General features: G+C 74.3%; 55 protein-coding genes (2 of these 55 cut by a window edge). 25 read left to right on the forward strand and 30 right to left on the reverse strand.

The features are described from left to right. The 5 genes from AB0O19_RS02350 to AB0O19_RS02370 form a co-directional block, all read left to right on the forward strand. Positions 1 to 229: the 3' portion of a hypothetical protein gene (locus tag AB0O19_RS02350; RefSeq protein WP_363617115.1), read on the forward strand. The gene continues 170 nt to the left of window position 1, outside the view; only the last 229 of its 399 coding nucleotides appear in the window; its start codon lies off the left edge, out of view; its stop codon occupies positions 227 to 229. Between the two features lie 160 nt (positions 230 to 389). Then, on the forward strand, positions 390 to 1,073 hold the full coding sequence (locus tag AB0O19_RS02355; RefSeq protein WP_363617117.1) for a rhomboid-like protein: 684 nt from the start codon (positions 390 to 392) through the stop codon (positions 1,071 to 1,073). A gap of 74 nt (positions 1,074 to 1,147) precedes the next feature. Next, entirely contained in the window at positions 1,148 to 1,678 is a 531-nt protein-coding gene (locus AB0O19_RS02360; RefSeq protein ID WP_363617119.1) for a hypothetical protein, read from the forward strand. Between the two features lie 238 nt (positions 1,679 to 1,916). Further along, positions 1,917 to 3,341, forward strand: a complete 1,425-nt coding sequence (gene argG / locus AB0O19_RS02365) for an argininosuccinate synthase (RefSeq protein WP_063350707.1) — start codon at positions 1,917 to 1,919, stop codon at positions 3,339 to 3,341. Between the two features lie 300 nt (positions 3,342 to 3,641). Beyond that, positions 3,642 to 4,310, forward strand: coding sequence for a GAP family protein (locus tag AB0O19_RS02370; protein WP_363617121.1), 669 nt, complete (start codon positions 3,642 to 3,644; stop codon positions 4,308 to 4,310). A 108-nt stretch (positions 4,311 to 4,418) separates the two neighbouring features. Here AB0O19_RS02370 and AB0O19_RS02375 read toward each other — a convergent pair whose 3' ends face one another. The 3 genes from AB0O19_RS02375 to AB0O19_RS02385 form a co-directional block, all read right to left on the reverse strand. After that, the gene (locus AB0O19_RS02375) at positions 4,419 to 5,108 is read right to left on the reverse strand and encodes a hypothetical protein (RefSeq protein ID WP_363582625.1); all 690 of its coding nucleotides are present in this window, start codon (positions 5,106 to 5,108) and stop codon (positions 4,419 to 4,421) included. Next, positions 5,105 to 5,677: a sigma-70 family RNA polymerase sigma factor gene (locus tag AB0O19_RS02380; protein ID WP_350882705.1), complete on the reverse strand. Its 573-nt coding sequence runs from the start codon at positions 5,675 to 5,677 to the stop codon at positions 5,105 to 5,107. Before AB0O19_RS02380 ends, AB0O19_RS02375 begins: the two co-directional genes overlap by 4 nt. A gap of 256 nt (positions 5,678 to 5,933) precedes the next feature. Beyond that, positions 5,934 to 6,407: a MarR family transcriptional regulator gene (locus AB0O19_RS02385; RefSeq protein WP_363582623.1), complete on the reverse strand. Its 474-nt coding sequence runs from the start codon at positions 6,405 to 6,407 to the stop codon at positions 5,934 to 5,936. A gap of 117 nt (positions 6,408 to 6,524) precedes the next feature. Between AB0O19_RS02385 and AB0O19_RS02390 the strand changes: the two genes are divergently transcribed. Then, positions 6,525 to 6,935 carry an organic hydroperoxide resistance protein gene (locus AB0O19_RS02390; protein ID WP_363582621.1) on the forward strand — a complete coding sequence of 137 codons (411 nt, stop codon included), beginning with the start codon at positions 6,525 to 6,527 and terminating at the stop codon, positions 6,933 to 6,935. Positions 6,936 to 7,054: 119 nt separating this feature from the next. On the opposite strand, the gene AB0O19_RS02395 is transcribed toward AB0O19_RS02390, so the two are convergent. Next, positions 7,055 to 7,432, reverse strand: a complete 378-nt coding sequence (locus AB0O19_RS02395) for a hypothetical protein (RefSeq protein WP_363617123.1) — start codon at positions 7,430 to 7,432, stop codon at positions 7,055 to 7,057. A gap of 156 nt (positions 7,433 to 7,588) precedes the next feature. On the opposite strand from AB0O19_RS02395, the gene AB0O19_RS02400 reads away from it, so the two are divergent. Further along, complete coding sequence (locus AB0O19_RS02400; RefSeq protein WP_363617125.1) at positions 7,589 to 7,960, forward strand: hypothetical protein; 372 nt, start codon at positions 7,589 to 7,591, stop codon at positions 7,958 to 7,960. A gap of 10 nt (positions 7,961 to 7,970) precedes the next feature. On the opposite strand, the gene AB0O19_RS02405 is transcribed toward AB0O19_RS02400, so the two are convergent. Next, on the reverse strand, positions 7,971 to 8,621 hold the full coding sequence (locus AB0O19_RS02405) for a beta-glucanase (protein ID WP_363617127.1): 651 nt from the start codon (positions 8,619 to 8,621) through the stop codon (positions 7,971 to 7,973). A 182-nt stretch (positions 8,622 to 8,803) separates the two neighbouring features. After that, on the reverse strand, positions 8,804 to 9,433 hold the full coding sequence (locus AB0O19_RS02410) for a CBS domain-containing protein (protein ID WP_363617129.1): 630 nt from the start codon (positions 9,431 to 9,433) through the stop codon (positions 8,804 to 8,806). A gap of 366 nt (positions 9,434 to 9,799) precedes the next feature. Here AB0O19_RS02410 and AB0O19_RS02415 point away from each other — a divergent pair, with 366 nt between their 5' ends. Continuing rightward, positions 9,800 to 11,650, forward strand: a complete 1,851-nt coding sequence (locus AB0O19_RS02415; RefSeq protein WP_363617131.1) for a hypothetical protein — start codon at positions 9,800 to 9,802, stop codon at positions 11,648 to 11,650. Here AB0O19_RS02415 and AB0O19_RS02420 read toward each other — a convergent pair. Continuing rightward, positions 11,634 to 12,893: an FAD-dependent monooxygenase gene (locus AB0O19_RS02420; RefSeq protein WP_363617133.1), complete on the reverse strand. Its 1,260-nt coding sequence runs from the start codon at positions 12,891 to 12,893 to the stop codon at positions 11,634 to 11,636. The genes AB0O19_RS02415 and AB0O19_RS02420 overlap by 17 nt on opposite strands. A gap of 114 nt (positions 12,894 to 13,007) precedes the next feature. On the opposite strand from AB0O19_RS02420, the gene AB0O19_RS02425 reads away from it, so the two are divergent. The 3 genes from AB0O19_RS02425 to AB0O19_RS02435 all read left to right on the forward strand — a co-directional run bounded on the left by AB0O19_RS02425 (position 13,008) and on the right by AB0O19_RS02435 (position 15,055). After that, entirely contained in the window at positions 13,008 to 13,718 is a 711-nt protein-coding gene (locus tag AB0O19_RS02425; RefSeq protein ID WP_363617135.1) for a TetR/AcrR family transcriptional regulator C-terminal domain-containing protein, read from the forward strand. Positions 13,719 to 13,793: 75 nt separating this feature from the next. Next, a complete protein-coding gene (locus AB0O19_RS02430; protein WP_363617137.1) occupies positions 13,794 to 14,594 on the forward strand; it encodes a HEAT repeat domain-containing protein in 801 nt (266 codons plus the stop codon). 191 nt (positions 14,595 to 14,785) lie between these two features. After that, positions 14,786 to 15,055, forward strand: a complete 270-nt coding sequence (locus AB0O19_RS02435) for a GlsB/YeaQ/YmgE family stress response membrane protein (protein WP_363582603.1) — start codon at positions 14,786 to 14,788, stop codon at positions 15,053 to 15,055. Between the two features lie 92 nt (positions 15,056 to 15,147). Here the strand turns inward: AB0O19_RS02435 and AB0O19_RS02440 are convergent, their stop codons facing one another. Then, on the reverse strand, positions 15,148 to 17,049 hold the full coding sequence (locus AB0O19_RS02440; RefSeq protein ID WP_363617139.1) for an amino acid transporter: 1,902 nt from the start codon (positions 17,047 to 17,049) through the stop codon (positions 15,148 to 15,150). 357 nt (positions 17,050 to 17,406) lie between these two features. Here AB0O19_RS02440 and AB0O19_RS02445 point away from each other — a divergent pair, with 357 nt between their 5' ends. From AB0O19_RS02445 to AB0O19_RS02455, 3 genes are all read left to right on the forward strand, one after another. Then, a complete protein-coding gene (locus tag AB0O19_RS02445; protein ID WP_363617141.1) occupies positions 17,407 to 18,981 on the forward strand; it encodes a N,N-dimethylformamidase beta subunit family domain-containing protein in 1,575 nt (524 codons plus the stop codon). A gap of 270 nt (positions 18,982 to 19,251) precedes the next feature. Continuing rightward, complete coding sequence (locus AB0O19_RS02450) at positions 19,252 to 19,992, forward strand: polyprenol monophosphomannose synthase (protein ID WP_363617143.1); 741 nt, start codon at positions 19,252 to 19,254, stop codon at positions 19,990 to 19,992. Between the two features lie 109 nt (positions 19,993 to 20,101). Further along, complete coding sequence (locus tag AB0O19_RS02455; RefSeq protein ID WP_363617145.1) at positions 20,102 to 21,337, forward strand: aromatic acid exporter family protein; 1,236 nt, start codon at positions 20,102 to 20,104, stop codon at positions 21,335 to 21,337. A gap of 56 nt (positions 21,338 to 21,393) precedes the next feature. On the opposite strand, the gene AB0O19_RS02460 is transcribed toward AB0O19_RS02455, so the two are convergent. From AB0O19_RS02460 to AB0O19_RS02485, 6 genes are all read right to left on the reverse strand, one after another. Next, the gene (locus AB0O19_RS02460) at positions 21,394 to 21,843 is read right to left on the reverse strand and encodes an SRPBCC family protein (protein ID WP_363617147.1); all 450 of its coding nucleotides are present in this window, start codon (positions 21,841 to 21,843) and stop codon (positions 21,394 to 21,396) included. 4 nt (positions 21,844 to 21,847) lie between these two features. Continuing rightward, positions 21,848 to 22,321 (reverse strand): VOC family protein, encoded by a 474-nt coding sequence (locus tag AB0O19_RS02465; RefSeq protein ID WP_363582595.1) that lies wholly within the window; start codon positions 22,319 to 22,321, stop codon positions 21,848 to 21,850. A 97-nt stretch (positions 22,322 to 22,418) separates the two neighbouring features. Further along, complete coding sequence (locus AB0O19_RS02470; protein ID WP_363617149.1) at positions 22,419 to 24,410, reverse strand: phosphocholine-specific phospholipase C; 1,992 nt, start codon at positions 24,408 to 24,410, stop codon at positions 22,419 to 22,421. A 14-nt stretch (positions 24,411 to 24,424) separates the two neighbouring features. Next, positions 24,425 to 25,858: an endonuclease/exonuclease/phosphatase family protein gene (locus AB0O19_RS02475; protein WP_363617151.1), complete on the reverse strand. Its 1,434-nt coding sequence runs from the start codon at positions 25,856 to 25,858 to the stop codon at positions 24,425 to 24,427. Between the two features lie 332 nt (positions 25,859 to 26,190). After that, positions 26,191 to 26,457, reverse strand: coding sequence for a metal-sensitive transcriptional regulator (locus AB0O19_RS02480; protein ID WP_363582589.1), 267 nt, complete (start codon positions 26,455 to 26,457; stop codon positions 26,191 to 26,193). Between the two features lie 170 nt (positions 26,458 to 26,627). Next, positions 26,628 to 26,984 (reverse strand): PRC-barrel domain-containing protein, encoded by a 357-nt coding sequence (locus AB0O19_RS02485; protein WP_363617605.1) that lies wholly within the window; start codon positions 26,982 to 26,984, stop codon positions 26,628 to 26,630. 235 nt (positions 26,985 to 27,219) lie between these two features. Between AB0O19_RS02485 and AB0O19_RS02490 the strand changes: the two genes are divergently transcribed. After that, positions 27,220 to 28,050 carry an SAM-dependent methyltransferase gene (locus AB0O19_RS02490; protein ID WP_363617153.1) on the forward strand — a complete coding sequence of 277 codons (831 nt, stop codon included), beginning with the start codon at positions 27,220 to 27,222 and terminating at the stop codon, positions 28,048 to 28,050. A gap of 255 nt (positions 28,051 to 28,305) precedes the next feature. Continuing rightward, positions 28,306 to 29,031, forward strand: a complete 726-nt coding sequence (locus tag AB0O19_RS02495) for a DUF4097 family beta strand repeat-containing protein (RefSeq protein ID WP_363582585.1) — start codon at positions 28,306 to 28,308, stop codon at positions 29,029 to 29,031. Positions 29,032 to 29,095: 64 nt separating this feature from the next. Here the strand turns inward: AB0O19_RS02495 and AB0O19_RS02500 are convergent, their stop codons facing one another. The 4 genes from AB0O19_RS02500 to AB0O19_RS02515 all read right to left on the reverse strand — a co-directional run bounded on the left by AB0O19_RS02500 (position 29,096) and on the right by AB0O19_RS02515 (position 34,337). Then, positions 29,096 to 29,746 (reverse strand): hypothetical protein, encoded by a 651-nt coding sequence (locus AB0O19_RS02500; protein WP_363582583.1) that lies wholly within the window; start codon positions 29,744 to 29,746, stop codon positions 29,096 to 29,098. 196 nt (positions 29,747 to 29,942) lie between these two features. Next, on the reverse strand, positions 29,943 to 30,617 hold the full coding sequence (locus AB0O19_RS02505) for a response regulator transcription factor (RefSeq protein ID WP_350885603.1): 675 nt from the start codon (positions 30,615 to 30,617) through the stop codon (positions 29,943 to 29,945). Beyond that, positions 30,614 to 31,903 (reverse strand): histidine kinase, encoded by a 1,290-nt coding sequence (locus tag AB0O19_RS02510; protein ID WP_363617156.1) that lies wholly within the window; start codon positions 31,901 to 31,903, stop codon positions 30,614 to 30,616. Before AB0O19_RS02510 ends, AB0O19_RS02505 begins: the two co-directional genes overlap by 4 nt. A 244-nt stretch (positions 31,904 to 32,147) precedes the next feature. Next, complete coding sequence (locus AB0O19_RS02515) at positions 32,148 to 34,337, reverse strand: MMPL family transporter (RefSeq protein WP_363617158.1); 2,190 nt, start codon at positions 34,335 to 34,337, stop codon at positions 32,148 to 32,150. A gap of 425 nt (positions 34,338 to 34,762) precedes the next feature. Between AB0O19_RS02515 and AB0O19_RS02520 the strand changes: the two genes are divergently transcribed. From AB0O19_RS02520 to AB0O19_RS02530, 3 genes are all read left to right on the forward strand, one after another. After that, on the forward strand, positions 34,763 to 35,887 hold the full coding sequence (locus tag AB0O19_RS02520; RefSeq protein ID WP_363617160.1) for a DegT/DnrJ/EryC1/StrS family aminotransferase: 1,125 nt from the start codon (positions 34,763 to 34,765) through the stop codon (positions 35,885 to 35,887). A gap of 96 nt (positions 35,888 to 35,983) precedes the next feature. Next, a complete protein-coding gene (locus AB0O19_RS02525) occupies positions 35,984 to 36,928 on the forward strand; it encodes an NAD-dependent epimerase/dehydratase family protein (protein WP_363617162.1) in 945 nt (314 codons plus the stop codon). Positions 36,929 to 36,940: 12 nt separating this feature from the next. Continuing rightward, positions 36,941 to 38,020, forward strand: coding sequence for a hypothetical protein (locus AB0O19_RS02530; RefSeq protein WP_363617164.1), 1,080 nt, complete (start codon positions 36,941 to 36,943; stop codon positions 38,018 to 38,020). 107 nt (positions 38,021 to 38,127) lie between these two features. On the opposite strand, the gene AB0O19_RS02535 is transcribed toward AB0O19_RS02530, so the two are convergent. The 4 genes from AB0O19_RS02535 to AB0O19_RS02550 all read right to left on the reverse strand — a co-directional run bounded on the left by AB0O19_RS02535 (position 38,128) and on the right by AB0O19_RS02550 (position 41,598). Continuing rightward, positions 38,128 to 38,877: a polysaccharide deacetylase family protein gene (locus AB0O19_RS02535; protein WP_363617166.1), complete on the reverse strand. Its 750-nt coding sequence runs from the start codon at positions 38,875 to 38,877 to the stop codon at positions 38,128 to 38,130. A 5-nt stretch (positions 38,878 to 38,882) separates the two neighbouring features. Next, complete coding sequence (locus AB0O19_RS02540) at positions 38,883 to 39,614, reverse strand: SDR family NAD(P)-dependent oxidoreductase (protein WP_363617168.1); 732 nt, start codon at positions 39,612 to 39,614, stop codon at positions 38,883 to 38,885. 135 nt (positions 39,615 to 39,749) lie between these two features. Then, positions 39,750 to 40,676, reverse strand: a complete 927-nt coding sequence (locus AB0O19_RS02545; RefSeq protein ID WP_363617170.1) for a hypothetical protein — start codon at positions 40,674 to 40,676, stop codon at positions 39,750 to 39,752. A 118-nt stretch (positions 40,677 to 40,794) separates the two neighbouring features. Further along, on the reverse strand, positions 40,795 to 41,598 hold the full coding sequence (locus AB0O19_RS02550; protein ID WP_363617172.1) for an SAM-dependent methyltransferase: 804 nt from the start codon (positions 41,596 to 41,598) through the stop codon (positions 40,795 to 40,797). A gap of 224 nt (positions 41,599 to 41,822) precedes the next feature. Between AB0O19_RS02550 and AB0O19_RS02555 the strand changes: the two genes are divergently transcribed. Together AB0O19_RS02555 and AB0O19_RS02560 are read left to right on the forward strand one after the other, a co-directional pair. Beyond that, positions 41,823 to 42,497: a sigma-70 family RNA polymerase sigma factor gene (locus AB0O19_RS02555; protein ID WP_363617174.1), complete on the forward strand. Its 675-nt coding sequence runs from the start codon at positions 41,823 to 41,825 to the stop codon at positions 42,495 to 42,497. A gap of 95 nt (positions 42,498 to 42,592) precedes the next feature. Continuing rightward, entirely contained in the window at positions 42,593 to 43,249 is a 657-nt protein-coding gene (locus AB0O19_RS02560) for a hypothetical protein (protein WP_363617176.1), read from the forward strand. Between the two features lie 30 nt (positions 43,250 to 43,279). On the opposite strand, the gene AB0O19_RS02565 is transcribed toward AB0O19_RS02560, so the two are convergent. The 4 genes from AB0O19_RS02565 to AB0O19_RS02580 all read right to left on the reverse strand — a co-directional run bounded on the left by AB0O19_RS02565 (position 43,280) and on the right by AB0O19_RS02580 (position 47,258). Then, complete coding sequence (locus tag AB0O19_RS02565) at positions 43,280 to 44,899, reverse strand: condensation domain-containing protein (RefSeq protein ID WP_363617178.1); 1,620 nt, start codon at positions 44,897 to 44,899, stop codon at positions 43,280 to 43,282. Between the two features lie 282 nt (positions 44,900 to 45,181). Further along, entirely contained in the window at positions 45,182 to 45,961 is a 780-nt protein-coding gene (locus AB0O19_RS02570; protein ID WP_363617180.1) for a hypothetical protein, read from the reverse strand. 4 nt (positions 45,962 to 45,965) lie between these two features. Further along, a complete protein-coding gene (locus tag AB0O19_RS02575; RefSeq protein ID WP_079136143.1) occupies positions 45,966 to 46,256 on the reverse strand; it encodes a phosphopantetheine-binding protein in 291 nt (96 codons plus the stop codon). Between the two features lie 69 nt (positions 46,257 to 46,325). After that, on the reverse strand, positions 46,326 to 47,258 hold the full coding sequence (locus tag AB0O19_RS02580; protein WP_363617183.1) for a 3-oxoacyl-[acyl-carrier-protein] synthase III C-terminal domain-containing protein: 933 nt from the start codon (positions 47,256 to 47,258) through the stop codon (positions 46,326 to 46,328). 143 nt (positions 47,259 to 47,401) lie between these two features. Between AB0O19_RS02580 and AB0O19_RS02585 the strand changes: the two genes are divergently transcribed. From AB0O19_RS02585 to AB0O19_RS02600, 4 genes are all read left to right on the forward strand, one after another. Next, positions 47,402 to 47,725, forward strand: coding sequence for a hypothetical protein (locus AB0O19_RS02585; protein ID WP_363617185.1), 324 nt, complete (start codon positions 47,402 to 47,404; stop codon positions 47,723 to 47,725). Then, positions 47,722 to 48,915, forward strand: a complete 1,194-nt coding sequence (locus AB0O19_RS02590; RefSeq protein WP_363617187.1) for a glycosyltransferase — start codon at positions 47,722 to 47,724, stop codon at positions 48,913 to 48,915. The genes AB0O19_RS02585 and AB0O19_RS02590 overlap by 4 nt, the downstream gene beginning before the upstream one ends. 146 nt (positions 48,916 to 49,061) lie before the next feature. Continuing rightward, entirely contained in the window at positions 49,062 to 50,036 is a 975-nt protein-coding gene (locus AB0O19_RS02595; RefSeq protein ID WP_363617189.1) for an ATP-binding cassette domain-containing protein, read from the forward strand. A 22-nt stretch (positions 50,037 to 50,058) separates the two neighbouring features. Beyond that, positions 50,059 to 50,823, forward strand: coding sequence for an ABC transporter permease (locus AB0O19_RS02600; protein ID WP_363617191.1), 765 nt, complete (start codon positions 50,059 to 50,061; stop codon positions 50,821 to 50,823). Between the two features lie 84 nt (positions 50,824 to 50,907). Here AB0O19_RS02600 and AB0O19_RS02605 read toward each other — a convergent pair whose 3' ends face one another. The 4 genes from AB0O19_RS02605 to AB0O19_RS02620 form a co-directional block, all read right to left on the reverse strand. Further along, on the reverse strand, positions 50,908 to 52,206 hold the full coding sequence (locus AB0O19_RS02605) for a PLP-dependent aminotransferase family protein (protein WP_363617193.1): 1,299 nt from the start codon (positions 52,204 to 52,206) through the stop codon (positions 50,908 to 50,910). Next, positions 52,203 to 53,138, reverse strand: coding sequence for an alpha/beta hydrolase (locus AB0O19_RS02610; RefSeq protein ID WP_363617195.1), 936 nt, complete (start codon positions 53,136 to 53,138; stop codon positions 52,203 to 52,205). The genes AB0O19_RS02605 and AB0O19_RS02610 overlap by 4 nt, the downstream gene beginning before the upstream one ends. Positions 53,139 to 53,243: 105 nt before the next feature. Further along, positions 53,244 to 54,038 carry a methyltransferase domain-containing protein gene (locus tag AB0O19_RS02615; protein WP_363617197.1) on the reverse strand — a complete coding sequence of 265 codons (795 nt, stop codon included), beginning with the start codon at positions 54,036 to 54,038 and terminating at the stop codon, positions 53,244 to 53,246. 49 nt (positions 54,039 to 54,087) lie between these two features. Beyond that, positions 54,088 to 55,133: the 3' portion of an alpha-hydroxy acid oxidase gene (locus tag AB0O19_RS02620; RefSeq protein WP_363582540.1), read on the reverse strand. It continues 49 nt past the right edge of the window; the window shows 1,046 of its 1,095 coding nt (coding positions 50–1,095); its start codon lies beyond the right edge, outside the window — the gene reads right to left on this strand; it ends in the stop codon at positions 54,088 to 54,090.

Consider the following 55,133-nt stretch of genomic DNA (forward strand, 5'->3'; position numbering starts at 1 on the left):
GGCGCACGTCCCGACCCAGGCCGACCCGGCGCACGGCCCCAGCCCGTTCGCGGCGACCAGCACGGGCGCGGTGATCCGGCGGATCGTGGACACCGGGCCCGAGCCCGCCGCGCCGGCCGCCGTCCACGCCCTGGACCCGGCGCCGGCCGCCGTGGTGGTCCGCGCGCTGAACGCCGACCCGACCCGGCCCGGCGCCCGGCGGGCGGCGCGGCGCTGCTGGAGCTGCTGACGGCCGCTCCGGCCCCGGGCGTCCCGGCGCCGAACGCGAGTTCGGTCCGCGAGGAGATCACCCGGGGCTGGCGTACGCTGGCGCTCTGACCGCCCGGAACGGGCCGCCGGGGGCTGCCGGGCGGCACCACCGGGACCGCACAGCGAGGGCGACGGGCACGATGAGCGAGCGCGGCACGACGACCGCACCTGCGGGTATCGACGCCGGCCCCGGAGCGCGGCACCCGGCGCTGCGCGTGGCGGACCGACTGCGGCTGACCACGGCGTACGTGCTGCTGCTAACCGCGACGGCCTGCTGGCTGGCCGGCCAGAGCCACGGCGCCCGGGCCCGGTTCGTCCGGCACAACAGCAGCAACGTCCACCACATGGAGGTCGGCAAGTGGTGGACGATGTTCACCAGCGGGCTGGTGGTCGACGGGGTGCCCGCCTGGGCGGGCATCGCGGCGGTGGCCGTGGTGCTGGGCCTGGCCGAGTGGCGCTGGGGCCCGGCCCGGGCCGGCGCGGTCTTCGTCTTCGGCCACCTGGGCGCCACCCTGCTCACCGAGGGCGCCATGTGGGTGATGCTCACCGCCCGGATCCCGGGGGCGCTGTCCCGGGCGCGTGACGTCGGGATCAGCTACGGGCTGGTCGGCACCGCCGGCTGCCTGCTGGCCCTGGGCCCGGCCCCGCTGCGCCGGTTCGGGCTGCCCGCGCTCGGGCTGGGGCTGGCCGTGACCTGGGCGCTGGACCAGCAACTGGCCGACGCCGGGCACCTGGTGGCGCTAGGCCTCGGCGCACTGGCCGCCCGGACGCCCTGGCTGCGCATCCGGGCCCGGGCCCGGATGCCGGTCTCCGCCGCGCGCTGACGGCCCTCCGACAGTCCCCCGGCGTTCCTCCCCGGGGTCTTGCGATCACCCCCACCCCGAGTAATGCTGATTACATGATTACAACCTCACCCGAAGAGCTCCGGGGGTGGTTCACCGGCCGCCTCCCCGCCGACCTGTTCACCGATCTCGTCGAGATCACCGCGGACCGCGAAGAGATCACCGTCGTCGGCCGCATCACCGAACCCACCCTCGACCGGACGGCCTCGGACGCCGAGCGCGAAGCGGCGTTCGAGGGCCGGATCGCCGAGTTCCGCGACCGGACCAGGGACGCCCGGATCGCCGTCGCCCGGGAGGCCGAGCGCCGCTACGGCCGCAAGGTCTCCTGGGGCGCCGAGTGCGGCGACCTGAGGGGCATGTTCACCACCGTCTCCGCCCCCGTCATGACCCGGCTGCGCCAGCCCGAGCGGCAGGTGCTCGACACCCTGGTGGAGGCGGGCGTCGCCCGCAGCCGCAGCGAGGCGCTCGCCTGGTGCGTCCGCCTGGTGCAGCGCCACTCCGACACCTGGCTCACCGAACTGCGCGAGTCGCTGGAGAACGTCCGCCGCCTGCGCGCCCAGGGGCCGGACGCCGACAGCGCCTCCTGACTCCTCTCCCCGGCGTCCGGCCACCCAACGCGCCTGGAAGAAAGCCGGGTTGAGGCCAGGCGACCACCGACCGGCCACGGCGAGGGGCGGCAACAGGAGCGGCCACCCCTCGCCGAGCCGATCGTATGCTCTTGCGATACTCTGCAAACCTATGCCAGAGTGCGGGCATCGGATACGCCGAATCCCCTCACACGTCGCTAAGTCAGGAGCCCGCGCCTCGCGGGTCAAGGGTGCATGCATGTCGAAGGTCTTGAGCAAGCTGCCGGTCGGTGAACGGATCGGCATCGCATTCTCCGGTGGATTGGACACCTCCGTCGCCGTCGCGTGGATGCGCGAGCACGGCGCCGTCCCCTATGCCTACACGGCCGACATCGGCCAGTACGACGAGCCGAACCTCGCCGACGTCCCGGCCCGCGGCCGCGCCTACGGCGCCGAGCAGGCCCGGCTGGTCGACTGCCGGGCGGCGCTGGTCGAGGAGGGCCTGGCCGCCCTCGCCTGCGGTGCCTTCCACATCCGCTCCGCCGGGCAGACGTACTTCAACACCACCCCGCTCGGCCGCGCCGTGACCGGCACCCTGCTGGTCCGCGCGATGCGCGAGGACGAGGTCTCCATCTGGGGCGACGGCTCCACCTACAAGGGCAACGACATCGAGCGGTTCTACCGCTACGGCCTGCTCGCCAACCCCAGCCTGCGGATCTACAAGCCGTGGCTGGACCAGCGGTTCGTCACCGAGCTCGGCGGCCGCAAGGAGATGTCCGCCTGGCTCTCCGAGCGCGACCTGCCGTACCGAGACTCCGCCGAGAAGGCCTACTCCACCGACGCCAACATCTGGGGCGCCACCCACGAGGCCAAGCGGCTGGAGTACCTGGACACCTCGATGGAGATCGTCAGCCCGATCATGGGCGTGGCCTTCTGGGACCCGGCGGTCGAGATCCAGACCGAGGACGTGACGATCGAGTTCGAGTTCGGCCGTCCGGTCCGCATCAACGGCCGGGCGTTCGCCGACGCCGTCGAGCTGGTGCACGAGGCCAACCGGATCGGCGGGCGCCACGGCCTGGGCATGTCGGACCAGATCGAGAACCGCATCATCGAGGCCAAGAGCCGCGGCATCTACGAGGCCCCCGGCATGGCGCTGCTGCACACCGCCTACGAGCGGCTGCTCAACGCGATCCACAACGAGGACACCGTCGCCACCTACCACACCCAGGGCCGCCGGCTCGGGCGGCTGCTGTACGAGGGCCGCTGGTTCGACCCGCAGTCGCTGATGCTCCGCGACAGCCTGCAGCGCTGGGTCGGCCAGCCGGTTACCGGCAGCGTCACGCTGCGACTGCGCCGCGGCCAGGACTACTCGGTGCTCGACACCCAGGGCCCGAACCTCAGCTACCACCCCGAGAAGCTGTCCATGGAGCGCAGCGTCGACGCCGCGTTCGTCCCGGACGACCGCATCGGCCAGCTGACCATGCGCAACCTCGACATCGCCGACTCGCGCAGCAAGCTGGAGCAGTACGCGGTGCACGGCCAGCTGGCGCCGTGGAGCGGCCTGATCGGCGAGCTGGCGCCCGGCGGGGCGGCACCGATCGCCGCCGCCGGCCCCGACGCCGAGGCGCTGGCGGCCAAGTCCACCGCGCTCGACAGCGCCGCGATCGAGTCGGGCAACGACTGATCCGCTGCCGTGACCACGTCCGAGGGCCGCCGCACCACACCGGTGCGGCGGCCCTCGGCGGTTCCGGGCGAGCTGCGGCCGTTCCGGGCCCGAGCCCTCCGGGCCGGACTCACCCGCACAGCGGCCCCGGCCGTGCACGGCGGCCCCGGGCGTAGCTGAATGGGGCAGACGTGTGTCCGGCGGGAGCAGGGCCCAGGCGACGGCTTCACCGGACGCCCCGGGCAGCGGCTCCACCGGAGGCGGGCCCGGGCGACGGCCCCGCCGGGCGAGCCCGGGCGACGGCGAGGAGGCGGGAGCGGGATGGGCGAGGCGGTCGGTTCGATGCTGGCGTCGGCGGTGGGAATCGCGATCAGCCCGCAGGCGCTGGTCGCGGTGGTCCTGATGCTGGCCGCACCGCGCGGGCGGACCATCGGGCTCGCCTTCGCGGCCGGCTGGGCGGCCGGCCTGGCGGCGGTGGTGGCGGTCGTGGTGGCGGCGGGCAGAGCACTGGTTTCGGGTGGCGGCCGGCCGGCGTGGCCGTACTGGCTGGAGCTCGCGCTGGGCGTCCTGTTCGTCCTGATGACCTGGAAGCGGTGGCGCGACCGGCCCCGCGCGGGGCACGTCACCGCGCCGCCGAGGTGGATGCGGGAGGTGGGCCGCTTCAGCGCGGGCCGGGCGGCCGGTCTCGGGCTGGCCCTGGTCACGACCGGCCCGAAGAACCTGGCGCTGGCCGTCGGCGGCGCGGCCTCGATCGCCGCCAGTACGGCCGGGATCGGTGGCACGGTGGTGGCCGCCGCGCTGATGGTGCTGATCGGCTCGCTGTGCACGCTGCTTCCGCTCGGGGTCCACCTGGTCCGCGGGGACCGCTCGGCGCGGACCCTCGGGGAGTGGAAGGCCTGGCTGGCCACCCACAGCACGGCGATCACGACCACCGTGCTGGCCGTGATCGGGGCCGAGTACGTCGGCGACGCCATCACCGGGCTCGCGTGAACCCGCCCCCATCACCGGACTCGCGTGAACCCGCCCCTCGGCGGCCGGCCCGCCGTCAGAGCCGCCGGGCCCCGCGCCACCACAGCCCTCCACCCACCAGCGCCCGGCTCACCGGATGCGCACCACCCCTCTCCCCCGCACCGACCGCAGGCCCAGCCGTCCGCCGTCCGCCCCCGGGCGCACCGCCAGCACGTCCCTGAGCGTCAGCAGGATCTCGCCGTCGTAGCGCTCGGCCAGCTCCCGCGCCAGCTGCGCGGCGCCGCCCGGCCCGGCGTCCGGGGCCAGGGCGGGCAGGTGGCCGGGGGCGCTGAGGTCCTCGGCCTGGGCGGCCCAGCGGGCCGCGTCCCGGGTCTCGCCCTCGGCCGCGTAGTGGACGGCCAGGCAGTGCACGGCCAGCCGGTCGCCGTACTGCGTCGCGATCCGCCACCAGAAGACGCCGTCCGCGGTGCGGCCCATCCCGTAGAGCAGGCAGCCGAGGGTGCGGAAGGCCGTCTTCTCGGCGAGTTCGAGGTCCAGCGCCAGTTCGCCCGGTTCCACCGCGCCCGCCACGGTGGCGCACAGGTGCCGCAGGTCGCGTCGGAGCTCCGTCCGGCCGCCGGCCCACGGGGGCTCGCCGAAGGCGTGCGGCGGCCGGGCGTTCGCGGGCGGGCGGGCCGGGCGTTCGCGGGCGGGCGGCGCGGGCCGGCGGGCGGCGGCGAGCCGCTCGGCCAGCCGACGGGTGAAGGCGGCCGGGTCGTGGTCGCGGAACTCGCGTTCCAGCAGGGCGGCGTCCGCCCGCAGCAGTTCGGTGACCTTCACGGCGCCTGCCCGTCGTCCGGCTGCTCCAGCAGGTACTCCAGGTGGCGCCGCCCGAGGCTGTAGTAGGTGCGGGCGGTGGTGTGCGCGATGCCGAGGCTGCGGCCGATGTCCGGGTAGGACAGGCCCGCCTGGCGCAGCCGGACGACGTCGGCCTGGACCGGGGCGGCGCGCGCGAGCTCCTCCATCGCCCAGTCCAGCGCATCGAGTTCGGCGAGCTGGTCCAGTTCGTCCTGGCTGGTGTCGGGCCGGCGCTGCGCGATGACGCGCAGCCGTTTGCGTTCGGCGCGGCGGCGCTCGCGCAGGAGGTCCACCACCGCGTCCTTGACGACCTTGAAGGCGAAGGCCTGCGGGTCGGCGCTGGCCAGGGCGCGGCGCCAGTTCTTGTAGAGCGTGGCGCCCGCGTTCTGGACGGCGTCCTGCGCGTCCTCGCGATGTCGCAGGCGCTGCTGGGCGTACCGGAGGTAGCCCGGGTGCTCGCGGGTGAAGAAGGCCTCGAAGTCGGCCGGCAGCGCGCCGAGCGGGTCCGCCCGCAGGTCCCGCTTCTCGCCCGGCCCGGGGGTGTTCAGCACACGCGCCCCCCTTTCGTGGGTCAGCTGGCCGGCCCACCGGGTGGCACGCCGACGGCCCCTGGGGGCTCGTGGTGTAACCGTCCGGGCGGCCCGGGTTGTTGACCGGATCGGGCGGACAATTGGCGACCGTTTCCGTTCACTTTCGAACACCGGCGCTGACCTGCCGGTTCGGCCCCGGCAGGAGCCCGGGACCCAGGCGCACGTGACCCACGTCACAGGCTGCGGGCCGTCCGATTTGACAGGGCGAATGCCGCGACTACGGCGCCGGCTCCACCACCGCCGAGTCGAGCGCGGCGGTCACCCGCTCCAGCAGCACGCGCAGCGCGGCCAGGTCCTCGACCGGCAGCCCGGTCGCGTCGAACAGCCGGCGCGGCACTTGTCCGGCCCGCTCGCGCAGGGCGGAGCCCTCGGCGGTGAGGCTGACGGTGACCGACCGCTCGTCCTCCGGGCTGCGCTCGCGCCGTACCAGCCCGGCCGCCTCCAGCCGCTTGAGCAGCGGGGAGAGCGTGCCGGAGTCGAGCCGCAGGCGCTCGCCGATCCGCTTGACGGGCAGGTCGCCGTCCTCCCAGAGCACGAGCAGGACGAGGTACTGGGGGTAGGTGAGCCCGAGGTCGCGCAGCAGCACCCGGTAGACGCCGCCGAAGGCGCGGGAGGCCGCGTTCAGCGAGAAGCAGATCTGCTGGTCGAGGCGGAGCAGTTCCTCGTCCGCCATGCCGGGGAGCGTGGTCATGGCTCCATGGTACCGATCACCCTCACACCATTTAGTTGTGCGCAATTGAATTGCGTGCTCTACTTATCTCCGGAGGGCGGCCCAGGCGGCCGCCGGAACACACGAAGGGAACCGACCATGGACGCGCTCTACACCGCAGCCGCCACCGCCAACGGCCGGGAGGGCCGCGCCGTCAGCTCCGACGGGCAGCTGGACCTCGCGCTGGCGATGCCGCCCGCGCTCGGCGGCAGCGGCCAGGGCACCAACCCGGAGCAGCTGTTCGCGGCCGGCTACGCGGCCTGCTTCGCCAGCGCCCTCGGCCTGGTCGGCCGCCAGGCCCGGGTCGACACCAGCGAGGTCTCGGTCACCGCCGAGGTGTCCATCGGCAAGGACGGCGCCGGTTTCGGCCTGGCCGTCGTGCTGCGCGTCGAACTGCCCGAGGCACTCGCGGACGGGACCGGCGAGCAGCTGGTCAAGCAGGCGCACGACGTCTGCCCGTACTCGCGCGCCACCCGCGGCAACATCCCGGTCGAGCTGGTCGTCGAATAGGCCCAGCAGGCCACGCACGCCGAGTAGGCCGAACGGGCTGCTCAAACGCCGGCCAGGCCGCCACCGCAGACGGGCCCGCCACACGCACCACCGTGTGGCGGGCCCGCCCGCGCCCCGGCTCAGCCGTCACCCGGCCCGTTCACCGAGCGCAGCGTGTCGAGCCTGTGCCGGTACTCCTCGGTGTCGATCTCGCCACGCGCGAACCGCTCCGCGAGCAGTTGCTCGGGCGTCGGCCCGGCCACCGCGCCGTGCGGCGCGCCCCACCCCGGCCCCGCCGCACCCGAAGCCGCCGAGCCCGAAGCCGCCGAGCCCGAGCCCGGCCCCGCCGCACCCGGACCCGCCGGGCCGTGCGGCAGCGGCCGGCGCGACCGCGACACGTACCGGAACAGGGCGATGGCGGCGAGCACCAGCACCAGCAGGACCAGCAGAGTCAAGATCGCCATCACGCCGATGCCCCAGCCACCCAGGACGTGGCCGTGTCCGTGCCAGTACCTCATCGGGACCTCCTCCTCCGGCCCCGTAGCCGGGGCCCGCCGAGGTGACCAGCGCCTCACCACCATCGTGCGCCCGCACCGGACCGAAGCGCCCTGAAGAAAGCCTGAGAAAACGTTCCGGCGCTCAGCGCCCGGCCCACCGGGGTAGCGTTGCCGCCCATGAACCACCACCCGCCGGCCGACGACCGCTCGCCCGAGCAACTCGTCGCGGCCGGGGTGCTGCGGCGCCACGGGGACCACCGCCCCCACCCCGCGCTCGGCCACTCCCCGATCAGCTACGTCTCCACCACGCTCTGGGCCGAACTCACCGCGCTCGCCATCGCACCGCCCGCGGCCGAAGCGACCGCCACCGCCCTGCTGCACGCCATCGCCTCACGCGCCGTGGACGCGGCCCTGGCCCCCGGCAACGAACGCGCCCCGCGCGACGACCTGTACGTGGCCCACCCCGCGCACATCGGTGCGCACCGCCGGACGGTCTGGTTCCAGCGCTCCGGCCCGCGCGGCCCGGTCACCGCCACCTTCGCCCCGTGAGACGGGACGCTCAGCGCTCGACCTGAAGGCTGTGGCAGACCCAGCTGAGCCGGTCCGGCCCCTGCAGCGGCGGCCGGTCGTGGTACGTGCCGTCCGCGACCGACAGGTTGACGATCAGGTACGCCTGCCAGGCGGGACCGACCCCGTGCAGGTCCGCGTAGACCAGCTCGTCCTCGACGTACCAGTCCACCGAGTTCGCGCCGAGCACGACCCGCAGGTCGAAGGTCGCCCCGGGCGCGATCCCCGAACCGGCGCCGTGCCAGTACCGGTACCCGCCCCGGACGTGGTTGGAGAACTCCAACAGGTCCGGATGGTCGGGGTGGTACTCGAAGAGGTCGACCTCGTTGCCGCCGCCCCGCCAGGTCCAGACGGCCGGCCAGGCACCCAGCCCGACGGGCAGCGTGATGCGCGCCGACAGCTGGTCGCCGGTGCGGGCCTGGAAGCCGTCCGGACTGCCCTCGGTGGTGAGCAGGTTGCACGTCCAGAGCCCGCCGACGAGCCGCCGGGTGGCGCTGAACACGCCGCCCGGGCAGTAGCCGCGGCCGAGGTAGTCGAGCTTGTGGTCGCTCCGGTTGGTCGGCCCCATCCGGGGGTAGGCACTGCTGCGCCCGGCGGTCCACTGTCTCGCCGAAGTGAAGTCCGCGTCGAACACGACCGCCACGGCCGCCTCCCCTGTGCTCCGGCGCCCCGGCAGTTCGGCCCGCCAGGCACACAGGGTGAGTTACCCGATACGATCCGCAGTATGCGGAGCTGAGCGCCCGGGCCGGAGCAGCGCGCAACGGTCGGATCGCAGGATCTCGGGATCGACGGATCGACGGATCGACGGATCGACGGATCGACGGATCAGCCCACCGGAGCGGCCGTCCCGCCCGCACCGAGCCGGTCGGTGACCGAGACCACGCCGTCCACCGAGCGGCACAGGTTGAGCACGATCGGGACCAGGTGCGGCTCGGGCACCGTACCGCTGAGCACCACCCGGCCCTGATCGACCTCGACGCCGATCTCCGCCGGGCTCACCCCGTCGATCCGGCCGAGCACCTCCTCGACGATCTCCCGCCGGATCACCACGTCCTCGCGCAGGAAGACCCGCAGCAGGTCCCCGCGGCTGACCATGCCGGTCACCCGCCCGTCCTCGTCCAGCACCGGCAGCCGCTTCAGCCCGTGCCGGCTCATCAACCGGGCCGCCGCGACCACGCTGGTCCCGGGGGTCGTGCAGACCGGCTGCGCGGTCATCAGGTCGGCCGCGGTCACGGCACCGCCCGGGCCGGCCTGCGCCGCCTCGGGGGCGGGCAGCAGCGCGCCCGGATCCTCCTGCGCGGCCAGCGTGCGCAGCAGGTCGGCCTCGGAGACGATCCCGAGCGGCCGCCCCTCCTCGTCCACCACCGGCACCCCGGTGATGTCGTACTCGGTCAGCAGCGCGACGATCTCCCGGAAGCCGGTCTCGGGCGCGACCCGGACCACGGGGCTGGTCATCACAGATTCGACGGTGGCATGCCGCACGCCGGTTCACCTCGTCCACGACACTCTTGCGGCCGGGCGCGGATCGTCCCGGCCGGTACCGGCAGCATCGCGCCCGGCGGCACGGGCCGCCAGGGGCCAAGGGGCTGAACGGGTGGGACCTTGGGCCCGCCCGCCGAACGCGGATCCGACACCGTGCCGAACCACCGCCCGCCCGGCGCCTCGCCGAAACCACCGACCCTGCGACCCTGCGACCCTGCGATCCGGCGACCCGGTGACCCGGTGACCCGGACGGCGCAACCATCACATGATCGACTCGTTGGACCGTCCACCACGACAGCACGCACGGCATCCGGGGAGGGCACGTTGGCAGGACGGACGATGGGCGCGGCATCGTCGGCGCAGGGCGCCGCGGCGCGCCCGGTGGCCCAGGCCGAAGCCGCGCTGGTGCGCCACTACCGCAGGCTGGCCCGGCTGGCGTACCTCGCGCTGCCCGCCGACCGGGACCGGCACAGCCGGGTGCTGGCCGCGCACGCGACCGTCCAGCGCGCCCTGCCCTCCCGCTGGACCCGCCCGGCCGGTCCGCCGGCGGCGGACGAGGACCCGGTGTACGCCGCACTGCGCCTGCGGGTGCTGCGCGCCGCGCTGCGGCCGCACCCCGCCCGGCGGCTGCCCGCTCCCCGGATCTGGGGACTGCGGCTGTTCACCCCGCACGGCGGCGAGGAGGACGCGGCGCTGGACCGCGCACTCGCGGCCCTCGACGCCCCCGCCCGGGCGGCCTTCGCCCTGCGCGCGGTGGAGGGGCTGACGCCGGAGCAGACGGCCGGGGCGCTGCGACGGGCCGGGGTCGAGCACCCCGAGGAGGCCGTCGCGGCGGCGGCCGGCGTGACCGCCGGGGCGGACCCGGAGCCCCCCGCCTTCGACCCGTGCGCGGTGCGGGTCCAGCCCACCGACCTGCTGCGCCGCCGCCGGACGTGGAGCGCCGCGCTGCTGGTCGGCCTGCTCGGACTCAGCACGACGGCGGCCGTGGTGGCCGACTCCGGGCCGGCCGCGCCCGCGGCCCGCCCCGCGCCCACCCCGTCCGGCACTGCGGCCGACCCGGCCCGCCTGACCCGGGTCGAGCCGGACCGGTGGCAGCACACCGCGCGGGTCGACTTCACCGCCTGGCCCGCCCGCGGCGACCGCCGCGACGACGGCGCGCTGCTCGGCCGCGCCCTGGCCGCCTGGGAGCGGCCCGGCCCGCAGACCCGCGCCGAGCCGGGCGTGGACGCCACGCCGCCCGTCGCCCCGCCGGCCCTGCTGTTCGCCGGGACGGTCGACGGCACCGCCCTGGTGGTGCTGTTCGACGGCCGGCGGCTCGCCCGCTACACCGACGGGCGCGACGGCGGCCTGGACCTCGCCCGGGCCGACGACTCGGACGTGACCACGGCGGGCGCGGTGGTGCTGCGCCGCCAGGGCACCGCCGTGCGCTATCTGCTGGCCCCCTGGGTGGACGCCGCCGAGACCCGCCGGATCGACCAACCCGACTCCCCCGCGCGGCCGTTGGACCACCCTGACGGGGTCACGGCGGCGGTCCCGGGCGGCGGGCTCGCGGACTGCCACGGCGCCACGGTGCTCCAGCTGCGCTCCTCCCCCGCCATCGCCGAGAAGCACGCCTTCCTGCTGACCGACCTCGGCGGGCTCGTCCCCGCGCACCTCACCTACTCCCCGCCGCCGGACCGCGCCCAGCCGGCCCGCGAGCCGCGCGAGGCCACCGGCCAGGACGCGCTGCTGGCCTGGGCCCGCGCGGGCTGCGCCGTCCCGGACGGCACGCCGGGCGTCAAGCAGCTCAACCTGTGGGCCTTCGCGGTGCAGCCGCTGCCGCAGAACGCGGGCTCGGCGTCCTGGGTCTGCCTGCGCGCCGACCGCTGGACCGGTGAGGGCAGCGCCACCACCGCCGTCCTGCTGCCGACCGCCCGCGGCCCGCAGCGCACCGGCGGCGGCCCGGGGCGGGCGTGCAGCCGCTTCGAGCAGGACGTCGTCGGCTGGGCCTGGTGGCGCTCCCCGCAGGGAGCGGAGTTCCTGCTCGCGGCGGGCAGCCGGCGGGTCACCCGGCTCGCCGTCAAAGGCCCGGACTGGTCTGCCGACCGGCCCGTCCCGGACCACACGCTGGCCGTCGAGCGCCCGGCCCGGGCGACCGTCCAGGTGGAGGCGGCCCTGGACGGCGGCACCCGGATCAGCCCGCCGCGCTGAACCGGCCGGCCGACTCGCGCGCGTACTCCGGCAGCTCGTTGCCCGGCAGCTCGTTGCCCGGCAGCTCGCTCTTCGGCAGCTCGTAGTCCGGCAGCTCGACGCTGGAGACCTGCTTGCCGAGCTCCAGCATCCGGTTCAGCACCCAGCGCCGGTTCAGCAGCCCGTTGCGCACGCGCAGGCCGGTGGCGGTGCGCGGCGCCAGGAACGGTCCGGTGCGGTCCCCGCCCTTCTGGCAGCCCTCGGCGTAGCCGCGCAGCAGCCGCTCGTACCGGGCGAAGGCGGTGCGGTGGTCGCCGCGGGCCCGGGCCAGTTCGCCGGCCAGGACGTACGCGGCCACCACGGCGGTGCCGGTGCCCATGCCGCCGATGGTGGCGCCGCAGGCCGCGTCGCCGAGCAGGGCGATCCGGCCGCTGGACCAGGTGGGGACGTCGGCGCGGCTGATCGAGTCGAAGTAGAGCTCGGGGGCGTGCCGCAGGCTCTCCAGCAGGCGCGGCACCTCCCAGCCGAGGCCCGCGAAGGCGTCCCGCACCAGGGCCTTCTGCTGCTCCGGGTCATGGCGGTCGTAGCGCAGTTCGGGCGAGGCGAAGAGGCAGAAGGCGCCCGCGCGGGCCGGGTCGCGGTGGTCGGCGCCGATCGAGGCGAGCCGGCCGGGGACGTTGAGGCCGACCGAACCGGGCGCCAGGCCGAGGTCGTCGGGGAACTGCCAGGTGGCCGCGTAGTAGCCGAGGTGGCGGACGTAGCGCTGCTCGGGGCCGAAGGCGAGCCGGCGGACGTTGGAGTGCAGCCCGTCGGCGCCGATCACCAGGTCGAACTCGCGCGGCGCGCCGTGCCGGAAGGCGGCCCGCACACCGCTCGGGGTCTCCTCCAGGGCGGTGATGGAGTCGCCGAAGACGTACTCGGCGCGGGCGCGGCTGTGCCGGTACAGCAGCTGGGCGAGTTCGCCGCGCGGGATCTCCAGCTCGCCGCCCGCGAACTCGGCGGGCAGGTGCAGGAGTCGACGGCCGTCTGCGCCGAGGAAGGTCATCGGGCTGCCGCCGGTGTCGAGCGCGCGCAGTTCGTCGAGGACGCCCATCCGCTCCAGCACCGTCAGGTGGGTGCGGCCGCGGAAGTCGACGTTCTGGCCGCCGCCGCGCAGCGCCGGGGCGAGTTCGACGACGGTGGCCTCGAAGCCGTACCGGCCGAGCCAGTGGGCCAGGGCGGGGCCGGCGATGCTCGCGCCCGAGATCAGGACCTTGGTGCTCATGGGAACCATTCCGTCCGAGAGGGTCGAGAAACTGTGTCCAATGGATACTGTTTGCTGCTGTGTACGGTAGACGCAGTTAGGTCGGACGAGCAACCCCCAGAACGGGAGCGGACTGTGAGCGAGGCGGCGAACGACATGGTGCGGCTGCTCTGGGGCCCCCCGACCAAGCCCACCCGCGGGCCGAAACCGGCCCTCAGCCTGGAGCGGATCGCGGCGGCGGGCGTCGAGATCGCGGACGCCGAAGGCCTGGGCGCGGTCTCGATGCAGAAGGTCGCCGGACTGCTCGACTTCACCAAGATGTCGCTCTACCGCTACGTGCCCGGCAAGGCCGAACTCGTCGCCCTGATGGTCGAGGCCGCCGTCGGCGAGCCCCCGCAGGACCGGCACGCCCACGACTGGCGGGCCCAACTCACCGCCTGGGCACACCACTTGACCGAGTCGTTCGGCCGCCACCCGTGGCTGCTCGATGCCACCGTCGGCCCCCGGGTGATGGGCCCGAAGGAACTCACCTGGCTGGAACGGGTGGTGACCGCCCTCGACGGCCACGGACTGACCGGCCCCGAGCGGATGGACGCCGCCGTCCTGCTCGCCGGACACGTTCGCAGCATCGCCCAGCAGTCCCGCGCCGCCGGGCCCGACGGCTCCCCCGAAGCCGAACTCCTCACCACCATCGGCACACTGGTGCACCAGCACGCCGACCGCTACCCCGCCCTGGCCGCCGCCATGACCGGGGAGGACGGGCGCGACCAGGCCCTGGACTTCGGCCTGGACCGCATCCTGGACGGCCTCGCCGCCCTGATCACCCGCCGCACGGGCACCGCCTGACGCCACCTGCCCCGCCGCGCCTCGCGAGGGAAATCCGATGGGCCCGCGTTCGGTCAGCCGCTAGCATCCCGGGCCATGGCGATGTTCGTGCACCTGACCACCGCGGCGAACGCGCCGCGGATACGCCGCGCCGGGATCCGGGCCGACAGCCGGGGGCAGGGCGGGGTGCGCGGGCTGTACTGCTTCCCGGTACTGCCCTCGTACCCGCTGACCCACCAGTGGCTGCGCGAACTGGCCCGGTTCGGCACCGGGGGCTCCCTGGTCGCGGTGCACCTCCGGCTGGACGACGCACAGCAGGTGCTGGCCGGGCACTACCGGGACCGCGCGAGGGACGCCCAGCAGTGGGTGCCCGCCGCCGAGGCGGTGCGGCGGGTCGCCGAGCTGGCGGACCCGCGCGGCTGGGAGGTGTTCGTGCCGCGCGCGGTGGGCGCCCGCGAGGTCCACCGGATCCGCGGCGTGCCGCAGGTCTCCGGCTGGCGCTACCAGCCGAACGCCCACGGCACCCGGCCGTGCCCCTGCATGGGCTGCCAGCCCGTCGGCGGGTACGGCAGCCGTCGGCTGCGCGAGCGCCACCAGCACCCGCTGGACGCCCCGCCGCCGCCCGTGCCCGTCCTGCTCGCCCGGATCGAGGCCGCCGGCGAGCCGGGCGACCCCGCCGAACTGCTCGCCGCCCTGCAGAGCTTCGGGCGCCGCCGCCGCGGCCCACTGGACCGCCTCGCCCGGTTGGCCGCCCACCCGGACCCGGCCGTGCGCGAGGAACTGGTGTGGGCCGTCGCCGGCTGGTCCACCCCGGGCGTCGCCGCCCTGCTCGACGGCCTCGCGAACGACCCGCACCCGGACGTCCGCGAGGCCGTCGAGGCGGCGCTGGAGCGCTGAGGGCCGGCCGTCAGGAGACGCGCTTCGCGGCCAGGAGTCGTCGATGAAGCTCGGGACCGAGCAGGTGCGGCCGGAGCCGTAGAAGCTCCCGACGTGCCCGTTCGGCCGATCCGGGCGATCATGGGACGAACCGCGTCTCGGCGATTCGGCGCACCGGTGTCAGTCCGGCCGCGCCCGGAAGGTGGACTGCGATGTTCCAGCTCCTGTGGATTCTGCTCATCGGCTTCGTGCTGGGCGTACTGGCCAAGCTGATCCTGCGCGGGCCGCAGTCGATCCCCTGGTGGCTGACGATGCTGCTCGGCGCCGCCGGGGCCTGGCTCGGCAACGCCGTCTCCGGATGGATCGGCGTCCGCCACACCTCGGGCATCGACTGGATCCGGCACCTACTCCAACTCGGCTTCGCCGTCGCCCTGGTGGCCTTCGTCGCCCCGGCCTGGAGCAAGTCCCACCCGAGCCGCTGACCCGGACGACCCGGACGACCCGGGCTGCCGCCGCCCCGGACCGCCGGTGGCAGGAGGCGGAGGCGGCCGACCCGTTCGGCGGGGAGGCGCCGTCAGCCGACGTGGACGGCCGGGCGGCGGCTGCGGTCCGGTTCCGCCTCGCGCAGGACCTCGCGGGTGACGGGGGCGATCTCGCCCTGGCCGAAGAGGAAGAACCTGAGGAACTGGGCGAAGGGATTGCCCTCGGTCCACTCGAAGTAGATGTGCGGCTGCTGCCCGGTGAGGTCCCGCACCCGCAGCAGCAGGGCGGCCAGCGCGTTCGGCACGCTGGAGCTCTGTAGCGTCAGCACCCGGTAGCGGTCGTGCAGCACCTCGCCGCGCACGGTCAGTTCGGCCTCGAAGTCGGACGGGTCGAGCACGGTGACCTCGACGAAGACCAGGTCGTCCTCGGTCGGGATGTCGTTGTCGGCGCGGATCTGGCGGATCTTGTCGCGGTACTCGGCGAGGTCCCGGCTGTTCGGCTCGTTGGCGATCAGCCGCAGCGGGCGGTACGTGTAGTCCCGGACGAAGCGTTCCGCGACGACGTCGAGCACCACGTCGGTGACGCGCAGTTCGAAGGCCCGCTTGAGCCGGGAGAGGAACGAGACCAGCATGATGCCGGCGATGAAGCAGCCGCCGATCTTGACGCCGTCCGGCCGCTCGGCGATGTTCACGGCCGTGGTGTAGAGGAAGACGCCGGCGATCGCGGCGAAGCCGACCGTCCTGCGACGCTGCCCCGACTTGTGGGCGGCGATGGTGACGGCGATGGCGGCCGAGCTGATCAGCACCAGCACGCCGGTCGCGTACGCGCCGCCCTGGGCGTCCACGTTGGCGTCGAACAGCCAGGTGACCAGGAAGGCGATCAGGGTGAGGACGATCACGGTGGGCCGCACCGCGCGGGCCCAGTGCGGGGCCATGCCGTAACGGGGAAGGTAGCGCGGCATCAGGTTGAGCAGTCCGGCCATCGCGGAGGCGCCGGCGAACCAGAGGATGGCGATCGTGGACAGGTCGTAGACGCTGCCGAAGGTGTTGCCGAGGTTCTGGTGGGCGAGGTAGGCGAGCGCCCGCCCGTTGGCCTGGCCGCCGGCCTTGAAGGCGTCCGCGGGGATCAGCAGGGTGGTGATGAGGCTGGTGGTGATCAGGAAGCAGCTCATGATCGCGGCCGCGGTGGTGAGCAGCTTGCGGGCGCCGCGGATCCGGCCGGTGGGCTTCTCCTCGGTGTCGTCCGGGTCCCCCTCGATGTGCGGCATCACGGCGACGCCGGTCTCGAAGCCGGACAGGCCGAGTGCCAGCTTCGGGAAGACGATCAGCGCGACGCCGATCATCGCGATCACGTTGCCGTGCTCGGCGGTGAGCGCGTCGGTCCAGTCGCCGACGACGTGCGGGGCCTTCAGCACGTGCCAGAGCCCGTTGGTCACCACCACGACGTTCAGCGCGAGGTAGACCGCGACCAGGACGACGGCGATGCCGATCGCCTCGCTGAAGCCCTTGAGGAAGACCCCGCCGAGCAGGGCCACCATGATGAGGGTGATCGTCACCTGCTTGCCGGTCAGCAGGCTGTGCAGATGCGGGTTCTCCACCAGGTGCGCGGTCGCGTCGGCAGCCGACAGGGTGATGGTGATCATGAAGTCGGTGGCCGCGAAGCCGAGCAGCGTGAGCACGAAGAGCTTGCCCTGCCAGAACGACAGCAGCCGCTCCAGCATCGCGATCGAGCCCTGGCCGTGCGGGCTCTCCTGGGCGACCCGCCGGTAGACGGGCAGGGCGCCGAGCAGGGTGACGACCACCAGCACGATGGTCGCCAGCGGCGAGAGCAGGCCGGCGGCGAGGGCGGCGATGCCGGGCTGGTAGCCGAGCGTGGAGAAGTAGTCCAGGCCGGTCAGGCACATCACCCGCCACCAGCGCTGGCCCTTGACGTGCGGCGCCTCGGCGTGCGGGCCGGGGTGCTGCTTGGCCATGTCCGACAGGCCTTCCAGCATCCACGCCCGGAACCTCGCGCCGCGGGTCGCGGGTGCCACCCCCGGATCGGCCGAACCCGACGACACCACGTGCACCCCTGTCCACCAGTCGGCCGGCCGCGCTCGGCTCCAGCCCCCCAAAGGCCGCCGGACGGCGGGCCTGGTCAGGCTAGGGGACCGGACCGGTGCCGCCGGGGAGCAGCGCGTCCGGACACGCCAGGGGTGCCCCGGACGGCCCTCAGCGGTGGCGGACGGCGCCCCGTCGTGCCGGCCGTGCCGGCGCGGCGGGCCGCACGCACTGCCCAAAGCGGGCGAGGATATCCGCGCGATCGACGGATGCATGCAGGTTTGCCGAGAACGGACACCAGGGAGGCAGCGGTGGCGGAACCGAGTCGGCGGGGCATTCTGGGCCTGGGCCTGCTGGCGGCGGCCACCGCCTCCTGCGGCACCCACCGCCCGGACCCCGCCCCGCGCTCCTCGTCCGACGGCCCCGCCCCGCGCCCCTCCCCCGACGACGCCGCCCCGACCGCCGCCCAGCGCGTGGGCGTCCCGCCGGAGCAGTCCCTACCCGGCGCGCCCGACTGGGAGATCACCGACCCCGGCCCCGCCGACGCCATCGAGGGCTTCGCCGACCGGGTCAGCGTGCTGCCCGGTGAGCAGTTCGGCCTGCACGTCTCCACCCCGGCCGCCGCCTTCACCGTCTCCGCCTACCGCACCGGCTGGTACGACGGCGCCCGCGCCCGCCTGGTCTGGCGCCGTGAGCACGTCCCGGGCGGCCGGCAGCCCGCCCCGCGCGTGGACCCCGCGACCAGGACCGTGCTGACCGGCTGGCAGCGCACCCTCGCCGTGGACACCACCGGCTGGCCCGAGGGCGCCTACCTGCTGCGCCTGGACGCCGAGGACGGCTCCGGCCAGCGCTACGTCCCGCTCACCGTCCGCTCCGCCGTCACCGCCGGGCGGACGGTCGTGATGAGCGCCCCCGCCACCTGGCAGGCGTACAACGAGTGGGGCGGGTACAGCCTCTACAACGGCCCCACCGGCGGTCTGGCCACCCGCTCGCTGCGGGTGGTCTTCGACCGGCCCTACGACTACGACCACGGCGCCGGGCTGTTCCTGGTGTACGAGACGCCGCTGGTCGCGCTCGCCGAGCGGCTCGGGCTGCCGCTCGCCTACACCACCGGGATCGACGTGGCCCGGGAGCCCGGGCTGCTGCACGGCGCGAGCGCCGTCCTCTCCCTCGGCCACGACGAGTACTGGTCCCCCGAGCAGCGCGCCCAGGTGGTCGCGGCCCGGGACGCCGGCACCAACCTGGCGGTCCTGGGCGCCAATTGCTGCTTCCGCCGGGTCCGCTTCGAGCCCTCGGAGCTGGGCCCGGACCGGACGGTGGTCTGCTACAAGGACGCGTGGGCGCAGGACCCGGGCCACCAGGCCGGCGCCCCGGCGACCACCGACTTCCGGGCCGGCCCGGGCGCCGACCCGGAGAGCTCGATGCTCGGCGTGATCTACGACGGCTACCCGGTGGACGCCCCGTACGTGGTCGGCTCGCCGGAGCACTGGGCGTTCGAGGGCACCGGCGTCGCCGCCGGGGCGTCGTTCCCGCACCTGGTCGGCGTCGAGTACGACCGGGTGGACACCGCCTTCCCCACCCCGCGTCCGATCGAGGTGATCGCGCACTCCCCCGTGGTCTGCGAGGGCCGCCGCTCGCACTCCGACACCGCGTACTACACCGTGCCGGGCGGCGCCGGGGTGTTCGCCTCCGGGACGATGCGCTGGGTGGAGGCCCTGGACGCGCACGGGCCCGGGGGCGGCAGCGCCGACCACGGGATCGACGCCCGGGCCGGGGACCTGGTCCGCCGGGTCACCGAGAACGTCCTGCGCACCTTCGCCGCCGGCCCGGCCGGCCTGACCCACCCGGCCCGGGACAACCTCGCGACCGTCTACGGCGGGGCGTAGCCCGCCGGGGGCTGCGAGGGGCCGCCTGCGAGGGGCCGTCGAGGAAATTTCCCGGAACGACGGATCGGGGCGGTGACGCGGTACCCCGGGCACGCATCGCGGTCGAACGGATTTCCGGGCCGTGGCCGGCCGTGCCCAGCCCGTCACCCGGGGCGAGGAACCGTCCGCCGCACCGATACACTCACACGGTCTCATCCACAGCAGGTCGTCAAGGACAACCGTCCGGCGTGGCACGGGTGCCGGCCGGAAAGGGCACGAGGGAAACAGAACATGGTCGAGGCCTCCCCGAAGGTCGTTGTCGTCGTCCCCACGTACAACGAGCGGGAGAACCTTCCGGTCCTCGCGGGTCTTCTCGCGGACCTCCCGGTACCGGGCCTGCACCTGCTGGTGGTCGACGACAACTCGCCGGACGGCACCGGCGAGATCGCGGACAAGCTCGCCGCGGAGTCCGGCGGCACCGTCGGCGTGCTGCACCGCACCGAGAAGGACGGCCTCGGCCGCGCCTACCTGGCCGGCATGGCCCGGGCCCTGGACGAGGACGCCGACGTCGTGGTCCAGATGGACGCCGACCTCTCGCACCCGGCCTCGGCGATACCCGCGATGGTCCAGGCCCTGCTGGCCGACGACACCGCCGTGGTGCTCGGCTCCCGCTACGTGCCCGGCGGTTCGACCGCCGCGGAGTGGCCCTGGCACCGCAAGGCCCTCTCCGCCTGGGCCAACCTCTACGTCAACACCATCCTCGGCCTGGGCGTCCGGGACGCCACCGCCGGTTTCAAGGCCTGGCGGGCGAGCACCCTGCGGGCGATCGACCTGCCGAGCGTGCAGAGCAGCGGGTACTCGTTCCAGGTCGAGATGAACTACCGGGTCGTCCAGCGCGGCCTGACGATCCGCGAGGTGCCGATCCGCTTCGAGGAGCGGATCGAGGGCGCGTCGAAGATGAGCATCGGGGTGCAGGTCGAGTCGGCGCTGGCGCCCTGGAAGCTGCGGCTGAACCGCCAGGACCCGCGGTAGGCCGTAGCCCGCCGGGCCGTGCCCCTCGCCCGGGTCAGGGCCAGGGCATACGGGTGCCGGTCGGACGGCTCGGCGGTGTGAAGGGCGACCACGGGGAAAGAAGGGCGACATGGCCCTTCTCCCGGAGTCCCTCACGGCCCTGATCCGCCGCGGTGCCCGAGAACCCTTCGTCGTCCAGACCGTGCGGGCCACCGTGGCCGCCACCCTCGCCTTCGCGGTGGCCACCCGGCTCAGCAGCGAGCCGGCCCCGCTGACGGCCCCGCTCACCGCGCTGCTGGTGGTGCAGGTCACCGTCTACTCGACGCTCAAGACCAGCATCCGCCGGGTCAACTCGGTGGTGGTCGGCGTGCTGATCGCGACCGGGTTCAGCGCCGTGGTGGGGCTCTCCTGGTGGAGCCTCGGGCTGATCATCCTGGCCTCGCTGGTCGTCGGCCGGTTCGTCCGGGTCGAGGAGTTCGTCCAGGAGGTCGCGATCAGCGCCATGCTGATCCTCGGCGTCAGCGGGCTCGCCTCGCAGGCCTGGGACCGGGTGCTGGAGACGCTGATCGGCGCCGCCGTCGGCCTGCTGTTCAACCTGCTGTTCGCCCCGCCGGTCTGGGTGGACACCGCCGGGGAATCGATCGAGGACCTCGCCCGGCGGGCCCGCCAGCTGCTGCTGGACATCGCCGAGCAGTTGGGCCGTCCGACCCCGGTCGCCCGGGCCGCCGAGCAGCTGCACGAGGCCCGCCGGCTCGACCACGCCATCGCCGACGTGGACGTGGCACTGCGCCAGGCGGAGGACAGCCTGCGGCTCAATCCACGGATCAACGACGGGCTGCTGTCCCGGCTGGTGCTGCGCACCGGGCTGGACACCCTGGAGATCTGCGTGGTGGTGATCCGGGTGCTGGCGCGCTCGCTGACCGACCTGGCCAAGCGGCGCGCGCCCGGCGAGCGGCTGTTCCCGCCGGACGTCGCGGTGGGCCTGGAGGAACTGCTGGCGCACGTCGGCGGGGCCATGGTCAGCTTCGCGGTGCTGGTCACCACCCAGGTGAGCCGCAGTGCCGAGGAGGCGGAGCGGCGGCTGACCGCCGAGCTGGCCGCGGCCTGGACCTGCCGGGAGAACGTCGCCCAGGTGCTGCTGCGGAAGGTGCGGGAGCACCCCGAGGCGTGGCAGTTGCACGGTTCGATACTGGCCGAGGTGGACCGGATCCTGGACGAACTGGACCTGGAGCATCGCAGCCGGCGACTGATGGAGGAGCTGGACCGGGCCTCGGTGGCGAGCCGGGAGCGGTTCTCGCGGTTCGCCGGGCTGCGCCGGTTCGTCCGGGGCGAGCGGGCGCGCCCGGCGGTGCGGGCCGGGCGCTGAGCCTGCGTCGGACTCCGGGGGGCGGGGGTTTGGGGGGCTTGGGGGGCTTGGGGGGCTCAGGGCATCGACCAGGGTTCCTGCGGGAGCGGGTGGCCGGTCTCCAGGTAGGTCTTCAGGTTGGACAGCACCGCCGACCAGCCCCGCTCGACGTCCGCCCGCTCGGCCTCGTCGGCCAGCTGGTCGTGGGTGACGGTGAGCCGGGTGAGGTCGTGCCAGCCCCGGAGCTCGAAGGTGACCTTGGAGGGACCGCCCGGGCGCCGCTCCTCGGGCGCCGCCCAGGTGGTGACCAGCCGGTGCGGGCGGTCGGCGGCCTCGACGACGCCGATTACGTCGGCCGTCCCGGAGCCGTCGGCGCGCTGGTGCTCCCAGGGCGCGCCGGGCAGCCAGGTGGAGACGTTGCGGTGGCCCCAGTAGAGGGCGGACTCGTCGGCGTTGGTGAGGGCGTGCCAGACCCGCTCGGGGGTGGCGCGCAGGTAGAGGGTGCTGTGGAGGGCGGGCGCGGCCATCGCGTCAGCCCCTGGCCGCGTCGAGCAGCGGCTGGACCTCGATCTTCTGCATCCGCATCATCGTCGCCATCACCCGGCCGGCCTTGGCCCGGTCCTCGTCGGCGATCAGGTCGAGCAGGACGCGCGGGGTGATCTGCCAGGAGAGGCCGAAGCGGTCCTTGAGCCAGCCGCACGGGCCCGCCTGGCCGCCGTCGGCGGTGAGCTTGGCCCAGAGCTCGTCGACCTCCTGCTGGCCGTCGCACTCCACCTGTAGCGACATGGCCTCGGTGAAGTGGAACTCTGGGCCGCCGTTGAGGGCCGCGTACTCCCGCCCGGCGAGTTCGAAGGCGACGGTCATGACCGAGCCTGCTCCGCCGGGGCCGGTCTCGGGGTAGCGGGTGACCTGCGTGATGCGGGAGTTGGGGAAGAGCGAGGTGTAGAAGGTGGCGGCCGCTTCGGCCTGGTCGTCGAACCAGAGGAAGGTGGTGATCTTCTGCATGCGCCCGACGGTAGCCCCGGGCCCCGCCCGGACGGCCGAGCCACGGCCGGGGGTCACCGGTTCGGCGCCCCCGGCCCGCGGCCCGCCCGCCACCGGGTCAGTGCACCCAGCCCGCGTAGCGCTGTACGAAGCGCAGGCCGGTGTGGGCGGTGACGACGACGTCGTAGCGGCCCTGCTTGTCCAGCGGCCAGGACAGGTTCGCCTGTTGCCCGGGCTTGACCCGGACGGTCTGCGCGGTGCCCGCGAAGTCGTTGGGCGCGGCGGTGAAGGAGACGTCGGTCATGCCGTCGTTGGCCACCTGCAAGGTGAGCCGCACGCTGCCGTGCAGGTCGGCGGTGACGATCGGCACGCCGATGTCGTTCTGGCCGTCCTGCCCGTCCCGGACCACGGTGCCGGCGAAGCGGCGGACGAAGCCGTCCGGGCCGTGGACGGTGAAGTCGTAGCGGCCGTTGGTGGCGGCGGCGTCCCAGACGTACCGGGCGGTGGCGCCGGGGGCGACGGTGTACGGGGTGCCCGCGAAGGGCAGCGCGATGTTCGGGTAGACGGTGTACGGGAAGGCCACCGAACCGTCGTTGCTCATCGTGCAGGTGACCTTGCCGCTCTTGCGGTCCACCTCCACGTCGGCCCACGGCTGGTAGGGCAGCGGGCGGTGCGGGCGCTCGCCGCGCTCCTGGACGGGCATCGCCTGGGCTCCGACCGCCGGGAGGGCGACGCCGGGCAGCTTGGTGCCCGCGTCGGCCCTGGCCATCAGGGCCGTGGTGTCGGGCAGCGACGGGACGGACGGGTTCGGCGCGGCGAAGTCGAAGCAGCTGGTGAGGTCGCCGCAGACGGACCGGCGCCAGGCCGAGATGTTCGGCTCGGCGACGCCCGTGACCAGCTCCATGAAGCGCAGCACGGAAGTGTGGTCGAAGACCTGGGAGTTGACCCAACCGCCGCGTGACCAGGGCGAGACGACCCACAGCGGGACGCGGTTGCCGAGGCCGATGGCGCGGCCCTGGGTGAACTCCTCGGGGGTGCCGGGCTCGGGGGTGGGCGGGACCATGTGGTCGAAGTAGCCGTCGTTCTCGTCGTACATGACCAGGAAGACGGTGTGCTGCCACACGGCCGGGTTGGACATCAGTGACTGGAGGGCCTGGTCGACCCAGTGCGCCCCGTACGCCGGGCCGGCCTCCGGGTGCTCGGAGAAGAGGTAGGGGGCGACCAGCCACGAGATGGTCGGCAGGGTGCCGTCCTTGCAGTGGCGGTCGAAGGCGGCCGGGTCGAACTTGGTCATCGCGTTGATGTAACGCGGGTCGGTGGGCGGGAAGTTGTGGAACTGCTTGAAGTAGGAGAGGGCGTTGTCGTCGTAGTCGCCGGTGCGGTCGTCCTTGCTGGGGTTGTGGTAGACCCGCCAGCTGACGCCGGCCTGCTCCAGGCGCTCGGCGTAGGTGGTCCAGTCGGCGACGGGGTTGTCGGTGACCGGGGTGTTGTCGATCCAGGGCCCGGTGGTGCCGTCGCGGCCGGGACCGGAGGTGCCCGTCCAGAGGTAGAGCCGGTTGGGGTCGGTCGGGCCGGCGAGGGAGGTGAAGTAGGCGTCGCAGAGGGTGAACGCGTCGGCCAGGGCGTACTGGTAGGGGATGTCGTCCCGGGTGAAGTAGCCCATGGTGCGCTCGCCCTTGGCGGCGATCCACTTGTTCATCGCGCCGTTGTTGATCGCCTGGTGGCCGGTCGCCCAGTCGTGGGGCAGGCCGCCGGCGTTCTGCGCGTTGTACTTCGAGGTGTCCATCCGGTACGGCAGCATGGCGCCGCCGTCGCTGCGACGGCTGTCCGGCTGGCGGAACACGTCGGCACCGTCCGGGAATTGGAGCGCCTGCTTGTCGCCGAAGCCGCGGACGCCGCTGAGCGTGCCGAAGTAGTGGTCGAAGCTGCGGTTCTCCTGCATCAGCACGACGACGTGCTTGACGTCCTTGATGGTGCCCGTCAGCCGGCCGGAGGCGGCAGGGGCGGCGGCGGGGGCTGCCTCGGCGGGGGCGGCGCCCAGTCCGGTCAGGGCGGTGGCGCCGACGGCCGCGGTGGCGCCGACGAAGGTGCGGCGGGAGAGCTCGGACATCACGAACTGGCCTCTCAGAGCTGGAAAGTGGCGACGGCGGCGGCGGTGTCGGAGGGCCACTCGTTGGCGGCGGTGTTCGGCTCGGGCTGCGGCCAGTCGGCGACCAGGGTGTGCGCCTCGACCAGCTTCAGCGGGCCGGCGTACTGGACGTAGTCGATGCGGTCCTGCGGCTCGGGCTTGGCGCCGCGCTGCTTGCGGGTGGGCGACCAGGTCGCGCCGGGGAACTTGACCGGGTCGCGGTGCTCCTCGCGGAAGGTGTCGGTCAGCCCCGCGCCCTGAAGGGCCACGCTGACGGGCCAGTTGAGCACCCCGACGCCGCCGTGCGCGGCGGCGGTGGCGGCCGTCCAGTCCAGGTGGGACGGCGAGGACAGGGCGCCGGCGAGCACCACCGGGGTGCGCCGGGCGATGTCCGCGCGCACCGCGGCGGCCAGGGCCCTGGCCTGCTTCAGGCGGAGCGAGGCGGCCTCGGCGGCCTCCGTCTGGGCCGCCGTCCGGCCGTCCTGGAGCGCGTACGGGCCGTAGCCGGCCTCGTCGAGGTGCGCGGTCCAGAAGCGGACGGCCCGGCCGCCGGGGAGCTGCACGGTGGCCCCGGCGGCGGGCAGGTCGGCGGTCGGCGGGGTGACGTCGGCGAGCGGGTAGCGGCTCAGGATGCCGACGCTGCCGGGGCTCTGGTAGGCGTACCAGCCGAGCGCGTCGGCCAGGGTCTTCGCCCGCTCACCGGCGGTCTCCTGGAGGGCGAGGACGTCCAGGCCCTGGGTGAGGACGACCCGTAGCTGCTTCTCCAGGGCGTCGGTGTACCCGGCGCCGGCGTCGTGCAGGTTCCAGCTGGCGGCCTTGAGGCGCGGCGGCGCGGCGGGGTCGACCACGGGGATGAGGACGGTGACGGTGTCGACGGCACCCGCGCTGTCCTTGACGCCGACGACGGCCAGCTCGGGGCTCTTGCCCGCCGCGGGCGCGGTGCCGGTGAGCGTGCCGTCGGCGGTGACGTTCAGCCAGGACGGCCCGCTGACCTTGCGGAAGACGGCGGTCCCCGCCGGGTTGCCGACCGGGCGGGACCAGAGGCCGCCGAGCTTGACGAAGACCGCCGCGCCGGGGGCGACGGGCGCGGTGGTGAGGGCGTCCACGGCGCTGTGCGGGCGGACGACGGCCGGCTTGGCGCGGAAGCTGAACGGGGCCGTCCGGGCGAGGACGCCGTAGCCGTCCTTGGCGAGCAGGTAGGCGGTGTACGGGCCGCCGGTCAGCGCGGAGGTGTCGAGCTGGAGGTCGCCGGAGGTGCCCGGGACGTACTTCCAGAGGAGGGAGCCGCCGTTGCCGGGCTGGCGGCCGCCGTCGTACACGCCGACCCAGTTCTTGGCGTCGGGGGCGTCGGTCGTCCAGTGGAAGGTGAGCCGGTCGCCTTCGGTGGGGTTGGCGGAGGAGGTGAGGGTCAGGGCGCTGCCTGCGGCCACGGTTGTCCTGTCCGCCGCCCGGGGCCCGGTCCGCCGGGGGTCGGCGCCGGGTCCGCGCGCGGCTGGTCACGGAGGCTGGGGAAGGGAGGGCCCGACAGTTGGCTGTACAACTGTGGGCGGCCCTCATTCATCCGAAAGTCAGCGACCGGGACGTGAACGGCGTGTGACGGCCCATCGGGCGGTTCGGGAACTCCGTGGCGGGCGGCGGGAATTCTCGGCGGAGACGCCGGGGGGCCGGAAGCGCCGGGAGGGCCGCGACGGGATCCGTCGCGGCCCTCACGCGCTGCTGCGCCTCTCGGCTGCTGCGCTTCTCGGCTTCTTGACTTCTCGGCTTATGCCAGGGCGAGGAACAGCTTCTCCAGCTCGGCCTCGCTCATCGGCGGGGTGTCCTCGTCGGACGCGGCCATGCACTGGCGCATGCCGCTGGCCACGATCTTGAACCCGGCCCGGTCCAGGGCGCGCGAGACCGCCGCGAGCTGGGTGACCACGTCCTTGCAGTCACGGCCCGCCTCGATCATCGCGATCACCCCGGCCAGCTGGCCCTGGGCACGGCGCAGCCGGTTCAGGACCGCGCCGACCGACTCCTCGTCCACCTGCATGTCCGGGCCGCCTTTCGCATCGACTGTCGACTGACAACTGTACCCGGTGGGGTATCCATTCCCGGGCGGGGCGATGCGGGCGGGGGCACTGGGGTGTTCGGCGGTTCGGCGACGGTGTTCAGCTGCTTTGCCCAGCAGCTTTGCTCAGTGACTTTGCTCAGTGGCTTTGGTCAGCGGCGGGCGAGGCGGCGCTCGCCACCGGCGCCGGTCTCGTACGGGAGCCCGTAGTGCGCGAACACGGCCGGTTCGTCCTCGGCGGGCAGGACGTCGTCGGTGCCGATCGACGGCGCCTGCTTGACCTGGTTCTTCGGGAACGCCACCTGGACGTAGTCCGGCCCGACGACCGCCCCGTCGAGCGGGACGAACACCAGGCGGCGCCTGGTCACCAGGCCGACCGTGACGGTGGCGAAGAACGGCTGGTCGGTGGCCGTCTCCACGTAAACGGACTCCAGCGAGCCGATGCGGTGGCTCTTCTCGTCGACCACGGCGTGGCCGCGCCATTCGCGGATGTCTGCCATAGCGATCACCACAGCGTCGGACCTCCTGTTCCCCGGTCTTTCCGCTTCCGTCGCCCGACAACGGTTCGCCGCCGGGACCTCCCATCCTCCGCCGGGACGACCGGGGGCGCGCGATGGGCGACGAAAACGGACATACAGGGGTGACCTGACCAACCGCCACCAGGGCCGTGACCTGGGCTTTAGGCTGTCCGCCGAGGGAGTTGCAAGCAGATCACCCGATCGTCGACAGACGGAGGCAGCGGCCGTGGGACACGACGACCTGTGGGAGTCCGGCGAGGCCGGAACCCCGGCCGACCTGCGGCCCGACATCCCGCACCCGGCCCGGATGTACGACTACTACCTCGGGGGAAAGGACAACTTCCCCGCCGATCGGGCCGCCGCCGAGAAGGCGCTCGCCGCCAATCCGGAGTTCCGCTCCACCGCGCGGGCCAACCGGGGCTTCCTCACCCGCGCGGTGCGCTGCGTCGCCGACCTCGGCATCGACCAGTTCCTCGACGTCGGCACCGGCATCCCCACCGCCGGCAACACCCACGAGATCGCCCAGGCCGCCGATCCCGGGGCGCAGGTCGTCTACGTCGACAACGACCCGATCGTGCTCAGCCACGCCCGCGCCCTGATGTCCGGCACGGGCCCGGGGCGGACCGCCGTCCTCCAGGCCGACCTGCGCGAGCCGTCCGCCGTACTCGCCGTCGTCGAGGCCGCGGGGCTCCTCGACTTCTCCCGACCGGTCGGCCTCGTCCTGGCCGCCGTCCTGCACTTCCTGCGCGACGAGGACAAGCCCCATCAGGCGGTCGACACGCTGATGGACGCGCTCCCCTCCGGCAGCCACCTCGTCCTCTCGCACGGCACTGCCGACTTCATCCCCGCCGAGGTCCGCGACCGCGTCACCGGCATCTACGACAAGGCCACCGCCCCCCTCGTCGGCCGCACCCGGGACGAGGTCCGCGCCTTCTTCGCCGGCCTCGACCTCCTCGACCCCGGCATCACCACCGTCCCCCTCTGGCGCCCCGACACCGCCCCCGCCCCCGGCGCCGACCGCGTCAGCATCTACGGGGCGGTGGGTCGCAAGCCCTGACGGCTCCCCCGGGCGAATATACCGACCGGTCTACAGATTCATCCCGGGGCGAAGGCGGGGCGACGGCGGGCCCGGGCGGGCCCAGGTGGGAGCGGGTGGAGCGGCGCCGGGGGGCTGGCTGGAGTCGCTTTAGGGGGGTTAATACCACCGACCGGGGCCACCACGTGCGGTTACTGTCGTCGGGACGGCCCCGGACGGGGGCGGTCATCAGGGGCTACCGCGCAACAAGCAGCGCAGGACACATGGGGGACGAACATGGGCAGGTACCACCGTTTCGCGGGAGCTCTCGTGGTCGCCGGGCTCTCCGCCGGGGTGCTCAGCGCCTGCAACCCGATCGGGACCAACTTCACCGACGACGCCACCGTCACGGACAAGATCACCGGCATCCGCCTGGACAGCGACGCCGGGGAGGTGACCGTGCGCGGCAAGGCCGGCGCCACCCAGGCCGCCGTCCACCGCAACATCACGTACCGGAGCGGCAAGCCGGGCGCGAGCACCCGGGTGGACGGCGGCCTGCTGGTGCTCGGCGGCTGCGGACGCAACTGCTCGGTGGACTACACCGTCGAGCTGCCGCCGGGGCTGCCGATCACCGGGGGGACGTCGGCGGGCGGGATCAAGCTCACCCAGGTCGGCGACGTCTCGGTGCACACCAGCTCCGGCGACATCACGCTCGACGACGTGGCCGGGCCGGTCGACGTGCGCACCGACAACGGCGAGATCAAGGGCACCTCGCTCAAGGGCGACCGGGTCAGCGCCAAGACCGACAACGGCGGGATCAAGCTCACCCCCGGCAAGGCCCAGAACATCACGGCGAAGACCTCCAACGGCGAGATCAACGTGACCGTGCCGACCGCCTCCTACCACGTCACCGCCTCGACCGACCTGGGCGAGAAGCACATCGGCGTCCAGAACGACCCGAACGGCCAGTACAAGCTGGACCTCGGGACGAACATCGGCGAGATCACCGTCAAGACGGGCTGACCGACCCGGCCCCGCCGGGGAGCGTAGCGGGGCCGGGTCGGGGCGGGGCCGGGGGCAGGGGTGGTCAGAGACCGACCTGGACCTCGGCGCGGTGCCGGATGTACTCGTCGGGGTGCGCCCTCGCGATGGCCACCGCGGCCTCCACCAGGGCGTGCAGCCGCGACGGGTAGGCACGCGGCACCAGGGGCAGCCCGGGGAGGATGCAGCGCCGCACGTCCAGGTCCTCGTTGGCGACGAACTCCCGCAGCGCGGCCTCGTACCAGGCGTCCCGCACGGTCGACCCCTCGTCGGCGGCGGCCGTGCTGCGGCCGTCCCCGACCGACAGGGACGTCCAGTACCAGGCCCGGGCGGCGCCGGCGCGCTCGGCGTCGGTGCCGGTGTGCAGGTACCCGAGCAGGGTCAGCCGCACCCGGCGCTGGCCGAAAGCGAGCAGGGCCGGCTCGACGAAGCGCCGGTTGAAGCTCGGGTTGGGGTCGTAGACCGCCGCCTCCAGCAGTGCCTCGAAGTACTCCTCGGGCAGGTCGGTACGCCCGGAAAGCGCCTTGTGGACCTCCCACCGGGCCGCGCTCGGGAAGTCCGCCCCGTGCGCGGCCTCAGCCCCGAGCAGGCGGAGCAAACGCGTCAACCGCAGGTCGAACTCCTGCGATCCGTCCGCCGTGCGCCCGGGCAACGGCTGGAGAATCCGCACCTCGCCTGCCGTGTCCTTGGTTTCCACGAACACCCTCCTCATCCTGAGTCATCGGCAGACTACTCGCTGATACACCAGTTCGGAGGTCGTTTTCGGGCAGGCTGGAATTCAGATCACCGACATATGGCCGGAGTTTGACGGTCGATCAGTCCTGCTACCGCCGCAGACCAGGCGAGTTGGACGGACGGATCGGCAGGCGGGCCGGCGGACGGGCCTTCGCCGGTCAGGCCGGACGGCCCGGCGGGACCAGGCCGGACTGGTAGGCGATCGCGACGAGTTGGGCCCGGTCCCGGGCGTCCAGCTTGGCCATCGCGCGGTGGACGTGGGTGCGGACGGTGAACGGGCTGACGAACATCCGCTCGGCGATCTCCTCGTTGGTGAGGCCGGTGGCGGCCATCGACATCACCTCGCGCTCGCGCGCGGTGAGGACGGACAGCCGCTCGGCGGTGCCGCCGGCCGCCGGATCGGGCTGGGCGAGGAACTGGTCGATGACGGCCCGGGTGGCGGCGGGCGAGAGCAGGGCGTCCCCGGCGGCGACGGTGCGGACGGCCGCGAGCAGTTCCGCCGGGTCCGCGCCCTTGCCGAGGAAGCCGCCGGCGCCGGCCCGCAGCGCCTGGGCCACGTACTCGTCGATCTCGAAGGTGGTGAGGATCAGGACCCGGGTGCCGGCCAGTTCCTCGTCGCCGCAGATGGCGGCCGTCGCACCGAGGCCGTCGGCGCCGGGCATGCGGATGTCCATCAGGACGATATCGGGGCGGGTGGCGCGGGCGAGTTCGACGGCCTGGTGGCCGTCGGCGGCCTCGCCGACCACCTCCATGTCGTCCTCGGCGTCGATCAGCACCCGGAACGCACCGCGCAGCAGCGCCTGGTCGTCCGCGAGCAGTACCCGGATGGTCATGCGTGGTCCTTGTCTACTCGAACGGCACGGTCTTCCCGGCCGGCCCGGTCCGCCCGTACGGCGCAGCCACCGCGACCGGCGCCGTCGTCCCGGGCGCCGGTGCGCAGCGGGAGTTCGGCGGTGACCAGGAAGCCGCCGTCGGGCCGGCTGTCGGCGGTGAGGCGGCCGCCGACCGCGCCGGCCCGTTCGCGCATGCCGATCAGTCCGAAGCCGCCCTCGCCGGGGGCCGGGTGGGGCAGCAGGGCCTGCCGGGGGCGGGCGCTGGTCGGCGGGCGTCCGTTGGCGACGCTGACGGCGACCCGGCTGCCGCTGTAGGCGAGGGTGATCTCGGCGCCGGCGCCCTGGGCGTGCTTGGCGACGTTGGTCAGGGACTCCTGGACGATCCGGTAGGCGGTGAGGTCCACGCCGGGCGAGAGCGCGCGAGCCTCGCCCTCGACGGTGAGCCGCACCGGCAGGCCGGTGCGTTCGAAGGCGTTGATCAGCTCGGGAAGCCGGTCGAGGCCGGGGGCCGGTTCGAGTGGCGCGGGCTCCTCGGCTCGGCGCAGCAGGCCGACGGTGGCGCGCAGCTCCTGGAGCGCGGAGCCGGTGGCGTCGGTGATGTGGCTGAGCACCTCGCGCGCCTGGGTGGGGTGGCGGTCCATGAGGTAGACGGCGATGCCGGCCTGGGCGTTGGCGAGGGCGATGTGGTGGGCGACGACGTCGTGCAGGTCGCGGGCGATCCGGATCCGCTCGTCGGCGACCCGGCGGCGGGCCTCCTCCTCGCGGGTGCGTTCGGCGCGTTCGGCGCGTTCCTCGATGGCGGCGAGGTGGGCGCGGCGGTTGCGGATGGAGTCGCCGAGGGCGCCGGGCAGCAGGGCCCAGGCGAGGACGCCGAGCCGTTGGCCGATCGGGCCGCCGCCGTCGCCGATCAGCGACGTGCCGGTGAGCAGGACGGCGGAGGCGATCGAGGCGCGCAGGGCGGTGGCGCGGTCGGTCCGGACGGCGAGGAAGTAGAGGGCGAGCAGCAGCGGGGTGGCCAGCCCGGGGGTGAGGCGGGGGGTGGTGAGGATGAGGGCCATCGTGCAGATCAGCGTGATGACGACCACTGCCCGCGGGTGCCGGCGGTGGGCGAACACGGTGACGGCGGAGACCAGCGCGATGGTGGCGCTGAGCGGCCTGAAGGAGATGACGTGGCCGGTCTGGTCGACGGTGACGCCGATGCCGGTCATCGCGATCAGGACGGCGCCGCCGACGGCGTCGAGCAGCCGGGGGTGGTCGCGGCGCAGCCGCTGCCAGGTGTCGCTCATCGTGGTGCTCTCCGGGTCGGGGGTGCCCTGGCGGCACCCTCGCCGGGTTCTGCCAGTTCGTGCCGAACCGCGCCCTGCCGGGCGGGGTGGGCCGGGTCGGGGGCCGCCGTGTGCGTGGCGGACCCCGACAGCAACGGTAACGGTAGGGATCGAACCATTGTCCGGGCCGGGGCCCGTCCCGTGGATCGGGACGGGCCCCGGCTGGTCTGCGGGGGGTCGGCCCTAGACGCCGACGGATTCCCGCCTAGACGCCGACGGACTCCCGGACCGGGGCCGGTTCGGGGGCGGCGGTCTGCAGCTTGCTGCCCTCGACGTCGATGTCCGGCATGAGCCGGTCCAGCCAGCGCGGCAGCCACCAGGCGTGACGGCCGAGCAGGGCCAGGACGGCCGGGACGATGGTCATCCGGACCACGAAGGCGTCGAAGGCGACGGCCGCGGCGAGGCCCAGACCCATCATCTTGATCATCGGTTCGCCCATGCCGATGAAGCCCGCGAAGACGGCGATCATGATGAACGCGGCGGCGGTGACCACCCGGGCGTTGTGCCGGAAGCCGGTGACGATGGCCTCGTCGGGCCGCTCGCCGTGGACGAAGCCCTCGCGGATCCGGGTGACCAGGAACACCTCGTAGTCCATGGCGAGGCCGAAGACCACGCCGACCATGAAGATCGGCATCATGCTCATCACCGGGCCGGTCTGTTCGACGCCGATCAGGTTGGCCAGCCAGCCCCACTGGAAGACCGCGACGACCGCGCCGAGCGCGGCGGCCACCGAGAGCAGGAAGCCGAGCGCCGCCTTCAGCGGGACGAGCACCGAGCGGAACACCACCAGCAGCAGGACGACGGCGAGGCCGACGACCACCGCGAGGTAGGGCACCAACGCGTCGGTGAGCTTCTGCGAGACGTCGATGTTCATCGCCGTCGTGCCGCTGACCAGGACCGTCGCCCCGGTGGCCGTCTTGAGGCCGGCGGCGTGGCCGCGGATGGCCTGGACCAGGTCCTTGGTCTCCGCGGCGCTCGGACCGGTGGACGGGACGGCGTTCAGCAGGGCGGTGTCCCCCGCCTTGTTGAACATCGGCGGGGTGACGGAGACCACGCCGGGCAGCGCCGAGACCGTCTTGGCGACCTCGCTCGCGGCGGCCTTCGGGTCGGGCGTGCCCTTGACGTCGACCATGACGGTCAGCGGCCCGTTGAAGCCGGGGCCGAAGCCCTCGGACAGCAGGTCGTAGGCGCGGCGCTGGGTGGTGGAGGTCGGCTTCGACTCGTCCCCGGGCAGGCCGAGCCGCAGGTCGAGCGCGGGGGCGGCGAGCACCCCGAGGCCGATCACGCCGCCGAGCAGCACCGCGAGCGGGCGGCGCAGCACGAACTTGGCCCAGCGGGAGCCGCCGTTCTCCTTCTTCGGCTGGACGGCGCCCTTGCGGGCCTTGCGGGGCAGCACCCGGCGGCCGATGAAGCCGAGCAGCGCGGGGACCAGGGTGAGCGCGACCAGGACGGCGATGACCACCGTGCCGGCCGCGGCCATGCCCATCTTGGCGAGCATCGGGATGCCGACCACCGAGAGCCCGGCCAGGGCGATCACCACGGTGAGCCCGGCGAACACCACGGCGGAGCCTGCGGTGCCGACGGCCCGGCCGGCCGCCTCCTGCGGGGTGCGGCCCTCGGCGAGCTCGGCCCGGTAGCGGGAGACGATGAACACCGCGTAGTCGATGCCGACCGCGAGTCCCAGCATCATCGCCAGCGTGCTGGTGGTGGAGGACAGGCCGAGCGTGCTGCCGAGCCCGGTGATCAGGGCCATGCCGAGGCCGACCCCGATCACGGCGGTGAGCAGCGGCAGGCCCGCGGCGACGAGCGAGCCGAAGGTGATCACCAGGACGACCGCGGACAGCGCCATGCCGATCATCTCGCTGCTGCCGCCGGCCTCGGGCTTGGCCATCAGCGCGTTGCCGCCGACCTCGACCTTGAGCCCGGCGTCCCGCCCGTGCTGGGCGGCCTGTTCGAGGGCGTCGGTGGCGCCCTTGGACAGCTCGCCCGCCTTCACGGAGTAGCTGACGGTCGCGTACGCGGTGGTGCCGTCCTTGGAGACGGTGTTGGCCTTGAACGGGCTGACCGCGCCGGAGACCTCGTCGGCGTGGGCGAGCTCGGCGACCGTCCGCTCCACCGCCTGCTGGTTGGGCTCGGCGGTGATCTTCTGCCCGGACGGGGCGACGAACACCAGGCGGGCCGAGGCGCCGTCGGCGTGGCCGCCGGGGAAGCGCTCGTTCATCAGGTCGAAGGCCTTCTGCGCCTCCGTACCGGGCATCGCGAAGCCGTCGTCGGGTGCGGCGGGCGCCTTGGCCGCCAGGACTCCGCAGACCGCCAGCACGGCGACCCAGAGCAGGGTCACCAGCCGGCGTCGGACGAAGGCCCAGCGGCCCAGGCGGTACAGGAACGTGGCCACGGAAGAGTGGACTCCTTCGGATCTCGGTCAGAGTGCGCACCGCGGCCGCCCCGGCGCCTTTCGACGCGGACCGCCCGCAGCATGACCCATCCTTGACGGCCGGCCCCTCCTCCGTCGTCGTCCCTGCGCAGGCCGTCTGCGTACTGCGGACGCAGTACGGCCCCTCCCCGGACGGCGGAAGCGCATCAGCTGTGGTGGGAGCGGTCGGGCGCACTCCCGGCGGTGGCGACGGGGCGGCGACGGGGCAGCGGCAGGGCGGCGGCAGGGCGGCGACGGGGCCGGGCGTCGTCACCCGGGCGGGCGGCGACGACGGGCCGCGGCCCGGCGGGCGAAGTAGCGTGATGTGCCGGGCCCGACACTTTTCGTACGGTTCGGCCCCATCTGACCCGATCGGTGCTGACCCCAGCCCGCCGCCGGAGGTGCCCATGGGCGTTCCAGCCGCCCGCATCGTGTTCGACGAATCCGACCGCGCGGCCGTCGCCGAGGCGGTGATGGAGATGCTCACCACCGGCGCCCTCACCCTGGGCCCGTGGACCGAGCGCTTGGAGCAGGCCTTCGCCGCCGAGCACGGCGCCTCGCACGCCGTCGCGGTGAGCAGCGGCACCGCGGCGCTGGAGGTGATCCTGCGCACGGTCGACGTCCGGGGCCGCGACGTCGTCGTACCGGCCGTCACCTTCTACGCGACCGCCGGCGCCGTCCTGCACGCCGGCGGGCGCCCGGTGATCGCCGACGTCGACCCGGCCACCCTGGCGCTCTCCCCCGAGACGCTGGAGGCGGCCCTCACCCCGGATACCGCAGCCGTCGTACTCGTCCACATCGGCGGACTGATCACCCCCCGGGTCGAGGAGCTGCGCGCGCTCTGCGACCGGCACGGCGTCCCGCTGGTCGAGGACGCCGCGCACGCCCACGGCAGCAGCCTCGACGGGCGCTGCGCAGGGACGTTCGGCCTGGCCGGGGCCTTCTCGTTCTACCCGACCAAGGTCACCACCAGCGGCGAGGGCGGCCTGATCCTCACCGAGTCGCCCGAGCTGCGCGACGAGGCCCGCACCTACCGCGACCAGGGCAAGGGCTCCTTCACCACCAACCACCACGTCCGGCTCGGCCACGCCTGGCGGATGAGCGAGCTCAGCGCGGCCGTCGGCGCCGTGCACCTGCGCCGGCTCAAGGAGTTCATCGAGACCCGCCGGGCCGTCGCCCGCCGCTACGACGAGGCGCTGGCCGGGCTCGACGGCCTGGAGCCGGTGCTCGAACCGTCCGGCTGCCGCGGCAACTACTACAAGTACGTGGCGCTGCTGCCGCCCGGGGTGGAGCGCGCCGCGTTCAAGCGGGCGGTCGCCGAGGAGTACGGCGTGCGGCTTTCCGGCGAGGTGTACGACCTGCCGCTGCACCTGCAGCCCGTCCTCGCCCCCTACCGGCGCGGGCCGCTGCCGGTCGCCGAGGACGTCTGCGCGCGGCAGGTGTGCCTGCCGGTGCACTCCGACATGACCGGGGACGAGACGGAGCAGGTCATCGAGGCCGTCTCGGCGGTGCACCGGAGACTCGCCGGATAGCCGGCGCGGGGTCGACCCGACCAGGCGGGCGCGCCGAGGCGCTCGATACGGAGTGCGAGAAGGCGCTCGACACGGAGCCCGACAAGGAGAGAGATCGTGCGGATAGCCGTCACCGGGGGATGCGGATTCATCGGGTCACACGTCGTGGACCACCTGATCGCGGCCGGCCACGACGTCCTCGCGGTGGACACGACCGACAAGTACCTCAACCCCGACGCCGAACACGCCCGGCTCGACATCCTCGACCTCGCGGCCCTCACCTCCGCGCTGGCCGGCAGTGAAGTGGTGTACCACCTCGCGGCGATGGCCGACGTCGAACAGGTCTCTGCCGACCCGGTGCGGGCCGTGCGGACCAACATCGACGGCACCGAGGCCGTCCTGGAGGCCGCGCGGCGCAGCGGGCTGAGCCGCACCGTGCTGGCGAGCACCGTCTGGGTCTACGGCGCCGCTCTCACCGACGATCAACTTGACGGCGGAGAGCAGGAGTTGGACGAGCACGTGCCGATCGAACTGGAACACAGCGGCCACCTCTACGTGGCCACCAAGCTCGCCGCCGAGATGCTGGTGCACAGCTACCGCGAGCTGTACGGGCAGCACTTCACCATCCTGCGCTACGGCATCCCGTACGGGCCCCGGATGCGCGACGAGCTGGTCGTCGCCCGGTTCGTCCAGGCCGCGCTCACCGGGCGGCCGATCACCATCGCCGGCGACGGGCGGCAGAGCCGCAACTTCGTCTACGTCGAGGACCTCGCCGACGCCCACGTCCGGGCCCTGTCCCCCGCCGCCGAGGACCGGACCTTCGCCCTGGAGGGCTCCACCGCCGTCTCGGTGCGCGACATCGCCGACACCGTCGACGACCTGCTGGGGCCGGTCTCGATCGAGCACATCGACGGCCGCAAGGCCGACTACACCGGGCGGCGGATCTCCTGCGCCCAGGCCAAGCGCCTGCTCGGCTGGTCTCCGCACACCAACTTCGCGGACGGCGTGCGGAGTTACGCCGACTGGTACCGGGCCGCCGCAGCCGCCTCCGCCGCCTCCTGAGCGGGCCGCCCGATGCCGCACGCCCTGCTCGTCTCCGGCTCCCTCGGCCAGGGCCACGACGTGATGGCCCAGGCCTGCGCCGACACCCTGCGGGCCCGTGGCTGGACCACCCACACGGTCGACGCGATGGCCCTGCTCGGGCAGCGCTCCGGCGCCGCCGGGGAGGCCGTGTTCCGACGGCTGCTCGACCTGCCCGGCGTGTACGACGCCTTCCACTTCTCGGCGTTGCGGCCCGGTGCCCGGCTCGCGCTGCTCGCCGACGCGGCCGCCCGCAGCCGGCTCGTCCCGGCGCTGCGCCAACTGGTCGCGGCGCAGCGGCCGCAGCTGGTGGTCTCCGTGTTCGCCACCGCCACCTCGGCCGTCAACCGGCTGCCGCCACGGGACTTCCGGCACTTCGTGTTCTGCACCGACGTGACGCCGCACCGGCTCTGGGTGCAGGAGGGCACCGACCTCTTCCTGGTCACCTCCGAGGTCGCCGCCTGCGCCGTGCGCCGCTACCGGCCGGACGCCGCCGTCACCGTCCTGCCCGCTCCACTGCGGGAACCGTTCTACCGGCCGCCCGGCCGGGCCGAGGCGCGCGCCGAACTGGGCGTCCCGGCGGGCGGGCGGTGCGTGCTGCTGATGTCCGGCGCCTGGGGGCTCGGGCCGCTCGCCCGCACCGCCGCCTCGCTCGCCGCCGCCGGTCCGCACGTGCTCGCCGTCGCCGGGCGCAACCGGGAACTGGAACGGCGGCTGCGGGCCGCCGCCCGCCGGGAGCCGCGCCTGCACCCCTTCGGCTACACCGACCGGATCCCCGCCCTGATGGCCGCCGCCGACCTCGTCGTCACCAGCTCCGGCGACACCTGCAGCGAGGCCCGCGCCCTCGGGCGGCGGTTGCTGCTGCTCGACGTCGTCCAGGGCCACGGCCGCGACAACCTCCAGCACGAGCTGGAACTCGGCCACGCCGACGTCGCCTCCGCCCACCCCGCCGAAGTGGTCCGCAACGCCCTCGCCGCCCTCGGCCGCCCCGGGCCCGCGCCCTCCCCCGGCGCCACCCCGGAGCCCTGGCGCACCGGGTTCACCGCGGCCCTGGCACAGGTGGGGCTGGCGTAGTCGAGGGACGGGGCAAGCAGTGCGGGAGCCGCATCGGGTGCCCGGGAAACCGCCGTCGGGGCGGGGCTTCGTCGTCCGCCCGGCGCTCGACGGCGGGCGCGGTGCCGTCAGCCGCGGGCGGTCCCCGGGACGGCGTGGTCGCGGAGCGGGCCGAGGGTGAGGGAGTGGGCGCGGCAGTGGGCGGCGATCAGCGGAAGGGCGGCGAGGGTGGCCCGCCAGGAGTCGGGGGCGGAGGTGCAGTCGGAGTCGTGCAGGAGCAGGGTCGCGCCGCCGGTGAGGCCGGGGCGGGCGGTCGCGTAGACGGAGACGCCGGTCGCCTCCGCCGTCCAGTCGCGGCCCCAGGCCGTCCACAGGACACTGCGCAGGCCCAGCCGCCGGGCGGCCAGGGCCGGGCCGGCCGTCAGCACCCCGTACGGCGGGCGGTACCAGTGCGGGCGGACCCCGCACAGCGCGGTCACCGCCTCGGTCGCGCGGCGCAGTTCGCGCAGGTCACGGGCCGGAGCCGGGTACCACTGCGGCCGGTGGTGCCAGCCGTGCACGGCCACCTCGTGGCCGCGCAGCACCAGCTCCCGGCCGAGGGCGGGGGCGCGCTCCAGCATCGAGCCCAGCAGGAAGAAGGTCGCCCGGACACCGCCCAGGGCGTCCAGCGCGTCCAGGATCTCCGGGGTGCTGTGCGGGTCGGGGCCGTCGTCGAAGGTCAGGGCGACGTGGTGCGGGTCCGCGCCGAGGCCGGCGGTTCGGCGGGCCAGCGTGCGGCGCAGCGCCGGGAGGCGCACCGCCGCCGGGGCCAGGTGCGCGAACTCCGCCGCGGCCGCCGTCACGGTCGCCGTCGCGAGCACCCGGGTGGCCGTGTTCACCGGGCTCACCCGAAGCGGGAGGCCATGCGCCGGAACACGCCCGGTGCCACCCCGTGGATCCGGGCCGGGAAGCCGAGCCAGTGCGGCACGAAGAGCCGGTCGCGCCCGGTGGTGATGGTCGCGACCACGGTGTCGGCGACCCGCTCCGCCGGGACGGGCCGTGGCCGCTCCCGCTGGTAGGGCGTGCCGCGCCGGTCGAAGAACGGGGTGTCCACCGGGCCCGGCAGCACCAGGCGCACCCCCACCCCGGTGCCGCGCAGCTCGTACCAGAGGCTCTCCGCGAACATCGCCAGCCCGCCCTTGGTCGCCGCGTACCCCGACTCGTCGCGCACGCCGACCTGGCCGGCCATCGAGCCGAGCAGCACGATCCGGCCCCGGCGGCGCTCCAGCATGCCCGGCAGGAGCAGGCGGACCAGCCGCAGCGGGGCGGCGAAGTTGACCTCGATCATCCGGTCCAGGACGTCCGAGGGGGTGTCCGCGAACGGTCCGCGCCACCCCAGGCCCGCACTGGCGACCAGCGCGTCCACCCGGCCGGCCTCCGCGAGGGCCGCCTCCGCGAGCCGGCTCGGGCCGTCCGGCTTGCTCAGGTCCTCGGGCAGGACGCGGCCGCCGGTCCGGGCGGCGACCTCGTCCAGGCGGGCGCGGTCCGTACCGGACAGCAGGGTCCGCCAGCCGGCGTCGGCCAGGCGGACGGCCGTGGCCAGGCCGATGCCGGAGGACGCGCCGGTGACGAGCACGACCGGAGGGTCGGCGGGCCCCGGCCGTCGGGGGCCCGGCTGGGCTTCGTCCGCCATCGCGCACCTGCCGCTCCGTGGGCGTGTCGCCGTCCGATTTGTCCGGCAAGTCACCTTCGCACGGCGGCGCCACCCGGGCTACCGGGGCGGGACGGCCGGCTCCGCGTCCGCCTCCGGGTCCGGGCCCGGTTCAGGGTCCCGCTCCGCCGAGCCCGGCCGCGCAGCGACCACCTCCGCGGACTGCCCCTCCAACTCCCCGAACCTGGACAGCAGGAAGGTGCCGCCCACCGCCACCGCGAAGCCCGCCAGCGCGCACCACTCGAACCCCGGACGCGCCGCGTCGCCCAGCGCCGCCACGCCCACCAGCGCCGGGCCGAAGGTCTCGGCGACCGTCCCGGCGGCGGTCGCGGCCGTGACCGTGCCGCGCTGAAGCGCCAGCGCGTACGCCAGGTAGCCGCCGAGGCCGCCCACCGCGAGCGCGTACGCCGCCGGGTCGGTGAGGACGGTGACCAGACTCGACGCGTCCATCACCCGCACCGCCAGGCTCGTCACCCCGAACCCCACCCCCGCCAGCAGCCCCAGCCCGGCCGCCGCCACGGTGCCGGCCCGGCGCACCAGGACGAGGGTCAGCAGCAGCATCACGGCGGTCGTCGCGAGCAGCGCCCAGTGGAACAGCGGCGGGGCGTGCTCCCGGCCCTCCCGGCCCGACCCCGACGCCAGCAGCGTCAGGCCGACCACCACGGCGACGATTCCCGCCACGTCCCCCCGGCGCAGCCGTGCCCCGAGCAGCCGGACGGCGGCGAGCGCCGTCACGGCCAGGCTCGCGTTGGTGACGGCCTGCACGAGGAACAGGGGCAGGCTGCGCAGCGCCACGATGCTCAGCGCGAAACCGACGATGTCCAGCACCGTGCCGAGCAGGAACTCCCACGACCGCGCCAGCGCGGCCAGCAGCCCCGCCCGCACCCGGTCCGCCTGCGGCGCCGACCGCGCCCCGCGCGCCTGGAACACCGCCCCGAACCCGAAGCACACGGTCGCGACCAAGGCGGTGGTGAGTCCCAGCAGCATGCCTCTCCCAGCCTCACGGGCAGCGTCGATCCACCACCAGTCTGTCCCCGGGACGGCGGGGCCGCACGGGTGGAGGGGGTTGGGTGGCGACCGGGCGGGGGCGACCGGGCGGGCGGGGTCAGGGCTTGAGCGCCACGGCCGCGTAGGCGGCGGCCTCGGGGGCGGTGGCCGGCGGGTCGGTGGGGGTGGGCCGCCAGTGGGGGGTGGGGACGGTGCCGGGGGCGATGAGGCTCCAGCCGTCGAAGAAGCGGGTGAACTCGGGGAGCGTGCGGGCCTGGGCGTCGGTGCCGGCGGATTCGTAGATCCGGACCAGGCCGGCGATCTCGGCCGGGGCGAAGTCGGGGGTGACGTGGGTCATCACCAGGGCGCTGCCGGGGGCGAGGGCCGCTTTGAGGTGCTCGACGAGCTCGTGGGCGCCGCGGGTGTCGGGGACGAAGTGCAGGAGGGCGTTGAGGGACAGCGCGACGGGCCGGGTGAGGTCGATGGTGTCGCGCAGGCCGGGCGAGGCGAGGAGGCGGGCGGGGTCGGTGACGTCGGCCTCGACGTAGGCGGTGCGGCCTTCGGGGGTGCCGGTGAGCAGCGCCTGGGCGTGTGAGAGCACGATCGGGTCGTTGTCGGCGTAGACGACGCGGGCGGACGGTTCGACGCTCTGGGCGACCTCGTGGAGGTTGGGCGGGGTGGGGATGCCGGTGCCGATGTCGAGGAACTGGTCGATGCCGGCCCGGGCGAGGGCGCGGGTGGAGCGGTGGACGAAGGACCGGTTGGCGCGAGCGGCGACGCGCAGCCAGGGGGCGACCGCGAGGGCGTGCCCGGCCGCCTCGCGGTCGGCGGCGAAGTTGGTGAAGCCGCCGAGGTAGTAGTCGTACATCCGGGCCGAGTGCGGCATGTTGAGCCGCAGGTCGACTCCGTCGTAGAGGCTCATCGCGTTCCCCCCTGGCGTCGTGGACACCTGTCGATTGGTGCCCACCGTATCCGGAGGTCGAGCGCGGACCGCCGCGCTCCAACCAGTCGGCCGATCCCATGGGATGACGATCTGTGTTCGGGATGCGGCCTGGAGTGACGGGCCGGATGGACTGAGGATGGGCGCAGACAGCCCGACCCTCGAGTGGCCCGCCGAGCTGCCGGCGGCCACGGAAAGCAGGCTCGATGACGATCGACAGGGGCGCCCCCGTGCGCGGGTACCGGGGAGGGCCGACGCTGGAGCGCGCCGACGGCGCGGAGTCGGACCGGGAGGCCGGTGGCGACCTCGGCCTGCGGCTGGACCTCACCTACGCGTCGTTCTGCGAGACCCATGAACCCGCTTGGCACGCTCTCGCGTTGACCAGGATAGGCGGCCAGGCGGACGCCGCGCTGGTGGTCGAGGCCGTGAAGGCGGACCTGGCCCGCTGCTGGCCTCAGGTGCTGCGGTTCGAGGAGCCGGCCGCGTACGCCTGGCGGTTGGCGAACCGGCACGTCTCGGACTGGATGTCCGCCGAGGAACCGGTGGCGGTGGAGGCCGTCACCTTCGCCGCGGTGATCGGCGCGTTCAAGCAGGTCGCGAACGGGCTGCTGCACAGCGAGGCGGACGAGGTGCGGCTGTACGCGGCGATCCTCGAACTCCCTGACCGACAACGGGATGTGATCATCCTGCGGTACCTGCTGGGCCTGCACGTCAAGGTGATCGCGGCCTACCTGGGGCGGCCGGTGGCGACGGTGCACTCCAACCTGCGGCACGCGCGGGAGCGACTGGCGCGCCGGCTCGGCGTGGGCGAACTGCCCGACCGCTCGGGCGAACCGGCCGACCGAGCGGGTGAACCGCCGGACCACGCGGGTCAGCTGTGACGCCCGGGCGGGAAGCGGACCCGGCCGACGGGGCGGGCGCGAGCGACAGGACGGGTACGAGCGGCGAGGCGGGTACGAGCGGCGGGGGGCGTGCGGTGGTCCACGTGCCCCGGCCGGAGCGCGCGCACGCCGAGCGCATCGCAGCACTGCGCCAGGCCCGGCTCACGGCCGCGCCGACACACCTGCCGTCGGAGTTCGAGCAGGCCGCCTTCGAACTGGGCCTGGTGGTGGCCCTGGTACTGGGCGCACCGGACGCCTCCCGGGGGCTCGACCTCCTGGTGAACGCCCGCCGGATCCAGCCCGAGGGCGCGGAGGTGTTCGCCGCGCTGCTCTACGCGACCGGGCGGGAGGAGGGCGCCGAGTTCTGGTGGCGCTTCGCGGCCGGATCGGGCTGCGGCACGGCGGCGTACTGCCTGCACCTGCACCATCTGAAGCTCGGCGAGAACGACGACGCCGACTACTGGCGGGCCTGGTCGGACCAGCTGGCGGCGGCCGGACGCCCCTCCGGGCCGATGCCGTTGCGGATGACCAGACCGCTGCTGCCGGACGACGTGCGGCGCGACATCCTGTCCCGGGTCCACCACGGGCTGGCGCCGCAACTGCCGCCGCGGCTGGTCGCGGTGATCGACCGGCTGCCGTTGCAGGGCGACGAGGACGAGGAGGAGGTGCCGAGCCCGTGGGGGCTCACCTCGGGGGCGACCTCGGCGTGTTCGTGGGATGTCCGGTGGGACGGCGAGGACCCGTTGGAGTGAGCCCGCCCGCGCCTGCCCGCACTCCCCCGTTCAGGTGAGCACCGCCTGCCGGGCCGCGATGTCCGGGTCGCGGCCGCCGCCGGAGGTGACGGCCTCCGCCCCGGAGCCGGTGTGCCGGACGACGTAGCGGTGCGGCGCCATCGCCGTGTCGCGGCCGGGCAGTGCGGCGACCACCGCGTGGTGGGCGACGGCCGGGGTGAGTTCGCGGTCCGCGCTGGTCAGCCTGGCGGTCAGCCTTCCCTCATCCAGCGCCAGCTCGATCTCCGCCCGCGCGCCGAGGGCGGCCTCCAGCAGGGCGCGGACGGCGGCCAGGTCGATCCAGGAGCCGTCGACCAGGTGCCACTGCCCGCTCCGGTCGGGGGTCGGCACGCCGCCGACGCCGGGCAGGGCGTCGAGCGGCACGGGCCCGCGGGCGGCGGCGGCCAGGACGGCGAGCAGCGCCCGCCCGAACCGGTCGGTCTCGTCCGGGTCCAGCACCTGCGGGCAGCTGATCAGGGCGAAGTCGAGGCTGCCGCTGATCCGCAGGATGGTGAACATCAGCCGGACCGGCAGCTGTGGGGCGGGCAGCCGGGTCAGTTCGGGGTCGGCGGTCGCGGCGGGTTGGGCGTCGGCGACGGCGGCGGGGATGGTCAGGCTCAGGTCGTTGACCACGACATGGCGGGGGAAACGGATGCCGCGCAGGTGGGCGCAGTCCTCGATGAGCCGCCAGACCTGTTCGGCGTCCAGGGTGCTGTGCCAGTAGGCGCTCAGCGAGGCCGCCTTGGCCCGGCCGATCAGCTGGTCGAGGTCGGCAGTCCCGGTGTCGAGCAGGATCAGGGCGTCCTGCGCCAGGGTGCCGACGTGGTCGACCAGGGCGGCGCGCTGACGGTTCGCGGAGAGCGCCGAGAGCGCCAGCCCGGTGCGGCCCGACCGGTGCGCGACGAGCGCGGCGAAGGCGGCGAGCAGGACGACGGACGGGCTCGCGCCGGTGCGGCGGCAGACGGCGGCGAGGTCCTCGGCGGCGGTGCGGGAGCGGACCAGGACGGCGGAGAGGTCGTGCGGGGGGCCGGTGATCCGCGCGTCGGCGAACACCACCTGCGGGCCGGTGGCGAGGCTGCGGGCCCAGTACCGCAGGGCGGCGGCCGACTTGCGGCGGCCCTGCGCGCTCCGTTCCGCGTCCGCGATCCGCAGCGGGGTCGGGGCGGTGACCGGCGGGAGGTCCTTGCCGGCGGCGAGGTCCAGCCAGTCCTGGATCAGCAGCACGGTGGCGGCGCCGTCGGCCCCCGCGTGGCAGACCACCGCGACCAGCCGCAGCAGTCGCTCCCCGTCCGCGACGAGGGTGAAGCGCAGCCGCGGGGCGGCCGCCAGGTCGAACGGAACGGCGACGTCGGCCCGACCCAACTCCGCTGCGAAAGCGTCCAGTTGAATGTCGCTGCGGTCGCCCGCCTCGATCACGGTGACGGTGAACCGGCCTTCCGGGTGCACCACCTGGCGCTCCGGGAAGCCGTCCGCGCCGGGGCCGGCGGGGAAGGAGGTGCGCAGCGACTCGTGCCGTTCGACGAGTCGGCGCAGGGCGGCCAGCCCGGCGGACACCGAGGTGCCGTCCGGGACGGGCCAGAGCGAATCCTTGTTGATCTGCTCGGGGGCATCGCGCCCGATGCACCGGATCATGTTGTCCTGGCCGAGCGTGAGCGGCCCCGAATCGACAGCCGCACCACCGGCCGAGCCTTCGGCCGAGGCCGCGTACCGGACCTCGATCCGTCTACTGGTCTGTGTCTCGCCGTACGGGGTCACGTCGTACGCGCCTTTCGGCTCGCCGGGGAAGGGTTCAGCGGGGGTGCGATCGGGACGCTACCAGCGACCTCGCACACTGGTCCAGACCAATCGCCCACCACCCCGATGGTTCGTCAATTCCCGCACGAGACAGGTGAGTTGGCATGAACCGAACCATGGCTACGGAAGGGTCAACGCGCTCAGCACGCCGAGCCTGCGGTCCAGGTCGGCGACCAGGACGGGGCGCCCCTGCGCCCGCCAGGCGGGCAGCTGCTCGGCGAGCTCCGCCCAGGCCCCGGTGAACGGCTGGGCCGCCGAGCCCTCGGCACCGGCCAGCCCGGGGCCGAGCACGAGCGCCGGGTCGGGCCCCAGCTCGGCGGCCCGGGCCCGCACCACCGCATCCGGCAGCTCGGCACCGGGCATCTGCTGGACGGTCATGTCAGGCCCGGGGGCCTCCTCGCAGACCAGCACCACCACACCGTGCCGCTCCGGCAGCGCCACCGGCGCGGCCGGCTCGTGGTGCAGCGCGGTCTGCTCGGCGAGCACCACGACCGCCCGGCGGCAGGATCCGGTGCGGTGGTAGTCGACCGCGAGGCGCAGCGCGGTGAAGGCCGCGGCGACGCCCTGGTCGCAGACCGCGAAGGCGAGCGGCGTGCCCGGACAGGACCGGCTGAGCGCCAGCGAGGACGGCGCACCCGGTCGGACGTCCGGGGTGTCGAAGGCCAGGATCAGCAGGTCGACGGGCTCGTCCTCGGCGAGCGCCTCGCGCACCAGGCCGGCGGCCAGCTCCTCGTAGGAGTGGCCGACGCCCTCGCTCAGCAGGTCCTCGCGCAGCGGCAGGCCGTAGGGGCGGACGAGGTCGGAGACGAACACCCGCAGGTCCGGGTGGAGCGAGGCCTCCGAGCGGCCGTCGAAGCGCCGCGCGAGCGCCCGGGTGATCCGCAGGCCGTGGTCGGCCACCCGGTCAGTCCTCGGGGATGACGTGTCCGGCGACGTAGTCGGCCAGCTTGGTGACCGAGCGCAGGTCGTCCTCGGTGATCTGCTCGACGTCCACCTGGATGTCGAGCGACTCCTCCAGCTCCAGGATGAGCTCGATGGTGCCGGCGGAGGTGAGGCCGAGGTCGTCGAAGAGGCAGGCGTTCTCGGGGATCTCGGGCAGTTCGCGCTTGAGGACTCGGGGCAGCAGCTCGCCGATGCCGGTGCGGATCCGCTCGCGCAGCTCGGGGTCAGTGGTCTGGACCACAGGTTCTGACATGGGTGTCCCGTCCCGTCGTACGTGGGAGAGTGGTCTGGCGTGGGAAAGACGGACGAAGCCGACGCTTCGTCAGCAGCGGACCGCCATCGCGGAGAAGGTGGCTCCGACACCGGCGGCGGCGATCAGGTAGTGGTCGCCGCGGCGCAGCAGCCCCCGCGTGGTGGCGGTGTGAAGATTGATGAGGCTGTCCGCAGCGAAACTGTGCCCCACCGACAGCACGTTGTCCAGCACCACCTTGTCGAGCGGATAGCCGATCCGGCGCGCTATCATCCGCCACGACGCCTGGTTGACGTTGTGCGGAAGCACCGCGGCCAGGTCGGAGAGGTCCAGACCGGCCTCGTCCAGGGCGGCCTCGATCGCCTCCACCATCACGTTGGGGTACTCGCGCTGGTAGCGGGCCAGGAGGTCCGCGTCCTCGGCCAGCCGGCCGTCGAACTCCGGGCGCTGGCGCACCGCGAAGGAGAGCACCCGGTGGCGCTCGCCGTCGGCGCTCACCAGACAGGCGGCCGCGCCCTCGGCGAAGATACCCGTCTCGGGCACCACCTGGGCGTCCTTGGTGAAGGTCTTCTCGCCCACCAGGATGAGCGCCAGTGCCCGCGGGTCGGGCTCGGCGGCGAGCAGCCGGCCGGCCAGGTCGATGGCCAGCAGGCCCACCGCGCACGCGTGGTGGGTCACCGTGAAGGCGTTGGCGTGCGCGAGGCCGCGCGGGGCGAGCAGGTCGTGCAGTGGGTTGAGCGGGTAGGGCACCGCCACCGGCATGCTGCGCGCGTGGATCACGAAACGGACGTCCCGTTCACGTCCGCGCAGCTCAGGCAGGTTGTCGAGGGCGGAGTCAAGCAGGTCGGGCAGCGTCCCGGACGGGTCCAGACGTAGCTGGTCCAGTCCGTGGAAGCGGCGGAAGAGTCGAAGTTGACGTGGGGTCAGGCCGATCCGCTCACCAACCGCCTCGATGGGCACGGCGTGCGGGGGGAGGTGAACGGCCACTGCCTCCAGTGCTGTCACGCGGGCTAGTATTCCGACGCCCGCCTGGTCGCACAAGTGATCTCGGGCCCTTCACCGTCGCGTTCGTCTCCGAGGCCGCCGGATCCGCCTGCGGGGCCTACGCGTTCACCCCCGTGCCGTCGAGCAGGTGGGAGACCCCTTCGATGTCCGATGCCATTTCTCACACGTCGTCCGACCGTGAACCGCAGCACCCCGCCGCGCCGTTGCACCCCGAGCTGGCCGCGCTGCTGGCCGAGGCCGCCGGGGCACCGCCCGGCTGGGCCGACCGGCTGGCCCCGGACGCCCGGCTGGACGGCGACCTGCTGCTCGACGAGGGCGAACTGGCCGCGCTCGCCGGGCGCCTGCGCGAACGCTTCGGCCCGGCGGCCGACCTGGCCCGGCTGCGCGCCGGGCTGGACCTGGCCGCCCTGGAAGCGCTGACCGTCGCCGACCTGCAGAAACTGATCTCCGAGGAGCGTGCGCGATGACCCGGTTCCTGCTGGTGATGCCCCCGTTGACCGGCCACGTCAATCCCGCGGCGGGCATCGCCGCCGAGTTGACCGCGCGCGGACACGACGTCGCCTGGACCGGCACCGAGTCGGTGCTGCGCCCGCTGCTCGGTCCCGGGGCCCAGGTGCTCGGCACCGGCACCCGGGCGTTCCGGGCGCAGGGCGGGCACGGGCTCGCCGCGCTGCGTTCGCTCTGGGAGGGCTTCATCGTCCCGTACGCGCGGTTCACCGCGAAGCCGCTGGACGCGATCGTGCGGGAGTTCCGGCCGGACGTCCTGCTCGTCGACCAGCACACCCCGGCGGGCGCGCTGGCCGCCCACCGGCACGGCCTGCCGTGGGCGAGCTTCGCGCCCGGGGCGATGGAGCTGGGCCGCCCGTACCGGGCGCTGCCGCAGGTGGAGGCCTGGATGACCGGCCTGCTGCGCGGGTTGTGGGAGCGCGCCCGGCTGCCCGCGCAGGAGTACGTGGACCCGCGTTTCTCCCCCGCCCTGGTGCTGGCGACCACTGGTCCCGCGCTGACCGGTGACGACGCGCCGCCCCCGCACCACGCGCTGGTCGGGCCGGTCCACTCCGTTCGGCCGGCCGATCCGGACTTCCCGTGGGAGCGGCTGCTGCCCGGGCGCCGGCGGGTGCTGGTCACCATGGGCACACTGGCCGGCGAGCTGGGCGCGGACTTCCACGCGCGGGCCGCCCGGGCGCTGGAGCTGTGCGGCGACGACGTGCAGCCGGTGTTCGCCGCCCCGCGCGAGCTGCTGCCCGAACTGCCGCCGCAGGCCGTCGCGGTGGACCGGGCGCCGGTGCTGGAGCTGATGGCGCGCGGCGCGCTGGACGCGGTGCTGTGCCACGGCGGGATGAACACCGTCGGCGAGGCCCTGACGCACGGCCTGCCGCTGGTCACCGCACCGATCCGGCACGACCAGCCGTTCGTCGCGGCGCAGGTGGCGGCGGCCGGGGCGGGGCTGCGGGTGCCGTTCGCCCGGGTGACGCCGGAGCGGCTGGCGCGGGCCCTGCGGGCCGTCCTGGACACGGCCGACTACCGGCGCGGCGCGGTTCGGGTCGGCGAGGCGCTGCGCGCGGGCGGCGGGGCGGCCACGGCCGCGGACCGGCTGGAAGCCCTGGCGGCCCGAGCCGGGCAGGACTTCCGCCAGCCGCTACCGGGGACCCTGTAGCAGACCGGAAGATCAACGTCCATTGGTCTAGGCCATTGTCTCCGGGCCGGAGTTCGGCCTAGGGTGGCGCCCAGCACCGCCTTCGCAGGTGCCGAGCACCGCCTTCCCAGGTGCCGTGGCAGCCCATCCCAGCACGGGAGTTCCGGTTGATCGAGACCACGGGACTGCGCAAGTCCTATCGCAAGAAGACCTCCCGCAAGAGCGGCGAGAACCCCACCGTCGACGCTGTGCGCGGCATCGACCTGTCCGTCGACGCGGGCGAGATCTACGGTTTCCTCGGGCCCAACGGCGCCGGGAAGACCACCACCCTGCGCATGCTGGCCACCCTGATCCGCCCGGACGGCGGTCAGGCCAGCATCGCCGGGGCCGACCTCTTCACCGACCCGGCCGGTGTACGCCGCCGGATCGGCTACGTCGCCCAGGGCGGTGGCACCACCGACACCGTCAGCGCCCGCGAGGAACTGGTGCTCCAGGCCCGGATGTACGGCGCCGCCAAGGCGCAGGCGGTCCAGGCCGCCGAGGGCGCTCTCAAGGCCTTCGACCTGACCGAATTCGGCGACCGCCCGTGCGCCACCTACTCCGGCGGCCAGCGCCGCCGGGTGGACATCGCGCTCGGCGTCATCCACGAGCCCCGGGTGCTGTTCCTGGACGAGCCCACGGTCGGGCTGGACCCGGCCAGCCGGGCGTACGTGTGGGAGGAGATCCGCCGGCTGCGCACCGAGGGCATGACCGTCGTCGTCACCACGCACTACCTCGACGAGGCCGACGCCCTGTGCGACCGGGTCGCGATCGTCGACCACGGCCAGGTGGTGGCCGAGGGCACGCCCGAGGTGCTCAAGCGCGAGATCTCCGGCGACGTCGTGCTGCTCGGGCTGGAGCCCGGAGAGGGCGTCGCCGAGCGGGCCGCCGAGGTGCTGCGCCCGCAGCCGTACCTGCACCGGCTGGAGTTCAGCGGGGAGGACGGACTGCGGCTCTACCTGGAGGACGGCGCGGCGGCCATCCCGCAGCTGCTGCGCGCACTGGACGGGGCGGGCGTGACGCCCGGCACCGTCCAGCTCCAACGCCCCAGCCTGGACGACGTGTTCCTGGCCCGCACCGGCCGTTCGCTCCAGCAGTCCTGATCCGCCCATTCCTGGGGAGACCATGAAGCTCGCCCGCGACACCTGGCTGGTTTTCCAGCGCCAGGTGCTGCTGATGATCCGCACCCCGATCTGGATCGCCGTCGGGATCATCCAGCCCGTGTTCTACCTGCTGCTGTTCGCCCCGCTGTTGAAGAAGGTGCTCGCCCCCGACGGTGCCAGCAGCTACGCCGACGCCTACCAGGTGTACGTGCCGGGCCTGCTGGCGGTGCTGTGCATCTTCGGCGGGCTGTTCACCGGCTTCAGCCTGCTCGGCGAGCTGAGGGCCGGCATCATCGAGCGCTCCCGGGTGACGCCGGTGAGCCGGCTGGCGCTGCTGCTCGGGCGGGCGCTGCGGGAGATGGTGGCGCTGCTGGTGCAGGCCGTCCTGATCACCCTGATCGCGCTGCCGTTCGGGCTGCGGGTGAGCCCGCTGAACCTGCTGCTCGCCTACCTGCTGCTCGGGCTGCTGGCGCTGATGACCTCGGCGATCTCCTACGGCATCGCGCTGATGGTGCCGACGGACGCGGCGATGGCACCGGTGGTGAACACCATCGCGCAGCCGATCGCGCTGCTCTCGGGGGTGCTGCTGCCGCTCACCCTGGCGCCGCACTGGCTGCAGCAGACCGCCAAGTGGAACCCCTTCTACTGGGCGGTGGAGGGCATGCGCGCGCTGTTCTCCGGCCACCTCGGGGACAGTTCGGTGTGGCAGGGCCTGCTGGTCGTCGTGGTGATGACCGTGCTGTCGGTGTACTGGTCGGCCCGGCTGTTCTCCACCCGGGTGCGCTGAGACACGACGCACGAGGACGGGGACACGCGCACGAGGAGGGGCCCGGCTCACGAGCCGGGCCCCTCCCGCTGTTGCCGGCGCCGCTCAGGAGGCGATGAACGCCGCCAACTTGGCCACACCGTCGATGATCTGAGCCTGCGTCAGCGAACTGATCGAGAGCCGCAGCCGGTGCTCCCCGCCGCCCGCCGGGTAGAACGGCGCCATCGGCGTCCACAGCACCCCGTACCCGCGGGCACAGCGCTCCATCGCCGCGTCGTCGGCGGCGAACGGGACGGTCAGCACGGCGAAGAAGCCGCCCTCGGGCCGGTTCCAGGACACGCCCGAACGGCGCCGCTCGGACGCCGGGAAGTGCCGGTCCAGCTCCCGCAGCAGGGTGTCCATGCCCGCCGCGTAGTGGGCCGTGGCGGCGGCGTTGGCGGCGCGCAGCCGGCAGTCGTGGCGCAGCAGCATGCCGCCGATGACGGCCTGGCTGAGCGCGGGCGTGTTGACCGTCGTCATGCTCTTCAGCTTGGCCAGTTCGTCCGCCAGCAGGGTGCGCCGCCCGCCGGGGCCGACCACCTCCTGGTCGGCCACGACGTAGCCGAGGCGGGCGCCGGGGAAGCAGGTCTTGGCGAAGGAGCCCAGGTAGACCACCTGGCGGCGGCGGTCGAGCGCCTTGAGCGTCGGCCGCTCCCCCGGGTCGCGGGCGAAGAAGCCGTACGGGTTGTCCTCGATGACGAGCAGGCCCTCCTCGGCGGCCACCTCCAGCAGCCGGGTGCGGGCCGCGACGGGCATGCTGGTGCCCGAGGGGTTGGCGAAGTCCGGGACGACGTAGAGGGCGCGCGGGCGGCGGCCCTCGGCCCGCACCGCCCGGGCGGCGGCGCGCACGGCCTCCGGGTCGGGGCCGCCGGCCGGGCCCTCGGGGACGGGGAGGGTGGTCAGGTCGAGCAGCCGGGCGGCGCCGGTGACCCCGACGTAGCAGGGCGAGCTGACCAGCAGGACGTCGTCCGGGCCGGCGCACAGCGCACGCAGGGTGAGCAGCATGCCCTCCTGGGCGCCGACCGTCAGCACCAGGGCCTCGGGGGCCACCGCCAGGCCCTCGTCGTTGGCGAGGGTGCGGGCGACCAGGTCGGCGATGATCCCCTTGGTGGGGCCGTATTGGAACAGCGCGGTGCGCACGGCGTCCCGGTCGAGGCCGCGGGCCGCCAGGTGGGCGAGGTAGGTGTCCAGGTAGGCGGGGACGTCCTCGGGTTCGAAGAAGCCCTCGTAGGGGCGGCCAGGGGCGAAGGAGACGGCGTCGGGGTAGCGGGTGGTGACCTCGTTGAGGAAGGTCATCGCGTCCAGCAGCGGGTCGGCCAGGCTGGCGTGCAGGTCGGCCAGGGGCAGGGGCTCGGGCGCGCTCACCGCAGGGCCTCGCGCAGCCGCTCGGCGGCGTGGCGCTGGGCGTCGGCGGCCGCGTCCAGGGTGCCGGTCATGGCGAAGAAGCCGTGCGGCATGCCGGCGTAGCGGCGGCTCTCCACCGGGACGCCGGCCGCGCGCAGCGCCTCGGCGTACTGCTCGCCCTCGTCGCGCAGCGGGTCGTACTCGGCGGTGATGACGGTCGCGGGCGGCAGTCCGGCCAGGCCGGGGGCGCGCAGCGGGGAGGCGTGCGGGTGGGCGCCGTCGGCGGGGTCGGCCAGGTAGTGGCCCCAGTACCAGGCCACCGAGCGGCGGTTGAAGAGCATCGGGTCGTCGTGCTCGCGCAGCGAGGGGGTGTCGGCGGCGTGGTCGGTGTTGGGGTAGACGAGCAGTTGGTGGCGCAGGGCCGGGCCGTTCTCGTCGCGGGCGATCAGGGTGAGGGCGGCGGTGAGGTTGCCGCCGGCGCTGTCGCCGCCGACGGCGAGCCGACCCGGGTCGACGCCTAGCTCGCCGGCGTGTGCGGCGAGCCAGTACAGCGCGGCGCGGCAGTCGTGGACGGCCGCGGGGAAGGGGTGTTCGGGGGCGAGCCGGTAGCCGACGGAGGCGGTGACGCAGCCGGCCGCGTTGGTCAGCCGGCGGCAGATCGCGTCGCTGGTGTCCGGCGAGCCGAGGGCCCATCCGCCACCGAACAGGTACAGCAGGGCCGGTAGTTGACGGCCGGGCGGCTCGGGGCGGTAGAGCCGCAGGGCGAGTTCGCCGCCCGGACCGGGAATGCGGTGCTCCTCGACGGCGGCGACCGGCTCGGGGCTCCCGGCCGCGGCGCGGATGTCGGCGAGGTCGGCGGCGCGGGCCTCGGCCAGGGTGAGGGTGTAGAGCGGCGGCGCACCGCTGCTCGCGCGCCGGGCGCGCAGCGCCTCGGCCTGGGGGTGCAGGGGCATGGGTGGTCCCGTTCGGTACAGATCCGGTGCGGAGGCGTCGGCGGGCGGACTCAGGGCCTGAGGGCTTCAGGATCCAGGGGTCCATGGGCCTGAGGACACGAGGGCCTAGCGGTCGGCTTCGACGTAGACGGTCTCGTCGGTGCGGAACGCGGTGTCGAGGTCGGCGACGTCGGGGCGGGCGCCCTGGCGGTAGGCGCAGTGGCGGATCCGCTCGGGTTCGAAGCCGGCGAGGGTGAGGACGTGGCGCAGCTCGTCCAGGTCGTAGATCCACTGGTGCCCGTAGTGGCGGAAGATCTGGTTGACCAGGAAGGCCGGGCGGGCGGGCATCGGCGGGCCGAAGCCGAGGGTGGTGAGGCGGCGGCGGTGCTTGGCGAGGAAGCCGTCCCCGTTGGCGTAGCCGGCCAGGTAGCGGGCCAGGTCCGGGGTGGTGAGGCGCAGCACGCCGCCGGGGCGCAGGACGCGGCGCACCTCGCGCAGCCAGCCGACCGCGACCGGCATGGTGACGTGCTCGATCAGGTGCTCGGCGTAGACCCAGTCGACGCTGGCGTCGGCGAAGGGCAGCGGCCGGCCGATGTCGAGCTGGGTGAACCAGCGGTCGCCGTCGACCCGGTAGAGGGTGCCGGGTTCGGTGGCGGCGCCGGGGCTGCGCAGGGTGGTGAGGTCGGTGCCGAGTCCTTCCGGATGGGCGGTCCGGAAGGCGGCGAACTCGATTCCGGTGAGGCCGAGTTCGCGGAATCCGGCGTGGTCGCGGGGCAGCCCGCCGGGGTGCGCTTCGAGCGTGTCGCAGGTGGCGACCTGCTCGCTGAAGGCGTCCAGGCGGGTGGCGAGGCCGTCGGGGTCGTCCCAGTCCCAGCCGGGGAAGGGGTCGTTGCGCTCGGTCTCGGGGGTCGGTTCGGTCATCTGCTGTTCTCCATCCAGTACGGACAACGTGGTGCAGGCGGTGCGCGGTTCAGCCGGCCGGGCAGGGCCAGGGGGCGAGGGCCGTGCGGTCCAGGTCGGCGAGCCGGGGGCGGCCCAACAGGGCCATGGTGTGCTCCAGTTCGTCGCGCAGCAGGTCGAGGACGCGGTGCACGCCGGCCTCCCCCTCGGTGGCGAGGCCCCAGAACACCGGACGGCCGACCAGGACGGCGCGGGCGCCGAGGGCGAGCGCGACGGCGATGTCGGCGCCGGTGCGCACCCCGCCGTCGAGCAGCACCGGCAGGTCGGCGGGTACGGCGTCGACGACCTCGGGCAGTGCGGCCAGGGAGGGCAGAGCGCCGTCGAGTTGCCGCCCGCCGTGGTTGGAGACCACGACGGCGTCGGCGCCGTGCTCGGCGGCGAGCCGGGCGTCCTCGGCGGTCAGGATGCCCTTGAGGACCAGCGGCAGCCGGGTGCGGGCGCGCAGCCAGTCGAGGTCGGCCCAGGTCAGGGTGGGGTCGAACTGTTCGCGGGCGTGCTCGGCGATGCCCGAGCCGCCGTCCGTCGCGCGGTGGCTGGCGGACATCAGGTCCTGGTCCAGGTTGACGGCGCGGACGGCGGGCGGGATCGCGAAGCCGTTGCGCAGGTCGCGCAGGCGGCGGCCGATCCTGGGGGCGTCCACGGTCAGGACGAGCGCGCGGTAGCCGGCCGCCTCGGCGCGTTCGACCAGGGCGGCGAGCGCGGCGCGCTCGCGCAGCCAGTACAGCTGGAGCCAGAGCGGACCGGTGGCGGCGGCCGCGATCTCCTCCAGCGTGCGGCTGGCGAACATGCCGGCGACCAGCAGGGCCCCGGCGCGGCCGGCGGCGCGCGCGGTGGCGGTCTCGCCCTCCGGGTCGACCAGCCGGTGGTAGGCCATCGGGGCGATGCCGACCGGCAGGCCGAGCGGCGCGCCGAGCAGCGTGCTCGCGGGCGAGCAGTCGGAGACGTCGACCATCGTGCGCGGGCGCAGTGCATAGCGCGCGAACATTTCCCGGTTCGCCGCCACGGTGCGTTCCGTGCCGCTGCCGCCTTCGATGAAGTCCCATATTTCCGGGGAAA

It is taken from the genome of Kitasatospora sp. NPDC091276, from assembly GCF_040684355.1.
Lineage (GTDB): Bacteria > Actinomycetota > Actinomycetes > Streptomycetales > Streptomycetaceae > Kitasatospora.

Coding starts and splice junctions, on each gene's coding strand:
- AB0O19_RS02355 (WP_363617117.1), top strand. CDS start 390: ATGAGCGAGCGCGGCACGACGACCGCACCTGCGGGTATCGACGCCGGC.
- AB0O19_RS02360 (WP_363617119.1), top strand. CDS start 1,148: ATGATTACAACCTCACCCGAAGAGCTCCGGGGGTGGTTCACCGGCCGC.
- argG (WP_063350707.1), top strand. CDS start 1,917: ATGTCGAAGGTCTTGAGCAAGCTGCCGGTCGGTGAACGGATCGGCATC.
- AB0O19_RS02370 (WP_363617121.1), top strand. CDS start 3,642: ATGGGCGAGGCGGTCGGTTCGATGCTGGCGTCGGCGGTGGGAATCGCG.
- AB0O19_RS02385 (WP_363582623.1), bottom strand. CDS start 6,407: ATGACCACGCTCCCCGGCATGGCGGACGAGGAACTGCTCCGCCTCGAC.
- AB0O19_RS02390 (WP_363582621.1), top strand. CDS start 6,525: ATGGACGCGCTCTACACCGCAGCCGCCACCGCCAACGGCCGGGAGGGC.
- AB0O19_RS02395 (WP_363617123.1), bottom strand. CDS start 7,432: ATGAGGTACTGGCACGGACACGGCCACGTCCTGGGTGGCTGGGGCATC.
- AB0O19_RS02400 (WP_363617125.1), top strand. CDS start 7,589: ATGAACCACCACCCGCCGGCCGACGACCGCTCGCCCGAGCAACTCGTC.
- AB0O19_RS02410 (WP_363617129.1), bottom strand. CDS start 9,433: ATGACCAGCCCCGTGGTCCGGGTCGCGCCCGAGACCGGCTTCCGGGAG.
- AB0O19_RS02415 (WP_363617131.1), top strand. CDS start 9,800: ATGGGCGCGGCATCGTCGGCGCAGGGCGCCGCGGCGCGCCCGGTGGCC.
- AB0O19_RS02420 (WP_363617133.1), bottom strand. CDS start 12,893: ATGAGCACCAAGGTCCTGATCTCGGGCGCGAGCATCGCCGGCCCCGCC.
- AB0O19_RS02430 (WP_363617137.1), top strand. CDS start 13,794: ATGGCGATGTTCGTGCACCTGACCACCGCGGCGAACGCGCCGCGGATA.
- AB0O19_RS02435 (WP_363582603.1), top strand. CDS start 14,786: ATGTTCCAGCTCCTGTGGATTCTGCTCATCGGCTTCGTGCTGGGCGTA.
- AB0O19_RS02440 (WP_363617139.1), bottom strand. CDS start 17,049: ATGCTGGAAGGCCTGTCGGACATGGCCAAGCAGCACCCCGGCCCGCAC.
- AB0O19_RS02450 (WP_363617143.1), top strand. CDS start 19,252: ATGGTCGAGGCCTCCCCGAAGGTCGTTGTCGTCGTCCCCACGTACAAC.
- AB0O19_RS02455 (WP_363617145.1), top strand. CDS start 20,102: ATGGCCCTTCTCCCGGAGTCCCTCACGGCCCTGATCCGCCGCGGTGCC.
- AB0O19_RS02460 (WP_363617147.1), bottom strand. CDS start 21,843: ATGGCCGCGCCCGCCCTCCACAGCACCCTCTACCTGCGCGCCACCCCC.
- AB0O19_RS02465 (WP_363582595.1), bottom strand. CDS start 22,321: ATGCAGAAGATCACCACCTTCCTCTGGTTCGACGACCAGGCCGAAGCG.
- AB0O19_RS02470 (WP_363617149.1), bottom strand. CDS start 24,410: ATGTCCGAGCTCTCCCGCCGCACCTTCGTCGGCGCCACCGCGGCCGTC.
- AB0O19_RS02480 (WP_363582589.1), bottom strand. CDS start 26,457: ATGCAGGTGGACGAGGAGTCGGTCGGCGCGGTCCTGAACCGGCTGCGC.
- AB0O19_RS02495 (WP_363582585.1), top strand. CDS start 28,306: ATGGGCAGGTACCACCGTTTCGCGGGAGCTCTCGTGGTCGCCGGGCTC.
- AB0O19_RS02505 (WP_350885603.1), bottom strand. CDS start 30,617: ATGACCATCCGGGTACTGCTCGCGGACGACCAGGCGCTGCTGCGCGGT.
- AB0O19_RS02510 (WP_363617156.1), bottom strand. CDS start 31,903: ATGAGCGACACCTGGCAGCGGCTGCGCCGCGACCACCCCCGGCTGCTC.
- AB0O19_RS02520 (WP_363617160.1), top strand. CDS start 34,763: ATGGGCGTTCCAGCCGCCCGCATCGTGTTCGACGAATCCGACCGCGCG.
- AB0O19_RS02530 (WP_363617164.1), top strand. CDS start 36,941: ATGCCGCACGCCCTGCTCGTCTCCGGCTCCCTCGGCCAGGGCCACGAC.
- AB0O19_RS02545 (WP_363617170.1), bottom strand. CDS start 40,676: ATGCTGCTGGGACTCACCACCGCCTTGGTCGCGACCGTGTGCTTCGGG.
- AB0O19_RS02550 (WP_363617172.1), bottom strand. CDS start 41,598: ATGAGCCTCTACGACGGAGTCGACCTGCGGCTCAACATGCCGCACTCG.
- AB0O19_RS02555 (WP_363617174.1), top strand. CDS start 41,823: ATGACGATCGACAGGGGCGCCCCCGTGCGCGGGTACCGGGGAGGGCCG.
- AB0O19_RS02565 (WP_363617178.1), bottom strand. CDS start 44,899: ATGATCCGGTGCATCGGGCGCGATGCCCCCGAGCAGATCAACAAGGAT.
- AB0O19_RS02575 (WP_079136143.1), bottom strand. CDS start 46,256: ATGTCAGAACCTGTGGTCCAGACCACTGACCCCGAGCTGCGCGAGCGG.
- AB0O19_RS02585 (WP_363617185.1), top strand. CDS start 47,402: ATGTCCGATGCCATTTCTCACACGTCGTCCGACCGTGAACCGCAGCAC.
- AB0O19_RS02590 (WP_363617187.1), top strand. CDS start 47,722: ATGACCCGGTTCCTGCTGGTGATGCCCCCGTTGACCGGCCACGTCAAT.
- AB0O19_RS02600 (WP_363617191.1), top strand. CDS start 50,059: ATGAAGCTCGCCCGCGACACCTGGCTGGTTTTCCAGCGCCAGGTGCTG.
- AB0O19_RS02610 (WP_363617195.1), bottom strand. CDS start 53,138: ATGCCCCTGCACCCCCAGGCCGAGGCGCTGCGCGCCCGGCGCGCGAGC.
- AB0O19_RS02615 (WP_363617197.1), bottom strand. CDS start 54,038: ATGACCGAACCGACCCCCGAGACCGAGCGCAACGACCCCTTCCCCGGC.